Genomic DNA, 57671 nt, shown 5'->3' on the forward strand with positions numbered 1-57671 from the left:
GGCAACTTAGGCAGGTAAGACAGGAGCCGTATACGGACCCGTACGTACGGTTCTGTGAGAGGGCTGAGTCAGCGGTCGCTCCGCTGGCTCACCCTACTCGATTGCCCGCTCGGGTCTGTTTTCCTTGGTTGAGGCAGCCCCGCGGAAATACTGAACTCTCTGATCCGCCACGTCGTAATCAAGAACCATTGGACGTTCCCGTTGCCATTTGTTGCGAATCAGCTTGCTTCGCAATAGTTCCGCGCGATGGTGTCGTCCTCCGTTCTTGAGACCGCTCCGGACGCCTCCGCGTTGGCGGGCACCCACGTTTTGTTTCCATTTCTATCCTCGCCGTCATCTGTGTAATGCAAGAAGATCTGCTCGGATATTTACTCGGCGCTCTCGAAGAAGACGAAATGCGTCGGGTGGAGAAACTGCTGCGTGAAAGTGCGGAAGCTCGGCGAATGCTGGCCGAATTGGAACGCAAGCTTCGTCCGCTTCACGAAGACTTTGAGGTGATCGAACCGCCGCCGTCGGATTTGGTTTCTCGGACGTTGGATTCACTGCCGCCGCTTCCGCCGATGCCGGGCGCGGAAGCTGCCGCTGAAGAGTCAATCGAGCCCCAAGCACAAAATTCGAATGCAGCTTCGGCGGCGATCGAATCGGGTGCTTCGACACCATCGTTGACCCCAGTTTTAGAACGCGGCGATTCACTGAGTTGGACGTGGCGCGACTGGGCGGGCTCGTTCACAGCGGCGTGCATTCTGTTGGCGATTGCGCTGCCCACGATGGTGGAAGGTCGCTTCATGGCTCGCAAACAAGCGTGCCAGGACAACCTCCGGCAACTTGGCATGGCGATGACGCAGTACGTCAATCGCAACGCGGAAGCTCGCTTGCCGTCAGTGGAATCCGCGGGCTATCAAGCTTTCGCGGGAATGTACATGCCTCGCTTGCATGCCGCTGGGCTGATGATGGATCCGACATCGACTCATTGCCCGTCCATTCAATCCAACGATTTTTGGCAGGCCAGCGGGTTGCGACCCATGGAGGACGACCAGATCGAAGTGGCCGATGAGAGTGTTGATCAAGCCACGTTGGTCACGCTGCGGATGTTGGACGATGCGGCTCGCGAGCTGGAACGATTCAATCAAATGGGTGCGACGTCGGTGGCGGAAGAAACCGCATGGCAACGTGCGATCGCTCGTTTGCAATGGTTGCAACAGACCGCTGGCGGGCACTACGCCTACACCCTCGGCGTTCGCGATGGCGAGCAATTCGCGTCACCACGTTTCCAAGGCCGCTCTTCGTTTGCCGTGATGAGCGATGCGGCGCTCCTGCGAGTCGTCGACATGGATTCGGACGAGGATCCTCTGCTGAACAAAGCCGCCTCCACGTCGGATGGTTTGATCAGTCACGGTGGTCGCGGGATCAACGTGCTCTACGAAGACGGACGCGTGCGTTTCATCCCGCGGGAATCGATGAACCAGTTGATCGATCATCCGCTGGTCAACCACGACGGACGCCCGGAAGCCGGGGTGAACATCGACGACGCGTCACTCGCCCCAAGCTGGCAAGCTCCCTTCGTCCACGCCCGCCAGCGTTGAAACGCTGCTTGGTTGGGTCACGATGACTCGCCAAAGCTAATCCAGCGAAGATTCACTGAATCTATCCGTCCAAGGCTGGAACTCCGGCTCACGCTACCGCATCCTAGAGAGCGGGGTAGAAATGAGCGGTTTGGTGGTGAGGAAATGATGCAAAGCGGACGGAAATTTGCTTTTTGGCCGGTCCTCATTGGGATTTGGATCACCGGAAATACCTGCATCGCTGAGATGCCTCGTCTGTGGTCGGATCGCAGTGGCAAATTCAGCGTGAAAGCAGAACTGATTCAATTAGAAAACGGCGAAGTCCGTCTGCAAAAAGAGGACGGTACCGTCATCGACGTGCCGCTGAACAGGCTTAGTCCGGCTGATCAGAGATATGTTGCGAGGCATAAGGATGAATTTTCGCAACGCGGTGATATGGGTGCAGGTCGATCGGAAGGCAGAAGATCATCACAGCGTTCCGCAAACGTCGCGGGGGTGATGGCAGGTGGGGTGGATGAAATCGCCAATTCCGTCGTCATGATTTCGACGAACGATATGGTTGGCGCCTCCGGTTTTGGAAGCGGTTTCGTCATCGGACCGAACTTGATTGCCACCAATCATCATGTCGTCGAAGAGGCAATGCGAGCCGAAGTGCGCTATCGTGACGGAACAACCGCGAAAGTCGAAGGCTGTGTTGCAATGGACGAAGGACGCGATCTCGCAATCTTGAAAGTTGAATCCATACCCTCTGGCATTCGCCCCCTGAAAAGCCGCCGCGATGCGAACACGCCGCTGGGAATGTCGGTCGTCGCTATCGGGCACCCGCAAGGTTTCAGTCACACGATCAGCCAAGGCAATGTCAACGCTTTGCGTCGAACCGACGAATTGCCAATGACAGTCCGAAAGGATTTGGACGCCAATGAAAACACGACCTGGATCCAAACGGATGCGGTGATCTCCAATGGCAGCAGTGGCGGACCCATCTTGGATTTGGACGGTGATGTGATCGGCATTGCGACTTGGATCATTCCTGGAGAGCAACTTGGATTTGCCGTCCACGTTTCGCATTTGGTGGAACTGATGGCACAAAGTCGTTCTACCCAAAGCCTGATCTTGTTTCCGCTGCATGCGCCAAGGGATCACCCGATGATTCCGATGGAAGCCGAGGTGGCTGCAATCATGACTCAGATTTCTCGCAGGATCGAGGAAGTGTTGGTTCGTGATTTGGAAAAAACTGATCTCGACGATTTGCATCCAGCCAAAGAGTTTGTGCCGCGTTTTCTCGAGCTGGCCGCATCCAAACCCAATACTCGAGCTGCTTTTCAAGCTCTATTCGCAGCATTGCAAATGGCGGCAACTGGGCCGGAGTCTGCGCAACCTCAGGTCGAGCGGATTATTCGGCAACTACGAAAAGACCATTTTGCTGAGGAGGGAATGAAGTATGTCGCTCTCAGTTTGGTGCCAGTTGATCATGACGCAGCCAGAGCATTCATGAAGGAATTGGTGCAGCGCGGTCAACGCGAAGATACAAAGACATGTTCGGCTTTGGCCCTGGCGATTCATTTGAAGAAGCATTCCAGTGAGCCGTTGAAGGATGCGGAAAGACAGCAAGTACTGCGTTTGCTGGAATTCGTCATCGGCAGTCGCACGCAAGCAAAAATCGAAGGTGAGTCACTGCTCGAGATTGCGAAGTCACTTCGCTATGCAGTTGAACATCTAACGATCGGCGTGACGCCTCCCGCGTTAGCAGCGAAAACGACAGAAGGCCAAACAATCAATCTGGATGCAAAGTCGGAGTCGGTGAAGTTGGTGGTGTTTTCAGCTTCGTGGTGTGGACCCAGCGAGCGTCTGTATCCACATCTACGTTATTACCGCCATCTGTATACCGAAGATCAACTTCAGATCATTGGTGTTTATGGGGATGACGCTCAAACAGTCCGTCAGCTTCAGCAAATTGGCAAAGTGAATTGGCCTTCCATCTCGCAACCGTCGTCTGATGGAATCTTCGAGTCGTGGCAGGTTCGATCCTTGCCGACGATCTATTTGATAGATCACGAGGGTGTGATCCAGTTTGTATCCTTCGGCTATCCGGGGCGAACGTTGGATCAAGAAGTTTCGAAGTTGCTCAACGACTCCGCCAAAGCGAACATTGGGAAAGTCGCCGGAGGTCAGGCAATGCCACCGATCATCTTGTCGAACCCGGTTCCCAAGAAGGCAGAGTCGACCCCGTTAGATAACCTAGACGCTGACAATGTCCCCACGCCCAAAGTTGTGTTGGCACCGAAGAATGACTCCTCCCGTAATTCGAATGTCGCCGGTCGTAGCTCGTCTCTGGAGGCTTCCAACAACGCGATCATGAGGCAGATCGAGCGAGCTACCGGGCCATACAACCCAAGTCTGGTTCATGATGCGAGATTGTTGGATCTTTCTGGCGTGCTCAACTGCGGACTGGCTTCGGGCAACGAAGGAATGCCATTGGACCATCTCAACGGGGTTCCTCGCGGCGAGGTTACGATGGCTGGTGTTCCATTTCAGATCCTGGATCAGTTTGTCCAGCTAAAAGGTCGGTTCCGACGTGAAGACTATCCCAAGTCAGTCAGCGTTACCGTCGATGAATCATTCGATTACCTGTTCATGCTCAACGGGTGCAAGCAGTGGCAAACGGAAGGCCAATCCTTCGTCGCTTCAGTGAGTTTCGTGTACGAAGACGGCAGCAAATCTCATTGCATGCTGAAATACGGCGAGCACCTCACGGACAATTGGGTTAGAGGTACACCAAGAGATCTGTTGCATGCAGACGTGGCTTGGACCGGGACCAACGAGGCAATTCAGAAGAGGCCGGGTTGGACTTTAGCGTTGCACGTGATGCGTTTGAAAAACCCGCGTCCGGAAGCAAAGGTCAAGGAAGTCATCTATGAATCCAGCCTCGCCGGTGCGATCGCTCCGTTCGTTGTCGCGATGACGGTAGCCGATTACAACTGATTCAATTCCGCTTGGCGGAGGGCTTCCACCAGCTCGGAGATTTGCTCGAGTGTGAGTTCTTCTGTTCGAGCGGTCTCGCCGTGGCCGAGTCGGCTGAGGATCTCGTCGATCGCGGGTTTGTCGAGACGCCCTTTCATGGCACTGATGGTCACGCTGCGCAGGAATTTGCGGCGATGGAAGAAAAGTGCTCGGACGGTTTGGTGAAAGTAGTTCAGGTCCGGGATCGCGCTTCGTCGTTCGTGATCCACGTCCAGGCGAACAATCGCGGATTCCACTTTGGGACGCGGCCAAAACACGCTCGGCGGAAGGATGCGAACGATCTCGGCTTTGCAAGTTGCTTGCACCCAAACACTCAATGCGCCGTAGTCTTTGGAACCAGGCCCGGCGACCATGCGTTCGCCAAGCTCTTTTTGGATGGTGACCACGATCCGGTCGGGTGGAGGTGTTTGGTGCAGCAGGTTGCTGACGATCGGGGTGGCAACGTTGTAAGGCAAGTTTGCCACCAACATGAATTTGCTGTCATCCGGCAAACGCGACTTGGCGTCTCGGATTGATTCCATGATGTCGTCGCGGAACGTGCTTTTGTTTTTGAGTGCGTCGCCTTGGATCATCTTCACGTGCGGGAACGGAGCGAGTTCCTCGGACGCGAGTTGATACAGATTCTGATCGATCTCGACGGTCAAGATCGCTCCGGCTTGTTGAGCCATGATCGACGTCAATGACCCAACGCCCGTTCCGATTTCTAGAACGATGTCATGCGGACCGATGTCGGCCGAACGTGCGATGAGTTCAACCAAGTTCAAGTCGATCAAAAAGTTTTGACCGTACTTGGAGACGGGACGCAGCCCAGCCGCGGTCAAACGTTTGGAAAGGTACGTCGCGGTTTGCCGAGCCCCACGTGATGCCGGTTTAGGTGGGGCGGATTTCGCCGAAGCGGATTTGGTCGGCGGGCGAGTCGGAGCGACGGAAGGTTGGGGTTCGTTGTCGTCACTCATGAGTTCTGGTTCCACGGTGGCTGGCTGTCTTGAGATGCGTCAGTGTTCGAGGAGGTTGTGTTGCCAAATTGCAGCGTTCGCTGAACGTATTTGGCGAGTAGGTCCGTCTCCAGGTTGATCCGGTCGCCGACTTTGCGTCCGCCAAGAGTGGTGACTTCCAATGTGTGCGGGATCAACGCGACGGTGAAGAAGTCTTTGCCGGCATCGACCACGGTCAAGCTGATTCCGTCAATCGCAATGCTTCCCTTGCCCACGATCTGTTGAGCGTAGGCGGGCGGGACCGAGAACTTCAAATTTGCCCATGGAGGGTCGTCGACTCGTTCGATCAGTTGGCCAATGCAATCGACGTGACCGGTGACATAGTGGCCACCCATGCGATCGCCCACGGCAAGCGAACGTTCCAGGTTGACTCGCGATCCGGTTTTCAGCTCGCCCAGGTTCGTTCGGCTGAGCGTTTCTTCTCCGGCTTCGAACGCCAAGTCGTTGCCGTCAATTTCAACAATGGTCAAGCAACATCCGTTGATCGCGATGCTGTCGCCCAGCTTCACGTCACGGTCGGGATCCGAGAAGCGAAAATTGGGGGCTGATATGACCAGTTTCCGGCCGGGGGGCTGCTCCTCAACGGAGGTGACTTGGCCGACGGATTCGACGAGACCGGTGAACATGGAGATGGATTGTGGATTGAAGTGGATGGAAACGCGGCGAAATCGCAGGAAAAGGTTGACGTCGCAGCGAAATCGCCGAAAACCCAAAGGATTGGTGCCGGGTGGTCAGTTTCCGGGGCATTGGACAGAATACCGCCCGATCGGACAACGTCCGCCAACTCAAATCAGCTTTCTCATTGAATGTTTCCGGCCGCGAATTCGGCTGAAATTCCGTTCCCTCCCAATTCCATTGTGAACCCATGACCCTCATCGAATCGATTCACGCTCGGCAAATCCTCGACAGCCGCGGCAACCCCACCGTCGAATGCGAAGTCACGTTGATGGACGGTGCCGCCGGTCGCGCCGCCGTGCCCAGCGGAGCCAGCACCGGGATGCACGAAGCCTGGGAATTGCGCGACGGCGACAAGTCCGTCTTCATGGGCAAAGGCGTCACCAAAGCCGTCCAAAACGTCAACACCAAGATCGCCGACGCCCTGGAAGGCATGGACGCGACCGATCAAGCGGCCGTCGACCAAGCCATGATCGACTTGGATGGCACGCCCAACAAAAAAGAACTCGGTGCCAACGCGATCCTCGGCGTTTCGCTGGCCGTTGCTCACGCTGCTGCAGCGTCGACCAACCAACCTTTGTTCCGCTACCTCGGTGGTGCCGGTGCTCGCATGTTGCCCGCACCAATGATGAACATCATCAACGGTGGTGAGCATGCCGACAACGGTGTCGATATTCAAGAGTTCATGGTCATGCCGTTGGGCTTCGAACGCTTCAGCGATGCACTTCGTTGCGGGACCGAAATCTTCCACAACCTGAAGAAGGTTTTGTCGGAAAAGGGATACAGCACCGCAGTTGGTGACGAAGGTGGTTTTGCTCCTGACCTGAAGAGCAACCAAGAAGCTCTCGATGTGATCATGACCGCGATCGACAAAGCGGGCTACAAAGCGGGCGAGCAAGTTTGGATCGCATTGGACGCGGCTTCGACCGAGTTCTACGACAAGTCATCCGGCAAGTACTCGTTGGACAACAACGAAATGTCGGGCGATGAAATGGTCGACTTCTTGGCCGGTTGGTGCGACAAGTACCCGATCTGCAGCATCGAAGACGGTTGCGACGAAGATGACTGGGACACCTGGAAGAAACTCACCACCAAGATCGGTGACAAGGTTCAATTGGTCGGTGACGATTTGTTCGTGACCAACGTCGAGCGTTTGCAACGCGGGATCGACGAAGGCATCGCCAACAGCATCCTGATCAAGGTCAACCAAATTGGAACCATGACCGAAACGATCGACGCGATTCAGCTCGCTCATCGCAACGGATACACCTCGATCAGCAGCCACCGCAGCGGTGAAACGGAAGACTCCACCATCGCTGACTTGGCCGTTGCCATGTCGACCGGTCAGATCAAGACGGGATCGGCCAGCCGCAGTGACCGGATGGCGAAGTACAACCAACTGCTTCGCATCGAAGAATTGCTCGGCGATGCGGCTCAGTACGGCGGACCCTTGTTCGCGAAACGAATCACCGGCTGATCGCCGAGTGATTGATTAGACGAAAACGAAAGCGGAGTCCTAAGTGGCTTCGCTTTTTTGTTGCGCGGTTGGTGATTCGATTAGACGCTGAGTTGGAGGCGTCCGTGCGGTCACTGATCGTCCGAGTTTCCCGTCATGACGATTGCTTCGTCGACGATCAGAGTCGGGATGCCGTCGCGAATTGGATACAGCCGATTGGCGGAGGAGTTGACCAGCCCGCCTTCGATGGGCGTCGTCACCCGCTCGTCCAAATGGTCGCGAGCCGACCCGGCGGCGATGGCTGCGTTGATCCGCTCAACCAGCTCGCCATCGGCCAAAGTGAGTTGTCCACCGTCTGCTGGGCAACGCAAGATAGGCAAAATATCCGGGGTGATCATGGCTGGCTTCTCGGGGTTTCAAAAGTTTGACTTCAACGGCGTCGAGCGCGTCTCCGAATTCTAACCTCGGCAAACTACTTTTCTTGGGGCGGCCCTGCCATGCCCGATCCCACCTGCAGACGAAGGATTGTCATGCGGAATTCCAATCGGACGGTTTCGTTGTTTGTTGGCTTGTTGACGGTGGGGGCATCTTTGTCCTCGGTCAACGCTCTGGTTGCTCAGGACGGCGGCGAATTGCACGCGGATCCGGCCACCGGAATCGTTTATCGCAAACAGATCCGCCAAGTCCAACGGCCCGTTAGCGAAGTCCAAATGACGACGCGTTCCCAGACGGTCTACACGCCGAAGACCGTGGTGGAGACGAAGCCGGTGACGCGAACGTCGTTCGTTCCGGTGACCACCATGACGTTGCAACCGCGTTTGGAAGGCCGTTGGAATCCGTTTCGTCAGCCGACATTGGCCTACCGTCACGTGCCTGAAACTCGCTGGGAGGCACGTTCAGAGGTGCTGCACCAAACCGAGACACGGGTGAAGTGGGAGCCGGAAACCAAGTTGGTGCAGGTGCCCGAGCACAAGACACGGATGCAGAACGACCAAATCGTCCAGTACGAGCCCGTTGGTCAGTTGGCTCCCAACGCTCCGACCACGTCGAACATCCGCCCCGAAATCGCGGCTCGTTTGCGTCCGGTCGACTCCAACGCATCGATCCAGCCCATCACCACCGGAGCCGACCCTGCCACCGCTTCCCTCGCGACACGAGAACGCCCCCGTTCCTCGCTGCAATCGGGCCTGCGAGCCACCACCCTCGCTCCCACGAACCCCTCCATCTACGGCCCACCAGCCACCGGCACCTCAGTCGCCGGATTGCCCGTCATCAGCGTCTGGCGGTGAGTGAATTCGTTAAGATTTGGCGAAGGTTAGAACGTTCAGTTTAGTCCTTCGTCGGACAGATGCTGCATAACTTAGCTGAGTAGCGCCCCAGCAGTCTGTGATGGGGATTAAGTAGGCATTGATTTGATTGGGGGCCGGTCGGTAAGCGAAGAGGGAGGGTGCGGGGACTGGGTTAAATATGAGCGATAGGGGTGATCGGCCTGTGAGGGTCGAGTAAGGTGCAGGGGACGTTACTTCTTGTCGCCCTCCAATTGGTTTCGGCTGACCATGAATCGATTCGTGACCGCAAGCTTGTTTGCTCTGACGTTCTTCGCCGCACGCGCGAACGGTGCACTAGTTATCCACGGTGTCCTGGATGGTGACCTACCCGGCGGTAATCCAAAGGCAATTCTTCTGTCTGCAACAGCGGATGTCGCGGATCTGTCCATTTACGGGGTGGGGGCGTCAACCAACGGTGGAGGGACTAACGGAGAAGAATTTTCACTTTCAGGAACTGCCACAGCAGGGGACATTCTCGTGGTTGCTGGGAATAGTGCTAGTCAACAGTTCTTCTCAAGTTACTTTTCAAATACGCTTTTTCAGAATGGCTCTGCGATCATCAACGGTGACGATGCTGTCGAATTGTTTGAGAATGGGATTGTGATTGATACCTACGGTGACCCCAATGTGGACGGTTCTGGGGAAACGTGGGAATACGAAGACGGTTTTGCTGTCCGAGTTATGGGGACCGCCGGTGCCTTTGATCAGGCCAATTACACTTCAACAGCCGGAGGTCTGGATGGATTTGACGAGCAGATGCACATTGATACGATCGGTAGCACCTTCGGGCTGACTGCTGTCGCTGTTCCGGAGCCGTCATCGGTAGCCTGTATTGGCGGACTGTTCATCGCTGCCGTCTTGAAGCGGAGAAGGGAGGTTCGGCTCGCACCAAACAAGATGGCTTGAAACGCTGTTCGCCGGCACACTTTCGTGTTTCGTAATGTGAATCTGGCCGACTAGTTGCGCACTACATCCGTATGATCTTCGGCATTCGCTTCCGGTCGAACTTCCCAATGTTTGAAGCTTTGAGTTGTCGATTCTTCTTAGCTCACCTCGTGGTGTTAGCAGACACGCTACAGATTTCTGTTTGCGTCAAGAGTATGTCAGTCCGTCTGCAGAGCGTGAGCCGTTCACATTGACTCCGTCCTCTACACTCGGCAAACGCCACTAGGGTGTCTGTCGAGCGATGTCGCAGGTGTTGTTTGCGAACGCGAGTTGACTGGATGCTCGCGTTTGTCCGCCATGTCTGGTTGCACAGAATCTCGTGTGCTGTGAAGCAAGCCTACTCTATATCTGCTGCTTTGATTGGGTGGAGTCCAATGACTTCAACCATAGCTGAGCTAGATCCTTCGTGCTCGCACCGTTTGGTTCGTGCGGAGAGACGACATTGACTCGTTGGTAGTACTTGGCTGTGGCCTCGTTGAGACCGCATTTTTGTGCGATGCGGGATCGAACGATGTTGTCTTGCAGTTTGGTGATTCCGTTTCGGTCGCTGATCGTTTCTAGGAGTCGTGACTGGGCTTTGCTGAGTTGTCCGATGTCGGCGTACATGCAAGCGAGCAAGGGACCAGTCATCGACTGCTCTTGCTGGGTTCCTAGCAGTAGTTATTTCTTGGCACTGCCCCGAGAACTTGCTCACCGAGCAAGAAGAGGTTGCACGAGAAATGTGTGCGTCTGAACCGCAAGCCAGATAACGCGGACCTCCCTGGAGACTGTCAACGCCTGGCCGAGGATAAAGACGCCCGCGAAACAGCAATGGGCGATCACCGGCTTGTTGATCGAACTGTTGATCCGTGCGATTGCAGATTTTGGAGGACGTCGTTGTTTGCCTCGGAAACTACGCGAACGATTCGTTGTTTGAACTGTTGACGCACCAGGCCGACTGTGTTGTTGATAGTTGTGTCTGGCAAAATGCAGTGACTACGAACGCCGCGTTTGGTGATTGGGGGATGTCTTGTTGGTGGGCGATGTGGAGGGCGTGAAGACTATGTGAATCACGACTATTCAGCCTTCTTCGATCTGGTGCGTGGACGCCACGCGTGGCAAGCTTGGCTGCAAGTCGAATCCAGACCTTGCAGCCTTGCTCTGACATTGGTGTCGCGTGATGTCGCGTCTTCGGCAAGTGGTGGGAACACTCATCCTTGCTTCGATCTGCATTCCCGTCTTTTTGCTTCATCGCTTTGCGTTGCGGTTGGATGTTTGGTTGTATCCGTCGCTTCGTGACGTGGCGATCTCCAAACCGCTGTTCATCGTTGGTCTGCCCCGCAGTGGAACCACGCTGCTGCATCGTTTGATGGCGACTCAGAGCGGCGTGTTCACGACGATGCCGCTTTGGGAATTGTTGCTCGCTCCGGCGGTTTGCGAGAAACACATGTTGCGGCGTCTTCGAAACGCGGATCGCCGGCTGGGGAGTCCTTTGTGGCGTTTGTACCAAGCCGTCGAACGCCGCCTCGTGGGTTCGTTCGAGAACGTCCACGCCACGACGCTGTTTTCTCCTGAAGAAGATTACCTCTCCTTGCTTCCATTCGGTGGATGCTTTCTCGATGTGATCCGAGCTCCACGCAGCGAGCGGGTTTGGAAGCTCGGGCATTTCTGCGAGCGACTGCAGCGGTCTCAGCAAATCGCTTTGCTTGATGTTTACACAGGCGTTTTGAAGCGGCATCTCTTCTTTCGCGGCCAACATCTTCGTCTGCTATCGAAGAACCCCAGCTTCACGTCGTGGATACCCGTGCTCACGGAAGCCTTTCCGGATGCGTGCATTGTGGGGCTGCGGAGAGTGCCTCACGAATCGGTCCCGTCGCAGCTCAGTTCCCTGCAATCAGGAATGAATTGGTTTGGGAACGACGTCACCGACGCTGACATCGTGGCTCGGTTCGTCGAATTGCTCGCAGCATATTGGCGGATGTTGGAGGAGTTCAAGTGCACGCTCCAACCCGAGCGATTCCAGCTCATCACCTACGAACGATTGATTTCCGACAGCGAGTCGGTAGTGCGCGAACTGATGGAGCAATTCGGGTACGAAGTGACTGCCGCTGGCCTTCTCTCGTTGCAGCGGCAGTGTTCGGTGCAAAAGCGGTACAGCAGCCGCCATCGGTATCGATTGGAAACCTTTGGCCTTCATCCGGACCAGTTGGATCGCAGCTTTGGCCTGCATTCGAAGTCCCGGTGTCAGGCTCCCGCTTCTCCCGGCCGTCCAGAAACGCTTTCCTGTTGACACCAAATTGGATGTGACGCGATGAAACTCAAAGGCCCGCGTGCGATTCCCGTCCAGCCCGCTCCACAATCCCTTTTGCCCAGTAGTCGATATCGACGATTGAGGGTGGCGATCGTCTCGGACGCGATCGCCGGCAGGAATGGTTTGGGGACGTACTACATGGATTTGATCGAGCATCTACGCGGCCACGTCGGATGCATCGAGTTACTTGGCCCAACCGCTGATCGAGACGCTCAGTTGGAACGTTTTTCGATTCCGATGCCTGGGGACAAGACTCAGCGGATGGTTTATCCGAATCGTTGTGAGCTACGGCGTCGATTGGACGACTTGCGTCCTAATTTGGTGATCGTGCCAACGCTTGGAGCTTTTTCGTACTTCGCGTTGCAGTACGCTCGTGAGAAACGAATCCCGGTGGCGATTGCTCATCACACCAACTTCGATCGTTTGTTGTCACTGTATTGGCCCCGGGTGATTTCGAAACCGCTGGGTTGGATGCTGCGGAAGGTCAATCGTTGGTTGATCACGCAGGCCGGAATGGTTGTGTCGCTCAATTCGGAGGCGTATCAAGACGCGGTGTCGCTCGGCGCCCGCAATGTTCGCATCATGGGGACACCGGTTGCCTGCGACTTTTTGCGGCATCCACAATCTCACCGAAACGATCCAATTCGAAGAGTCATCTTCGTGGGGCGATTGGCGGCCGAAAAGGGAGTTGGCGAGGTTCTCGATGCCGCCGCGATTCATTCGAAGATACAGTTCGCCATCGCGGGTGATGGACCGGGCCGGGGCATGGTCTGCGACGCCGCAGAAAGACTGTCCAATGTGTCCTATCTTGGCTGGTTGAGCCGTGACCGAGTTCGGGAAGAAATTGACCAGAACGATGTGCTGGTGCTTCCGTCGGCAATCGAAGCATTCGGGACGGTGGCGTTGGAGGCATTGGCACGGCGACGTTACGTGTTGCTTCGGCGAGAATGCGGGATCGCAAAATGGCCGTCATTGGCGGCGGGGCTTTTCCATATCGAATCCAACGAAACCGTCGCCGATTCACTGGATCGGATGTTGAATATGACATCGGTTGATCTCGAACGACAAGCTGAGCCGAGCTGGAGTGCGGTGCAGGATTTCAACCATCATACGCTTCGCAAATGGTTGAGCTTTTTGGCGGACGCAGCGATCGGCGAAGCACCCATGCAGCAGAGTGACGCAGCATGAGCGATCGTTCGCGACCACCCGCCCTGTTCTCCATTCACGATGTGATGCCCGAGACAATCGATGCCGTTGGTGAGCTGATCTCTCTGTTTCATCGGCATGACGTGCGAAAAATCATGCTTCTGGTCGTTCCAGGACGCAATTGGCGAGCGGCTGATTTGAGCCAGTTGCGTGTGTGGCAAAGCCAAGGCTGTGAATTGGCAGGTCATGGTTGGAGTCACCGCTGTCAATTCATCCGCGGTTGGAAGCACCGCCTGCATAGCACGTTGCTCTCGCGGAACGTTGCGGAGCACCTTAGCCTGAACGAGGACGGCGTCGTTCAGCTCATGAGCAAGTGCGCGGACTGGTTTTTGGAGAACAGTTTCCCCCGGCCCTCGCTGTATGTTCCTCCTGCGTGGGCGATGGGACGGGTTCGTTCATCTCGGTTGCAGGCGATTCCGTTCATCATGGTCGAGACGTTGAGCGAGGTGGTTTGCATCGACCAATCCACACGCGTGAGGCTTCCGTTGATCGGCTTTGAAGCAGACACCGCGTTTCGAGAATGGTCGCTTCGATGCCTAAATCGCGGCAATGAACTCCTTGCTCGACTAGCGATGAAGCCATTGCGAGTCGCCATTCATCCTTTCGATCTTCGGTTTCGACTGGGAGGGCAACTTGAAGACAGCATTGCTTCGGGATGGCAGCCGATTGGCTACCAATCGATCATCGAGAGCATGACGCCGAAAGAATAGAGACTGGTCACTTCATGACATCTTTCGGGGGCACGGAGTGCTGCCCAGGGCGCTGAACTCAGAATGGAACCGAGTCATGACCAATCCGCTTTCTTCGCGGGAAGTTTCGATTTGGAGTGAATTCGGTCGGCTGGTTGATTCACTGACGCGCGCGATCTGATGGGTGTGGTTTCGGGCTCTTGTCTGTGCTGGTAGCGTTTGTCGGCCAAGAGTGGCCAACCTACGGTGGAGTGGATGCGTTGTTGCTGCGGTGAGCCAGGCGTTGCTCCCACGTTTCAGGGAACACTTTGCGAACGCGAGTCGAGCTAGACGCTCGTGTTTGTCCGCCATGTCTGCTTGCGCGAGGTCTTGTGTGCCGTGGAGCAAGCCTACTCCACAATTGCTGCTTGGTTCGGGTCGGAGACCAATGACTTCAGCCAAAGTTGCGCTAGATCTTTGGTGCTTGCACCGTTTGGTTCGTTGGGAGAGGCGACGTTGACTCGTCGGTAGTATTTGGCTGCGGCTTCATTGAGACCGCATTTTTGTGCGATGCGGCCCCGAACAAGGTTGTCATACAGTTTGGTGATCTCGTTTCGGTCGCCGATCGTTCGGAGAAGTCGCGAATGGGCATTGCTGAGTTGTCCGACGTCCGCGTACATGCAAGCGAGTGTGTGACCAACCGCTGAACGCTCTCGAATTGTGCCCGCGCGGAGGACTGCCGTTTCAGCTTCGGATAGAAACTCGGACGACGTGCCAGCAAAGAGGCTTCGCCAGCAAAGCGACGAGCGGATGAAGCTATTTTGAAGATGTTCGTCGAACTTCTCTTGGACAAACTCAATCGCGTGAGGAGCACCCCGGGTGATTTGCAACTGCGTGAGGTAGCCGTAGACGGAACGGACTGGGTCACGCAGAGCAAGTTGCCCGAGCGTGGCTTGCGATTCCTCCATCAAACCCAGCGACATCTCCGCCTTGTGTTTCGCGTAAAGCAGTTCCGGTGTTGTCGGGTAAGACTCCAGCAAACGTTCGGACAATTCCAGTGCTTGGCGATATTCGCCGTTGTGAATCAGGTATTTCAGACGTGAACGATCGATTTGGACTTGTTGAATTTTGGGGTAGCTCTCTCGGACTTGCAGAAGCTCATCAGCAAACACTTGATTGTCGTAATCGCGTGCGGCGAGCAGCAGTGCCGCGAGTCGCAGGTGTTCCGGATTTGAGGCGGTCGAGGCGAGCCACGCCTGAGCGAACGGGCTTCCCGCAAACACATCGAACAGTCCAGCGGTACGACGTTCCGACTGATAGATCTGGTCGACCAGCATCCTGGCCCCATCCTCATTGCCTTTGTCCAAAAGCTGCGCAGCTTTGGCACCGACATTCTTGGATTGAGAATCAGCCGCGAGAACGCGGTACTGGCCGTCCTCACGGACAACCAGTCGAATGATTGGCGGAATCGTGCGGGCCGCTTCTTCGACAAGTCGTGCCGTGACGATGTATCCACTCTCGTCGTTGCCTTCTGCTTCGAAGGTGTAAAGACTGAGCGTATCGACGCAAACTTCCATGTCTCCGTAGTTGCTCATGACCGCACTGCGGATCTCATGAACGAAAACGGGAAGGCTTTGGAGATCCTGCAGGATCGATTGGGCATTGCTTTCTGCGGTGTAATGATCTCGCAATTCATCCAGATTTGGACCACTTCGAAAATAGGCTGCCAGTAGCCGTTGCACCGCTGAGATCGGATCGGAGGGTTCGAGCAAAACTTCCTCGTGACGCTTCAGATGATTCATCATCGGTGAAACGCCAACGATTTCCGGATGAGTTCGGATAAACTCTTTCAGCAAGTCATATTCTCGTGTTGCACGGACTTGCGACAGGACGTTGGTTGCCACCAGTTTTTCATCGAATTGCATCGCTGCCTTTGCAATGGTGCGGTCACCTGCGGTGGCACCACGTTGCTTGATCTCCGCCGTGGCGAGGAAGATCCAAGGTTCAACCAATTGAGGGTAGGTTCGAGTGAGTTGTTTCAGTTTGCCAAGTTCATCTTGGCGCATCAGCAGCGAGCAATAGTTGATGATGCCAAATTCAGACGGCAGTTTGGCGATGAGTTCTTGATAGAGTTTGGCGGCTCGCGACATCGCATCTCGGTCTGTGTAGCGAGACAAATTCTCATCGTGCTCGAGCATCACTGCCAAGTTGTACATGCCGTCAATGAAATCTGGATCGATTTCAAGGGCTCGCCGAAAGTGCTTGATCGTGGTCTCGCGGTCTAAACCAGGCCTGAGATTTTCGCCCTGCAGGTTATGCATGTGGGTCCAGGCCATTTGCCAATGAGCGAGGGTCGACTCGGGGGCCCGGATTGTCATCTGTTGTGCAAGATCCCTGGCCTCCTCGACCAGACCCACTTTGAGCAACGTGTTGCTGAGCTCGCTGATGTTGTACAGGTTGTCGGGTTCTTCACTGGCGATTTGGATCATTCTCCGAATGGCATCGACCTCGTTGCCATTCTCAAATTCCAGAAGCGGTTGATATTCAAACTCGACCGGAATGAGCCATTCATCTGGCGAAAGATTTCCAGAAAGATCGAGGTAGTTTTCTCGAAACTCCTCAACTTGGTCTGCGGTGAGCATCGCGTCGCCGGTATCGAGTTTGGTCCGAAGTACGACCACCTCGTCGGGGCGTTGTTCAAACTGCATTTCGAATCGCAGACTTCCCACATTCAACGTGTGGGACGGAGGCAACGTGGCGACCGCGAAGCCGCGGGGTGGATTCAGCACCTGTTCTTTTTCATAGACGAATCGACTGAATTCGTAGGGGACGGTTCGTTCGGGTGAATCGGAGTCGTATGCGTCGGCATATTCGGGGCCGACCATTTCATAGGGCAAGTAGTTCAGCAAACTTCCCGCGTCCAACTGAAGGCTGACGCCGGAGTTGGTGCTTTCGTTGATGCCCCTCGATGTCACTTTGTATTGAAGGTGAAATACTGACGAATCGGGCGGCGACGGAACGTCGTACTGCAAATCGCTGAGCTTGGCGTCACCAAAAACTTCCTCGTATTGCGATTCCAAATCTTTGACGATTTGAGACTTTGACCGGCTCGCGTAGCTTGATCGACTGTAGCTGGCAAAGCTGCCCGTTGCGCGAGAAGTGCTTTCCAAGGTCGAGGGGCCATTGCAGGACAATTGAAAAACAAGATTCTGAGATCGAAGGTTGTCCGAAGACTGGCTCCGTGGAGTTCGCTGAAGCTGGGTTGTTTCGGGTGAAGCGATCAATGCCAATCTGCCCTGATCAGCAACCGGCAACTCACCAAAGGATGTGTATGGACTGGTCAGATCGATCCACACAGCGGCGAGTTGGTTTTGTGCGGGCAAATAGACAATGGCGTGATCGAACGAATTCAGACCGGGTGAATCGCGGGATACGTCCACAGAAGATGTCGCGTCCAGCAGTGCCACGTAGGCTTCAATGTTGAAGTGACGCAAGATCGCGACCATCAAAGTTGCTTGATCTTTGCAATCTCCGTAGCGACGTCGAAGCGTGTCAGTGGGAAGAGCAGGTTGAATGGAGGACCCACCAAATTCGACGCCGGTGTAGCGAACGGAGTCTACGATTTTATTCCAGGTTGCCTTCACCAAGTTGATTGGATCATTCGTAGAACCTTCACTCGACGCGGCACGCTGGATCTCATTTGCAAACAGTTCCACTTCGCTCGAGTTGATTTGTTGTTCGACCAGATCGTGATAGTGTTGCGCGATGTCTGACCATGATTTCCCAGTGCTGTAGGTCACGTAGGAAATGGGAGGCTCACCGGTTGGCAAGTAGTCCCAAATCACCTCGATGGGTTCGGGGTTCGTTTGTTTCAAAGTCCAAACCCGTTCATCCCCTTCTTCTCGAATTTCGAGAGGAACGGAGGACCCGACGCAGTTCAAACGCAAGTCGATTGAAGAGTCGGCTCGGACTTCGTGATAAGAAACCAGGCAATCGGTGAAGCGTTCCCAAACCACATTTCCAATGATGCCCCAGGCACAAAAAGCAGTGTGCTGTCGGACGATGACTTCCGTCTCAATCACAGCACCCACAGAAACTGCGGGAAGGGGAGCCGTCAGCCGTTGATCGTCCATGAAGACACTGTCTTGATAGTTGTCAGCGGATGATTCCGTGATTGTTTGGGGGTCCAACTCGTGAACCGTGCCATCGCGAGTGATAACGCGGGCACGCATCGTTGGTTTGTCCTCAAGCCAAGGGTTCCAATCGACGCTCAGGCTGGCACGCGATTCAACATCGTCCCGCGACAAAATTCGGTAGACGCGTTTGGTGGTCTTGGTGACGCGATGGTCGGCGGAAATCTGAACGCGTTCGTCGTGCAGTAGGAACTCCGAAAAGCTTTCGTCATCGATGGGAACACTGGCCGCTCCCGCCAACACTGATTCTGCGGATGCTTCGAAGAAACCGCCGTCCCAAGGCAAGTCCACTTCGGGTTCTGCTGAGCGAGCCCTTTGAGTTGCTCCAAAGATGAAACCGACAAGGACGAGAATGTGCGACAAATGCTGAACGTTAATTGGCATTGAAGTCAGACGAAGAGGGCCAGGGGGGTTATGGAGCGGCCCAGTTTAACAGGCGTTACAGATTCAGATTGGTTTCTCGGGTTGATTCTTCATGGAAGATTTTGACTTGGAGTGAATCCCGTCGGTTGGTTGGTGCACTGACGCGCGCGATCAGACGGATGTGTTTTGGGCTGATGTCTGTTCAGGTTGTGTTTGTCGGCCAAGAGTGGCCAACCTACGGCGGAATGGATGCGTTGTTGCTGCGGCGAGCGTGGCGTTGCTTTGGTGGCGACGCCGCGTTTCACTTCGATGCGGTCTGGCACATCGTTAGAAGCTGATCTCGACGCGCGAGCGTTTTTTGTTGAGCTTCGGTGATCTTCTTGCCATCAATTTGGATTCGTTGCAGCGATGTCTTGGCGAGATCCGCGCGTCGCATGACTTTGAGTTGAATTTGAGCCAAACGCAGCCAAGCTTCGTGTGACATCTCCCCACCTCGATCGGCGATGATCTGCAGCGGTCGGGTGGCGGCAACAAATTGCTTGGCTCCCGCGTACAGCTTTGCCAATTGAAACAACGTTTTGTCGGATAGCCCAACGGCAATGTCGAGTTGCTCAAGTCTTGCGAAGTGAGTGTTGGCCAGGTTCAAACTGTTGGATGCGATCGCTTGTCGTAGCAATAAAGATAGGCGGTTGAAGTCGGGGTTGGCCTGCGCGGCTTTCATCGCCGACTCGGCCTTCGCGGCAGACTGCTTGGCGTGGCGTTTCTTTGTAAACAGGCCGCCTTGTCCGGATGTTTCACCGGCACGTGCCTGCCTGCGTTTTGCGTAAGTCGAATTGGCATCGATTTGCGAATGCTTGTTCGCCAGGGCGGCGGCAACGGGATCGTACTCCATTGCTTCGGCACGCTGGATCGCCTCGCGACGCTCGGGCGGGCAAAGCCAGTCGTATTCATGCAGCCATTCGTTGCGGGAAACGATGTCCCAGTTTTCGCAATCGACTCGTCCCGTCTGCAGCATCCAAAGTCCGATTGGGGCGCCGATGAACACGCCCATCAAGTGCAGAAGTCCCGAGGACACGGAAAGCCCAGAAAAAATCACCTCCGCAACTTCCAGCAACAGGAAGAACATGGCGAGTGTGAAAACCTTCACCTCGAAAGAGAGCAATCGAATGAAGAGTAGGAACATAAAGACGAAGACGCATTCGATTTCGTTGTCAGGTGCCCAGATCAACGCGATGGCCATCAAACCAAAAACGGCCGATGATGCTCCCAAGGAAACACCGTCGCCCACCAAGACCACCATCACTAATTGTTCGAGGATGCATTCTCCGACGGCGATTCCCATGTAGATCAGCAGGAACTTTCGCCAACCAACCTTCCCCTCGACGATCAATCCGAAGGCCCACAAGAAAAACATGTTGCCCAGCAGGTGCATCGGGCCGCCATGCAGAAACGGGCTAGTGAACCACTGAATGGGATTGATCGTCTCGTAAGACAACGCCAGGTTTTCAAGCGTCTCCATGTCCGCGGCTCCGCTGAGCAACGCCCACACACAGGCAACAAATGCGGCGACGTTTGCGACGATCAAGCCAACGGTGGCGATGGGCCAGTGATAAAGCGGTGCGTCGGTGGAAACGGGAATGAACAATCAACCAAGCTCCAGGAATCAGAGGGTGAGGGCCGCCGGAAAGGCGTTTCGGCATCACGAGAGCGTCTCGTAGTGTAACGAGATGGCTCACTAAGGTGGCGGGAAACCACCTGAGTTGGGGCGCGGTGTGGGATTGAATCGATGAGCGAATGAAAAATCCAATCCTGGTTGCGGCGGTGACTTAGGTAATGGAATTGACCGCTAGGTTCGACCAATCGTGTGAATGCACCACGCAACCAGGCATGACTTGCTGGCCCAATTCCACGATGCGAATAAATGAGTGGCAAAGCGAGGTTGGTGAGAAACATCGAGGTTTCAAATTGATCTAAGATGTCTCGATTCGCGGTTGGAACAGCTCGGTTGTGGTGCACAGCTGGATGACCTATCGCGAGTGCCCGCCTGCAACTCCTCGCCTCGATCACGGTGCTATCTCTCATGCAAGACGCAGAGTCCGCTTCCAATTCCAAAGCTGGTTGGATTGTCTTCTCGTTGTCGTTGATGATGTTTCTGCAGTTCTTCGCGTGGGGAGCTTGGTTCGCCAGTCTTTCCGCGGCGATGGACATGAAGCTGCTCGGCGCGTTCATTGGGGGGGCGTACGAGGCGGCTCCCATCGCGGCCATCTTTGCTCCGCTGTTTCTTGGTCTGGTCGCCGATCGTTTGTTCTCGTCGGAACGAGTGATGGGCGTGCTGATGCTGATCGGCGGTTGCATCATGTTGTCGCTGCCAGGCATCGCGGAGGAGGCATCGGTCTTTGCCAACGAGATGGCGGAAAACATGCGTGCCGACGGCGTCTATGACGCGGATGTGTTCGCCGAACGTCAGCAAGCTGAAAACACGTCCGGCAAGACTTTGGTTTGGATGATCCTGGCCTATTTGCTTTGCTACATGCCGACGTTAGGTTTGGGGAACACGATTGCCTTTTCGAACATCCCAAGCCAAAACGATTTCCCGAAGATTCGCGTTTGGGGAACGATCGGTTGGATTGTGGCTGGTCTGACCGTTGGCATTTTTGGTTGGTCTTCGTCGTACAACATTTTTTGGTTGGGGGCGGGAAGCTCGATTGCTCTCGGGGCACTGTGTTTCTTCTTGCCACACACGCCGCCACCGTTGAAGGGCAAACCCATGGACATCCGATCGTTGTTCATGGTCGATGCGTTTGCGTTGCTCAAGGATTTCAACTTCCTGGTCTTTGCCGTTTGTTCGACACTGATCTGCATTCCGCTGGCGTACTACTACGGAATGACCGCGCCGTATCTGAACCAAACAGGGTTCTCGGAGCCCGCCGCGACGATGACGATCGGTCAGATGTCCGAGATCATTTTCATGTTGTTGATCCCGTTCTTCTTCCGCCGCCTCGGCGTGAAGGTGATGATCTTGGTTGGGATGGCGTGTTGGGTTTTGCGGTACGCGTTGTTCGCTTACGGGGCACCGGATCAAGTCACTTGGATGCTGCTGTTGGCGGTTGCACTGCACGGTATTTGCTATGACTTTTTCTTTGTCACCGGGTTCATGTACACCGATCAGAAGGCTCCCGTCGCGATTCGGGGGCAAGCACAAGGTTTGTTGGTGTTTTTGACCCAGGGCGTCGGGATGTTCTTCGGCTACCGGATCATGGCGGGCGGCAGTCTGTTCGGCTTCATCCCGTTGGATTTGACGTTTGGGTCGTACGGTGAGCAGGTCAAGTCAACCGCGTACACCGAGGCCTTGGGCCAGGCTCGAGGCGAAAGCGAAACGGTGTCATTCCTGGAATCATTCACCAAAATGTTCTCTCGGTCCTTGCCGGAAGGTTTGGATGCGGGGCTGTTGGCTGACGCGATGATGCAGTGGAAGAACTTTTGGCTCTCGCCCGCGATCATGGCAGCGATCATTTTCGTAGTCTTTGCCGTGACGTTTTGGGATCGCACGGAAAAGGAACCGGATGCGGCCGAGGCTGCTGCGGCGGAACCAACACCGACCGATCCAGCGGTTTGAGCGTTCAACGCGGAAGCCGCGGTTGCGATATGATGAGACGCTGTCCCCAGGACACACGTCCTCGGCGAGCGATCCTTTTCGGTGGCTCTTTCGCCGGGTGATCTTCCGAAGGACGCTTTGACGTTGGTGAGCGGTGGTGGTTCGCCGTTGGACCCGACGCCAGACTCGCTTTCATCGAACCCCATGTCTCGGCCATCACGGGCTCCGTTGTGTCGCTACCTTTTCGCCTTGGTTTTGAATCGCCCAGCTACTTGTGGCTGTTGCTGGCGTTGCCGCTGCTTTGGGCCTTGGGTTGGTCCAGTTTGCGGGTGCTGGGAGCTTGGCGGCGGGTGATCGCGTTGGCGGTGCGGACCGTGGTTTGGACCGCGGTGGTCGCCGCTCTTGCTGGTGTGCAGTTGGTCTGGACCAGCGATCGTGTCACGGTGATGTACGTTCTAGATCAGAGCGAAAGCATTCCATCGGCCAAACGCACGGCGATGCTGGATTACGTCATCGAATCCGTTCGTCGACATCGCAATGCCACGCGAGGCGACCGAGCCGGGATCATCGTCTTCGGCCGCGATGCGATGATCGAGATTCCGCCATACGATGACGATGTGCCGCCAATTCGACGTTTGGAAAGTTTGTTGGATCGCACCGACGCGACCAACATGGAAACGGCGCTGAATTTGGCTCAGGCGTCGATGCCTGAGGACACGGCTCGCCGCATCGTGATCGTCACCGACGGCAATGAGAACATTGGCGAAGCCAGACGGATTGGCAGCCGGATTGTTGATGCCGGCATTGGCATCGATGTGGTTCCGGTTCAGAAGCAAGCGGGCGGCGAGGTGTTGGTCGAGAAGATCGATTTGCCGTCGAATATCCGCAAAGGACAACCGTTCGAGGCTCGGATTGTCGTCGATCGACAAGGTGCCACCGAGGTGGCATCCGAACAGCCTGTTTCGGGACGATTGAGAGTCAAGCAAAAGGTGGCTGGACAAGAATCGTTGTTGCTGGAGCAAACGGTCGAGCTGCAACCGGGCAAGAACGTTTTCCCGCTTCAGCACAGCATCGAGCAACCCGCTGCCTACACCTACGAAGCTGAGTTCATCGCAGATGACGAAGCGTCCGATGGACTGACGCAAAACAACCAAGCCACCGGCTACACCTACGTGCGAGGCAAGGGGCGTGTGTTGCTGATCCACGGACCGGAGGATCTTGGTGACTTTGAGTTGTTGCTGTCCACCTTGCGAAACGCCAACATTGAAGTCACGCCGATGGCAACCACGGCGTTGTTTGGTTCGCTGGCGGAGTTGCAGCCTTACGATGCCGTGATCTTGGCCGGTGTGGCTCGCGTTTCCGGTGAGACGACGCAGACGATCACTTCTTTCAGCGACGAGCAGATCGAGATGCTCGTCCGCAACACGCAGCAACTCGGCGCCGGGTTGTTGATGATTGGCGGACCCGAGGCACTGGGGGCTGGCGGCTGGACGGGGACGGAGCTTGAAAAGGCAATGCCCGTCGACTTTCAGATCAAGAACACCAAGGTGCAGGGCGTCGGTGCGCTGGCTTTGATCATGCACGCCAGTGAGATGGCGCAAGGTAATTATTGGCAGAAGCAAATCTCCATCGCGGCCATCGAACAGCTCGGCGGAGCGGACTACGCCGGCGTCGTCCACTGGACCATGAACGGTGACAAATGGTTGTGGGGCGGGTCCAAAGGCATGCTGGAAGTCGGACCCAATCGACGTGCCATGTTGGCCGCGGTCGGACGCATGACGCCCGGTGACATGCCCGAGTTCGATCCTGCGATGCGAATGGCCGTGACTGGGTTGGTGCGAACGGATGCTTCGGTCAAACACTTGATCATCATCAGTGACGGTGACCCGGGGGCACCGACGAACAGCGTCATTCAAGCCTTCAAAGACAACAGCATCACGATCAGCACGGTGGCGGTGGAATCGCATGGTTTGTCCGACAGCCGTCGTCTGCAGGACATCGCTCGTGCAACCGGTGGCAAGTACTACGCGGTGAAGTCCGGTCGTGCGTTGCCGGGCATTTTCCAGCGAGAAGCACGTCGGGTGACACGCCCGTTGATCTATGAACCGCCGGGGGGCGTCATTCCACAGATCACCTTCCCTCACCCTGTGGTGGATGGCATCGAATCGCTGCCGCGGATTTCTGGGTTCGTGATGACTCAGGTGAAAGACAGTCCGCTGGTGCAGGTCGTCGCACAATCGCCAAAGCCCAGCACTCCGGAAAACGCGACGGTCTTGGCGACGTGGACGTACGGTTTGGGGCGTGCCGCGGTGTTGACCACCGACGCGGGTTCGCGCTGGACCAAAGCGTGGGCGGGGTGGCCCGGCTATGAGAAGTTCCATTCTCAGTTGGTGCGTTGGTTGATGCGACCAACCGGCGACACCGGGCAGTTTTCTTTGGCGACTCAGGTCCGCGACGACAAAGTGGACGTGATAGTGACCGCACTGGCGGAAGACGATTCGTTTCTGAACTTCCTGGAGATCGGCGGTTCGGTGTTGGACCCGGATCTGCAACCGCTGTTGCTGGAAATGGAGCAAACCGCACCGGGACGTTACGAAGGTTCGTTCCCCATCGATCGAGCCGGGACCTACTTCGTCAACGTGATTCCAGGCGAGGGAAAAGCACCGTTGTCTGCAGGGGTGACAGTTCCGTACAGCGAAGAATTCCGCTATCGCGAAACCAACGGAACGTTGATTGCGCAGTTGGCGTCGCTGCGTCCCGACGGAGGCTCGGAGGGCGAGGTGACGGAACCGCTCGAAGCCGAGTTGACAGACGCGTTGTTGGCTCGCGATACCTTTCGTGGCGGTCTTCCGCCGGCGCGACGGATCCGTGACGCTTGGCCGTGGTTCGTGTTAGCCGCGTGCGTGTTGTTCTTCACGGATGTGTTGGTGCGCCGGGTGGCAATCCGATTCGGATTTTTGAAGGTCTGGTGGAAACGCATCGCTGGCGAGCCTCAGCCTGAACCGACCGCGATCACGCGATTGGATCAATTGAAGCAATCCAAGGAAGACGCCACCAAACAACGTCGAGGCAATTCGCGATTCGAACCGGAGTCGCTGGACATGGGTGGTTCTCAATCGGCGGACATCGAAGGGTTGGATCGGTCGTCGGACCAACCGGGCCAGACCGGTTCGTCTTCAACCCAACTCGGTTCATCGTCATCATCGTCGGACGGAGGCCAAAGTTACACCGAGCGTTTGTTGGAAGCCAAGCGACGAGCCAAGAAGCAATGATGATGTTCGTCTTCAGTGGCTTCGCATCGTTGCTGATCGCTTTGGAGCTTTTCCTAGGCGTCGCGATGCTTGGTTGGTCCGCGGACAAGATGATTGTTGAGCGGGAGAAAACACCGGGGCCGTATTGGTTTGCGATTGCCCTGCACACGTTAGTCGGGATCGGACTGCCCGTGCTGTTCGTGATCTACGGCGACCAACTATGACGTTTCAGGTCGCGGAGGTGGATGCCACGGAATCATCTGCGTCGCGTTGTCCAAGCCAAAACCACCGGACGGTGGCGTAGAGCACCACGGCGGTCACGGTACCCGCCATGTCAGCCAAGAAATCCATGGGGTCCGAGTGCCGGCCTCGAACGAATGACTGAGTCAGTTCATCCACACAGGCGTAGACCAAGCACATGGCGACGATGAGCGGAAACCTTCGCCAAACTCGCGGCGAATTGGTGCAATAGCACAGCAGCATCGCCAAACCGAAGAAGGCCGTGAAGTGCATCACTTTGTCGTTCAACTTTGGCATCGCCGACGGCAATTTGGGCAGATGCGTGCCGACAAAAATGGCGATCCAATACGACGCCAAACAGAGCACTCCCAAGCGGATGCCAAGCAGGCGAAGTTTGGTGACCGGTTGCATCAGCAGTGCTCTCGCGAGGACAATGTGGCGAAGACAATTCGTTCAACAAAGGTCTCTATCGTGCTTCCGCAACTGACTCCTTCGATCAATCCGGCTTCGTTTTCCGCGATGCGAGCTTTCCTGGTGATGCTCGTGCTTGCACTTGCCCCATCTTCCGCATTTTCTCAGGCCGGGAAAGACTCAACCTCGGCCGAAACTGAAAAAACGACCGGCGAAAAATCGGAGAAAGGAGAGCAGGATTGGCGCCCGATGGCGGAAAAATGGGAGCCTGCACGCTTTGGCGGTGATGGCGAAATCGCAGAAGAAGATCCGAAGAAGAATTCTTCTGATCCCAAGAAAACGATGGAGAACTCGAAGTTGTTCCGACTCGGGATGGGGGATCCTCTGACCGGCATCCGCTGGACGGGCGACTTTCCGAAAGAGAACTACGAAATGAAATTTCAGGCTCGACGCACCGACGGTTTTGACTTCTTCGCTGCGGTGACCTTTCCCGTCGGCGATGAGCACTGCAGCTTTGTCCTCGGTGGATGGGGCGGTGGCGTGGTGGGAATCAGCAGCATTGATGGCAACGACGCGTCCAGCAACGAAACCACCAGCTACAAAGATTTCAAAAACGACCAGTGGTACACCGTGAAGGTGCGAGTCGACGAGAAACAGGTCCTGACCTGGATCGACGGAGCCGAGTGGGCCAACGTCAATCGCGACGAGCACACGTTCGACATTCGAATTGAGATGGATCCCTGCTTGCCAGTTGGCATCGCGAATTTTCAGTGCGAAAGCGAAATTCGCGGGCTCCAGATTCGAACGTTGAAGAACGGAGCGGCAACAGAGGCTAACGCCACCGAATCGGCGGGCACTCGATGAGTTTGGATCCGTTGGACATCGACCGGCATTGGATGCAGCGCGCCATTGAGATGGCTCAGTCGGCGGCGCTCGAAGACGAAGTTCCGGTCGGTGCAATCATCGTCCGGAATGGTTCGGCAATTGCCGCCGCCGCGAATCAGCGGGAAGCATTGCACGACCCCACCGCCCACGCTGAGATGATCGCCATCACCCAGGCGGCGGCCTCCATCGAAAACTGGCGACTGGAAAACACCACGCTTTATGTGACGTTGGAGCCTTGTTTGATGTGTGCGGGAGCAATCTTGCAAGCCCGCGTTCCGCGAGTGGTGTTTGGTGCCAGCGACCCGAAGGCCGGTGCGGTGGTCAGTCTGTTCGAGGTCCTCACCGACCGGCGTTTGAATCACCGCTGCGAAATCTCGCACGGGATCATGGCTGAACAGTGCGGGCATTTATTAACAGAGTTCTTCGCCGGCAAGCGAGCGCTCGGGAAAAAGTAGGGGAAGAACTGAAATGAAATCGACGCTAAAATGCCTTGCGTTCTTAGACAGCCCGATTCGGACTGGCCCATCCGCCGAATGATTGACGCGATTCGCGAGGCTCGCGATCCGTCGCCCTCTGTCTTCACTTACCCTCCTGTGGGCTCCCGCCTGACAACACAATGAACCTGAATTTCATTTCCCGCCCGACCTATTCTTCCATGAAACCACGACCCACCTTTTCAATCGCGTTGCTTCTTGCCTGCTCAATGCTGGTCGGATGTTCCCGGTCCAACAACCAAGCTGACAAACCGGATGCGGAAAATCCCGAGGTTCAAGAAACAGTCGTTCAGGTCGCTCCCAAAGCGACGCCTGATAACCCGGAAGACGTGGCTGCGTTGGAAGAAGCCGGTTTCATTCTGACCAAAAATGACGCTGGGAATGTCGTGGAGTTCTCGATTGCCAATCAAAAGGGCGGGATCGCCGAGGCATTGCCGCACCTGAAGGGTGTGCCCAATACGACCAAGGCAACATTCAACGGCCCCGGCATCGATGATGCTGGGATGGAAAACCTGACATCTCTGGAAAAGATTCGGTACCTCTATCTGACCGACACGGCGATCACCAACAAAACCCTCGAAACGGTTGGCGAACTGAGCTCACTCGAAGCCCTGTTCTTGCGGCGCACGGGTGTGACCGACGAAGGTTTGGAATTGTTGACTGGGCTGACGAAGCTGCGTGCAATGGATTTGCGCAACAGCAACATTGGTGACGCGGGGATGGACTCCCTCGCGAAGATTCAAACGCTCGCCGATGTGCAATTGGAAAAGTCCAAGGTGACCGACGAAGGATTGGTCAAGCTCGCACCACTGCCACTGAAGTCGATCAACTTCAACTACTGCACCACCATCAATGGTCCCACCATGAAGATGCTGGGGCAGACGCCCACACTGCAGCAATTGCAGGGCGACTACTCCAAAATCAACGATGCCTCGATGGCGGAACTGAAAGGTTTGAAGAATCTCACGCGTCTTCGAATTCGCGGTTGCGATGTGACCGGAGAAGGCATCCAGCACATCGCGAACAATCTGTCGCTGAATCGATTCGAGTTGCGAGATTCCTCGGTGGACGACAAAGGTTTGGAAGTGATTTCCAACCTGCCCAAGGTGACCTACGTGGATATCTCGGAGTGCCGCTTGGCCTCGCCCGAAGGTATCGCTCAGCTTGGTAAGTTGACCGGTCTGGAAACACTAGGATTGTGGGAAACGAAGACCAATGACGAATCGGTCGCAGCTTTTGGTGATTTGGTCAATCTGAAAGACTTGAATTTGAAGTCGACTTCCATCACGGACGAATCGTTGCCCACGCTGATGAAAATGACCAAGCTGACCACGCTCAACGTGGCGGGGACTCAACTCGGCGATTCGAGCTTCTTGGAACTGGCAAAGCTTCCCAACCTGAAGAGCATGAACGTTGCGAACACCAGCATTGGTTTCGATGTGATCGATGAATTGGCTGAGAACTATCCCAACCTTCAAGTGATTGAGTTCGAAAACTGATGCCATCCAGTCTTGCATCCAATCGTTCACGCAGTCGTCGTCCCAGCGAGACGGATTTATCGTTGGAATACCATCGTGATTTGGCTGGTCGCCTTTCCGGTGATTGTGTTTTCCAAGTGATGGAAGACCAGTTGCACTGGATGTGTGAACTGGCCAGCAGTCTATCGGTGGATCAAACGGACAAGGTGCATCCGCCGTACGGATGGACCATCCGTCAAGTGATCGGTCACTGTGCCGACGCCGAGCGAATTTGGGGCGATCGCATGCTGCGTTTGGCGGCGGGCGATCCGAATGACCAATTGGCGTGGGATGAAAACGCCTACGCCGACGCGAGGTTTGGGCTGGGGAACATGCGAGACTTGATCTCCGAGCTGGGTTATTGTCGACAAGCCAACATCACGCTCCTTCGCCGCATCAATCCCACCGCGTGGAACAATGTCGGAAGCGTCGATGGGAATCGAATTTCGGTGCGAGGAATCGCCTGGGTCGCTGCGGGGCACTTGCAGCATCACTTCGAAATCATCGAAAAGCGATGTGACATTCAGGTGTCTCGAAAGCCTGCGATGACATGAGTTCGGCGGCCGAGAAAGTGTTACGGCGTCGATTGATTCAACGTCCCGCGGATCCTGGTTTTCGCCAGACGCTGTACGACGTGATCTTCGAAGCGGACACTCCACTCGGTCGTGGATTCGATATCGGATTGCTGGTCGCGATCATCACTAGCATTGTCTTGGTGGCACTGGAAACGGTGCCCGAATACGAATTGCAACTGGACAACGAGTCGGGCCAGCCCGCCAGTTCTTTGGCCAAAGCGTTCTGGGTGGCCGAATGGGCGCTGACCATTCTTTTCACCATTGAGTATGGGCTTCGGCTCTACTGCGTCCGCCATCCGCTGAAGTACGCGTTCAGTTTTTGGGGAGTGGTCGATTTGCTCAGTATCTTGCCGGGATACCTGACTCTGTACGTGGAGTATTCGGCGAAGTCATTCGTGATTCTGCGAAGCATTCGTCTGCTGCGAGTCTTTCGCGTGCTGAAGCTGTGGCGAATGATGAGCCAAGCCGACGAGCTGGCGGATGCCGTTTGGAAGTCTCGCGAAAAGATCATTGTCTTTTTGGCGGTGGTGCTGGTCGCGGTGACCATCAGTGGCACGCTGATGTACCAAATTGAAACGGTGTTGATGGGGAAGTATCACGAAAGTGACTTCACCTCGATTCCGCAAGCGATGTACTGGGCCATCGTGACCATGACCACGGTCGGTTATGGCGATGTGGTACCGCACACGACGATCGGAAAGATCATTTCGGCGGTGCTGATCTTGCTGGGTTACTCGTTGATCATTGTCCCAACCGGCTTTGTCAGTGCGGAGCTGTCCGGCAGGGGGCAAACGGCGACCGAGCATCACCGTTGTGCTCAATGCGGGCTCATGCGTCATCGTGAAACGGCCGACTATTGCGATCGTTGCGGCCATCGTTTGGATGAAGCCTTGCCCACGCAAGACAACGCCGAACTCTTGCAATGAATCGAAACAGCGACCAAGACGCTGAGACGAACGCGGTTGCCGCTTGGTCGTCGCCTTGTACCAAGCGTTTGCCGGTTCAGGCTGCTTGCACAGCAGGTAGCAACAATCCCATCAAGACACCGATGATGGCGATCACGACCAAAAGTTCTACCAAAGTAAAACCACCTCTTCGTCTGAAACGACGCATGAGACATCTCTCCCTCATATGAGTTGAATGATGTGGTGTCGGGAGAATTCCCGATCAATCCAGAGGGTCTCCTGAGGTTGATTGCCTCGCTGTTTGCCTGATTGGCCAATCGAATGCCCGGAGAAAGCTCATTCGCAATGGAGCGAATCCGGACGGCGGCTTCAGTAAGAATTTTGAGGTTTTGATGGCGTGAGCGAAATTTTCGCGAAACTTTCGAGTTGAAAGCGTTCTCCCTCTTATTGGGGTGTCGCTTTTCGGTTTCGATCGTTGTTCAAATGCGTCGCGTAGACGCGTGCGATGTCGGCCATGTAGTGGTTCAGCGGTGCCTGGGCAGCGAGTTGCATGTGGCGTTCGGCTTTGGGTTGATCGCCTTCTGCATCCGCAATCAAGCCGAGATACAAATCAGCGTAAAAGCGAGCCGATTGCTGGCTGGCGCCAGGGGGCAATGCTTTCACGGCCTCTTCGATTCCCGAGTCATCGCCGCCAGGCAGACGAGCCAGAATCTCCGACATGGGAATGCGACGGTCCCCGGGGGCGGGCAATAGTAACTTTCTCGCGGAATCGATCCCGTTGGCTTTGGCTTCACAAAGAAAATGCCAAGCCGCGTTCTCGACATCGTTCGGATTCACTTTGCGATGTGCCTCGAACAATTCGCGGCCATCTTCAAAGCGTTCGACAAAGAACAACGCGATGCCGTATTGCCATAGGTATGGCCGGACGGATGGTCGCTCTTGGATGGCTTGTTCGTAGTGTTTGACGGAGTCTTTGGCACGGCCTGCACGAAGCAAGGCATCGGCCAACGCGACGGATCGATTGGCCAAACCAGGCTCGGTCGGACGCAGATTGATCTGAGCGATCTCGATGGCACGTCGATGTCGCTGCGCATGTCCGTCATCCGAGTTCTGTGCCCACGCCCACGGCGTGTTGCTCGTTGAAAGGATGAGGAATGCCCCGGCAAAGACGAACGGAGCGGGCAGTTGGTGTCGAGACATGCTGGCCCAAGTCGTGGGAGAAACTTTGGTAGTGATCATCGATGTAGCATCCGCAAAGTAAACCGGAGGCAAAGTCACTTCATTGGAAGAAAGCAATCCGCGTGAATCAAGCTTGTGGTCTTCTGGGTGAGTTTGCTACCGCCGGGAAGGAGAAACCGTTGGTCTGTTTGTTGTTCTCGTGTTCGCTCGCGTTTGCTCGTGAAACTCAAGTCCTTTCCTGTTGCTTGCGTGCTCGCCTTCGGTGCCTGTTTGGCATCGTGCGGATGTCGTTTGCCGACGGGGCTGACGCGATCACGTTGGGCGATGGAGCATCCCGAGTACGCGAAAAAGTATGCGGATGGAGCACCAAAGTCGGATCCGCTTGGGAAGGTGAAACAAGCGAGCGATGCAAGGTTCTTGGCCGATGCGAAGGGCACTTACGTTTCAGCCGGTGCGGCTTATCGATCCAACACCGGCGCAGGCGGATCACTGGAAGTCGGCAGTGAATCGTATCTCACATCTTACATGACCCAGCGGATGTCCCTCGCCGCGACGGCGGGATGGGATCAGGCTTCCTTGGGCGTGGACACGGGACTTCGTTTGCAAACGCCCACGCGACTGGCGCCGTTTGTTGGGGTTGGCGGCTACGTCGGGATGAACTGGGAAACCGTCGAGGCGGATGACGACGGCATCGATAACGACGAAGACGGACACACGGACGAATTCGGCGAAGAAGACACCGAATATGATCTGGCGCTCGCTTCAATCTATCCCGAACTGGGCGCCCATTTTTGGTGGACACCCCAAGTGCGTTTGACGGGATTCGGTCGCTACTGGGTTACCACGAACGGGCGTGATTCCGATGCGTGGATCGTCGGTGGCGGTTTGGCAATTTTCCGCGACTGAATTTTGGCGGCTCAAAGGTCGTTCGAGACGAAATCAGTCCGTGGGTTGATCCCACAATCGATAGGGATCGTCCCATGATTGCATTTGGTGTAGCAGCAACGCTTCCATCTCTTTTCTTTTCTCCGCGAAGGCTTCGTTCTCCGCCAAATCAGTCTCCCATTCTGATTCACGGTGATGTTCGGGAAGGTACTCCAGCGGATTGGCCGCCAGATTGAACAACTGCGTTTCGCGGACGGAACCGTCGAGAACGTCGTACTTGATCAGTTTCCAATCGCCCTGTTTGACGCATCGCATTCCCGGTTTCGTCCCGCCGCAGTAAATACCAAACAAGACATCACGCAGAGTTTCTTGCTTGCCCTCAATCACGGGTCGAAGTGATCGACCTTCCAAGGTGGACGGTGCCTCAATGCCAGCCAAATCCACCAACGTCGGCAGCAAGTCCATCAGGTAGAGATTTCCGAGGGCTCGCTTGCCCGTTGGGATCGATGGTCCGGACAAGACAAATGGGACACGCCAAGTGTGTTCGTAGAGATTCTGTTTGCCTTGCAACCCATGGCGTCCAATCGCCATTCCATGGTCGGAGGTGTAAACAACATAGGTGTTTTGTAGTTCACCCATTTCTTCCAGTCGATTCAGAACCTTCCCGATTTGGATGTCGATGTTTTCACTGCAAGCGAATTCTCGACCGAGTTCATTGCGAATGGTGCGTTCGTCGCGACGCTCCCAAACGCCGCTGACGGCCACTTCGTCACGAAGATTCGGATGCCCGTGGTGAAACGGATGAGCGTCCAAGTGGTTTGGTGGAAGCGGAGGCTGCTTCGAATTTGCTGGTGGCAGTGAGTTCTTTTCCTTGTGGTTGATGGCGCCGTACTTGGCCAGTAGTTCCGGAGTTCCATCCCGTGTGTCGTGCGGATGCGAGAATCCGAAATAGATCAGGAAGGGATCGCGATCGGCTGCGGATTCACGCTGATTCAGATAATCCAGCACTTGTTTTCCGTGCCATGCACTGCCCGTTTCTTCGGTGCCGCCGCGTTTTGTCGCGTCGCGAACGACGGTGAATTGCTTGTTGGCGTCGGGGTAACTGTTTCCTTTCTTGCAGGTTCGCATTGTGTCGTAGCCAGCACGATTGAAGACGGCTGCCATCGAAAACTCGGGCAAATTCGCGGGAGCGAGTTCCGTGTCCGGGTAACGCACGCTCTTGTTTTGTTTCTTTGGATTTTTGGGCCGACGTTGCGGGATATGCCACACGGATCGCCCGGTCATGATCATGTGGCGAGATGGCGTGCAAACGGCACCAGACCATGCTCCCATGTGGTGGGCTCCATCGAACACCATGCCCGATGCGGCCAGGCGATCAATGTTGGGTGTGTCCAGCGGCGAGTCCGGGTTGTAGATTCTCAGGTCCAGCGGCGATTGGTCATCAACAACAATGACCAGAAAGTTAGGACGCTTCGACGGCGTATCGGTCGCTTTCGCGAAAGAGGACGCCAGCAGCGAAGTGGCGAGCAATCCAAGTAGGAGTTTGCGTGAAAGCATTGAATGGATTCCGTGAGGTGGGATGACGGATGGTGGGGAGTCAAGGTTGAGACGAGGCTTTGTTCAGTGCACGCCTTCGTCGTATTCCGCGGGGGTGATCCAGGTCAGGTCGTTCCAGTGCCCCGTGTCGTTGGGCTGAGTCTCGCCCGGCGTGGAACGTCCGCGGAGAACGATTTCAGTCAATGAATGCTGAAGTTGTTCGACCAAGGAAGCGTTCTCGGCAAGGACATTGTTCGATTCGGATAGATCGCGGCCCAAATGATAGAGCTCGCCCGGTTGGTCGCTTGCCGGTTTATCGCGTGCCCGGGGAGCGATCCATTTCCAATCGCCTTTTGTGATCGCGAATTCGCCTTTGATACCATGATTCACCAGCGGAACACGAACGTGTTGGTGCTCGGCGTCCGTCAAAATTTTCGCGAAGCTTTGGCTGTCTTCGCCCGCATTGTCTGGAATGGTTGCGCCCACTAACTCGGCGACGGTCGCGAGCAAATCGACTTGTCCCACCAAGGCATCGCTGACTCGACCGGGGCGATCAACTCCAGCGGGCCAACGCACTAGCATGGGCACCCGGTGTCCACCTTCGTAGATGTCTCGCTTGCCACCACGCAGTGGACCGTTGCTGTGATGTCCGAATTCTTCAATGCGTTGTTTCCATGATTTTTCAGGCCCGTTGTCACTGGTTAGGACGACCACCGTGTTTTCACTCAGGCCATGTTGGTCGAGAAACGCAAGCAGCCGCCCCACGTGATGATCCGTTTCGGTCATGAACTCGCCATAGCCACCACATTCGCCTTGTCCCCAAAACTCCGGCAAAGGACACACGGGATAATGGGGCGAAGTGAGCGGCAAATAAAGAAAGAACGGCTGTTGAGTCTCGTTCGGTTCGTTTGCGGTCACGTCTGAGCTAACGTTGCCGATCCAATCCATCGCTTCATCGGTGAATCGAGTCAGACACTGGTTATCGACAAAGTCTTCCGCGACTTCGATCGTGGTGTTTCTGAACTTTTGGCGGGCTTGTTGTTGCGTTTCCAAATACGGCGGACGGATGCGATAGTCGACGTGCCGCTTGTTGGGCTTTTTGCCACTCCACATGGTCGGCGGAACCTTCGCGTGTCGACCGTCAAACCAAGCGAGCACACCGTAGTTCAACGATGCGGGTATACCAAAGAAATGGTCGAACCCTTTGTCGAGCGGCATGTCGCGAATGGGTTGCGTCCAGTCACGATCGTTTGGCGGGCCGGGGAATTGCATCCCCAAGTGCCATTTGCCAACCATCCCGGTGCGATAACCCTGGTCACGAAGCAGGCTGGCCAAGGTCATTCGCCCGTCTTCGATCAAGCATTCACCTTCGGCCACCATCACACCGCGTTTGAGTCGTGTTCGCCAACTGTAGCGTCCGGTCAGTAGGCCATACCGTGAGGGCGTGCAAACCGCATCGCTGCTGTGCGCGTTGGTGAAGGCAATGCCTTCCTTGGCCAAACGGTCCATATTGGGAGTGGCGAATTTTGCATCGGGATTGAAGCATCCCACGTCGCCGAAGCCTTGGTCGTCGGTGTAGATGACGACAATGTTGGGACGCTGCAGTTTCGGCTTTTTGCCCGGTTCGGACGCACCACATGATCCAACGCCGATGGTTCCAAACAGCAGTCCGAGCAGCACTGTAAAAGCGTACCGAAGTGGACTTCGGCAGCGGCCGAAACGTGACGGGAGGCGGGGGGCAATAAACGACATGCGAGATCATCGGTGAGACAGCGGAATGGACGCGGCGGGACGAACGTAGGATTGTATTCCAATCCAATCGCTCCAACGCGGCATGTCGCAAATTCATCCGTTGATCAAGGCGTTTGAGGCTGAAGCCGTTCCGCGCGTTGAAAGTATCGGTCCGCTTCGGCTTGATTGCCCAAGGCACCATGCATCGCACCCATGTTGTAGGTGGCACTCAGATGGTTGGGAACTTGCTCAAGTACTTTCTCAAAGTATTCGATGGCGATCTTGGGTTGTTCCTGGTTGGCAGCGATCACGCCTAGGTTGTGCAAAGCACTGACGTCATCGGGCGATTCATGCAAGATGGCTTTCCAAGCAAGTGTCGATTCCTGCCAACGCTGATCGGACATCAGCACTCGGGCGAGGTTGGTTTTGTATTCCAGTCGCTCGGGATCCAATTGAATGGCTGTTTGGAATAGCTCGATAGCCTCGTCCACTCGGCCTTGGGCGGATCGCAGGGTCGCCAAATTGGCGTACGAGTTGGCGTGATTGGGATCGATCTCGATGGCTTGTTGAAGCGAAGCCTCAGACGATTCCAAGTCGCCCATCATTCCCTGAGTGGCACCCAATCCATTGAAGGCTTCAGCGAGGTTCGGATTGACCTCGGTGGCTTCTTGGTACAACGCGAGGGCTTCTTCCAAATCGCCCAGGTTCTGACGTGCTTGAGCCAAGTTGATCAGCGAGTCGGCAAAGTTGGGTTTGATCTCGATTGATCGGCGGAGGTGCGTTTCCGCTTCCAAGTAGTCTCCTCGACGATTTAGCAGAGCACCCAAGTTATTATGGGCGAGAAATGAATTTGGGTTCTTGTCCAAGGTGTCTCGCCAAAGAATCTCCAGCCCGCTGTAGATCGTGGATTGGCTGAAGGTGGTCGTGGCCAATAGCAACACTGCGCCAACAGAGACCATGATGGGAAGGAAACGGCCGATGCCAAAGGCCTCTTCATCGTCGTCGTCGTCACGCTGCAACCAAGTCGCGACCACGGAAACGATCAGTGCGATCAGCGGAACACTGGCCATGTAAGCAAAGTGGTCCGCGACAAACGAGAAACGCATGGGGTAGACGTCGAAGAATCCTAGTGCAGGAAATAGCGTTCCGGCGTACAGGAACACAGCGGCGGCGGGGCCACGTCCCAACCGATCTCGATAGGCAAACAACGCGATCATGACCGCGAACGCCGCAATCGGAAAAGCATTCTGCCACCAAATGCTGGAGTCAATTTCCCAGCGAGGATAGGTGAAGATCAGCTCAGCAGGCCAAACGATTTTGCCGGCGTAGAACCACAGTGCGCGTCCCGCGATGAGAACTCGTTCCCAGGGGCTAAGTTCCCAATCAATGCCGCTGGCCCCGACCTGATTTTTCTCTAACCAAACGGTCAACAATCCAAGACTGATTCCGATCACAAAGAACGGAATCAGAGGCAGGATATCGCTTCGCCGGATGGTTCCTCGCTTCCACCAAATCATGACCAGCAATGCGGCGGGAAGCGTCGACGCGACGGTCTTGCTGAACAATGCCGCGACGAAGCAAAACGATGCCAAGACATACCATCGCCGCGAACGATTCAAACCATCGGACTCTACCCGTGTGAAATCGCGAAAGTTCAACCAGCAAAGAATCGTCAGCAGGCTAAAAAGTCCAGACAGAACATTTTTGCGTTCGGTGATCCAAGCGACCGACTCAACATGCATGGGATGGACCGCGAACAGCAACGCTGCAACGTAAGCTCCGGGAATCGATAACTTCGACAACAATCGCCACAGCAACAATGCACTGACGCAATGAACGATGATGTTGACCAAGTGGTAACCCATGGGGTTCAAACCCCAGAGATGGTTTTCGATCCAAAACGTGCTGTGGACGATCGGGTAGTACTGCGGCGTCGCCGAGGGATTGGTCCAAATAGCGACCAGACCATCCAATGAATTCAACGTTGGGTTCTCGGTGACGTAGTCATCGTCGTCCCAGATGAATCCGCCTTGGATCGCGGGCAGGTAGGCCAGCATGGTGATCGCGATGAGTGCCAACCCGAGCAAGACTGAGTGCAAACGTTTGGTTGGTGCCGATTCCGTTTGTTGCGTTTCAGCGTTGCCGTCGGTGTCGCTGTCAGTGGTTGGCTGTGCCGAGGTTTCGCTCATGGTTGCGGGTCATTGGCCGAAGGAATGGGGCTTCCGTGAGGGTCTTTGTCCGGAGAATCCGTTTGGACGTCCAGTCGATCTTGCAATTGCCGGTCGGTGAAGTGCTCCAAGCGGTGGGCTTGTTGGTGAATTCGATCGCCTTCCAAATCGACGCGCGTGACCAAGTATTGTTCCCAAAGTCGGTGGGATCGAACCAGCGATTCGGCTTCGGACCGACCGAGTTCGGTGAGCGTCGGGACGAGGGTGGCTGATTCGTTGTCGCGACCGTCCATCACTCGCCGACGCCAAACATGGAATTTCAGCGCAAGCGAAATCGCGAATCGTTTGGTCAACAAGATGTCAGCCATCCAAGCGTTCAGGTCCTCACGCATTGCCATGGATTCCGCGAGCGGGCGTTCTTCCGTGGACCGTTCTTCCATTCGATAGAGCAGGGCCAGAACATCGTCCGTCAAAATGGTCCAACGTAGCCATTGCTTGCGAGTCCACTGTGGGATCAAGCCTCGCTTGGGCGAGAACAGGACGGCCAACGTGAAGGCGGCTCCCGTGGCAACCGCCATCATTCCGGCGGTGGTTGTGCTGCGGAAGCCAAACCAGGTGGGAACTTCTACCGCAGCGATGTGACCGGCCCAAGCGGAGACCGCGCCGATCACGCACGCCAATCCAATCATCATTCCCAAGCGGTCGGTGAGCAGGTAAGCCGTCGCGGCGGGGACCACCAGCATCGCAACCACCAGGATGTTGCCAACGCTTTCGAAGCAAGCCACCGCGGTGACGGCGACCAACGTCATCAAGACGTAGTGGATGACCTTCGCCGAAAAACCGCTGGAGGTGGCGAGTTCCGCGTCGAAGGTTGCCATCTTGAGTTCTTTGAAGAACAACAACACGAACGCCGCGTTGATCAGCGTCACGATGGATAGCACGACGACCACGCGTGGAACCCGCACCGAAGCCAAACCGGGCAGCGAAATCGTCCATCGGTCAAGCGGCGTCGATTCAATGGCGCCGTAGAGCACGCAGCCTGGATCCAGGTCCACGCGATCCGCGGCAAGCACGATCATGATCAATCCCGCGGCAAAGAGCGTCGTGAACACCACTCCCATCGAGGCGCCTTCGTCAACTTCACCCCGAACGTGAATCCAATCGGACAACAACGCTGTGAGCACGCCGACGATTACCGCGCCCAAGAACATCCATCCACTGCTGCGAGTGCCCGAGATCAAAAATGCGGCTGCCAGGCCGGGCAACACAGCGTGGCTGATGGCATCGCCCAGCAAACTCATTCGGCGCAAGACCAGGAAGCAACCCAGCAGCGAAGAAGAGACTGCGCAGAGCATGCCGGCCACAACGATCCAGCCATCCAGTTGCCAGCTCCAATCCACCGACCAGTCGAATCCGCTTTGTGCCGGAGGAATCATGAGGGGACTCCTTCGGCAGACTTTGCATGAGGGTCCGTTGGCATCCGGCGTTCGCCAAGTTCCGCGTTCAGCAGCGACTCCAACTCCGCAACCGTTTCTGGATCCAAGACGTGTTCAATCGCATCCGCGTCCCGGTCCACCCGTTGAGGAGCGATGTCGGCGTGGTGGATCAAGTAGAGTTCCCACAATCGGTGTCGCCGGGTCAAACGTCTGGCTTCGGTTTCACCGCGTTCCGTCAATGCGAACTCCATCTTGGTGATGTTTTCGCTGATCCAACCGTCCTTGGACGCATGTTCCAAAATGCGTCGCAAGCGTTTCTTGGACCAACTGCGAGCTTGCAGCAATTCTTCCCAGGAAACAGCCAGCCTCTGTGGATCATTCTCAAACAGTTCATACAATTCGCGCAGAAGGTGTTGGCGATCGATGCTGGCGTTGAGCGATTGACGTCGCCAGATCCGAATCAGTAAGCCGCGCCGTGCGCCGACAAAGAAGCTGACTAGAAAACCAAGCCCCGTGGCCAGCACGATCATCGCTCCGCTGGGCAATCGCGGCAGCATGGCGCTGGCGGCGGCTCCCACCAGACACCCCGTCATGCCGATCAGTGACGAAAGCACGATCATCCAAATCAGCCGGTCCGTCCAAAAACGAGCCGAGGCGGCGGGAATGACCAGCAACGCGATGACGAGCACCAATCCAACCGCCTGCAGTCCCACGATCGTGATCACCACCACGACGGTCATCAATCCGGCGTCCAGCAAGACCACGGGATAGCCGCGCGATCCCGCGAAAGCTTCATCGAAGCACAGCAGTTTGAATTCTTTGAACAAACCCAAGCAGATCACCACGCACAACAACGATGCGCCGCCGATCAACCAAGCATCGCTGGAGACCATCGAGGCCGTTTTGCCGTAGATGAACGATTCCAAGCCGGCTTTGTTGCCGTTTTTCATCTGTTGGGCGATGCCCAGCAATTCCAAACCCAACCCAAAGAAAACGCTGAGGACGATTCCGAGTGCTGCGTCCTCTTTGATCCGAGTGCCACGCCGAATGATCAGGATGGAAGCGATACCAAACAGCCCTGAAATCGTGGCGCCCAACAACAGGACCGGCAACGATCGACCGTTGCCTCCCATTGCCGTCACCCACAAGAAAGCGATTGCGATCCCGGGCAGTGCCGCGTGCGCGAGGGCGTCTCCGACCAGGGCACGTCGACGCAGCAACGTGAAGCACCCCACCAAGCCAGCGGCGAACCCAAGCATCGCGGCGCCCAGGATCACCACGCGAGTGTTGTGATCCTGCAGGCTGATCACACGCCACAGTTGCTCGCCCATCAGATCGAACGTTCCCGCCGACGCATCGCTTCGGTGGCCTCGTCCAGCAACGTCAAGCGGCCACCATAGGTTTTTTGCAGGTTTTCACTGGTGAACACGTCTTCCGTTTTGCCGGCAGCAACGACTCTCATGTTCAGAAGCACGACGTAGTCGAAGTAGTCCGGCACGGATTGCAAATCGTGATGGATGACCACCGCCGTTTTTCCATCGGCCCGCATCTGACGAAGCAAGTCGATGATGGCTGCTTCCGTTGCCGCATCCACCGCGGCCAGAGGTTCGTCCATCAAATACAGGTCCGCGTCTTGGACGAGCGCGCGCGCCAGGAATGTGCGTTGTTGCTGTCCGCCAGAAAGCTGGCTGATCTGTCGGTTGGCCAAATCAGCAATGCCGACCCGTGCCAGCGCATCGCGTGCGATGTCGCGATGTTTCTTTCGCACCGGCATGCACCAACCCAAACGGCGATACAGTCCCATCGTCACCACATCGAGAGCATCGACAGGGAAGTCCCAATCAACACTTTCACGTTGCGGGACGTAACCAACACGTCCGCGTGATTTGGCGTAGGGCTCGCCAAAGACTTCGACACGACCGGACGCTCGTGGGATCAAGTCCATGACGGCTTTGAGCAGGGTGCTTTTGCCCGCGCCATTGGGTCCGACAATGCCCACCAAATTTCCGGCGGGGATTTCCAACTCCACGTCCCAAATCACCGGTTTACGGTGATAGGCAACGGTTAGATCATCCACCTTCAACGCGATGGAATCCGGCTGCGTTTGGGCTGCGGAACGATTGTCCGAGATGGGGGCGTCTGCAATTAGTTCGTCTGCGGCGGGACCGGAGGGGGTGACGGAGTTCATGGAAGAGATGGATGAGTCAGTGAACCGGGTCAGTCGTTGTTCGACGTGGAATGTGTCGACGCTTCCATGCTGAGTTTGCCACGCAGGCCCCGCTCGGGAGCCTCACCGCCCAAGGCACGGGTGATCGTGGTCACATTGTGATCAATCATGCCTGGATAGGTACCTTCGTAAGTGTCTGCATCGCCCGCGGAATCCGAAAACAGCTCGCCCCCGATGACGACTTCGTGCCCACGAGATTTGGCGCCCGCGATCAAGGCTTGGATGCTTTTGCCGTTGACGCTGGTTTCGACGAAGACGGCGGGGACCTTTTTCTCAATGATCAAATCCACCAACTGATTGATGCGCTGCAGACCCGCTTCGGAGTCCGTTGAGATTCCCTGCACTCCCATGACTTCGATGTCATAGGCTCGGCCCAAGTATCCAAACGCGTCATGTGACGTGATCAGGATGCGTTGTTCTTCCGGGATCGTGGCGAGCGTCGCTTTTGCGTCCTTTGCCAGTTGCTCAAGGTCCGCTTGATACTGTTTCGCGTTTTGCTGGAACTCGGTTTTCTGGGCGGGCAGTTCCTTCGAAAGCACTTGAGCGACTTCGTCGGCGGTGGTCGCCCAAAGCTCGACGTCGAACCAAACATGCGGGTCAGGGTGGCCGGTTTGCTCCGTGCCGGACAGAAGCTTGCTTGAATCCACTCCATCGGTGATCGCGTGAACCGGTTTGGGGGCACCCAGCGATCCATCGCCGACCTTCGCCAAGGTGTCCGTCATCTTCCCTTCGAGCATCAAACCCGAATAGAACACCACGTCGGCATCGACAATCAGCCTCACATCGTCCGTAACGACTTTGTACAAGTGCGGGTCCACGCCGGGGCCTAGCAAGACTTGAACTTCGATGTTGTCGCCACCAACGGCTTTCACCACGTCCCCGACCATGGTGGTGGTGGCCAAGACTCTCAGCTTGCCCGTTTTGGGAGCTGGCTTGGGTTGAGTGCAGCCGATGACCGGCAACAAAGCTATGACGACGCCTAAGTGGCCGATCCACGAGGCTGAAAAACGAAACGATGTTTGGGTTGGTGTCATGAATGGTTGGATTTGCGCTCGCGAAGCCACTGTTCGACGGCGATGCGGTTGGATGGAAACGCCATGTTGTTGAGTTCACGTTTGGTGGGAACACACCATCGGTAATCGCTCAGTTCGGTCGGTTCGAGTTCGACTGAGTCCTCGTTTTCCACTTGGCAAACAAAGAACAGATCCACGACGTCGGCGGTGACGCCTTGGTAGGTGTAGTGATTGGGTCCCGTGGTCAGAAGCCGCATGCTCGCAATGGTCAACTGAGTTTCTTCGGTGACCTCGCGACGCAGTGCGTCCTCGATCGATTCTCCTCGATCAACGAATCCTCCCGGAAGTCCCCACTGGCCTCTTCCTGGATCACGAGCCCGCCGTACCAGCAGCAATTCTTGGTCCTGGTTGACGATCAAACCTCCGACCGCCGCGACGGGACCGAAGAAAAAAGCGAACCCGCATTGCTCACAGCGAAACGGAATCGTTCCCGGAGACTGATTGGGTGCCTGACAAGAAGGACAGAATCGAAAAGCGTCTTCGATTGCTTCTTCGGATGCGGGACGAGGTGTGGATCGAGAACGAACACCTTTCGCGGTCGATTTGCGAACGGATTTTTTAGCGGCCTTTCGTGATGTGGTCGATTTGCGTGCGTGCGGGGAAACCGAGGATTGCTTCGCGGATTTTTTGGCTGACTTTTTGGTGGACTTTTTTCCGCTCTTCTTGACCGACTTTCGCTGGGACTTGGTTTTGGTTTGGGTGTTGGCGGACGCCTTGCGAGACTTCTTGGAAGACTTGCGAACGGTGGAGACGCTCGATTTCTTTTTCATCACTGGTCCTCGCTTTCCGACGCCGTGTCACTCGAAGTGGGCTCTTCGTTCATGGAGAAAGCCGTGATGGATTCGGTGTGGTAGTGAGCGGCTCGCAAAACGCCGGCCCCGCTCAGTCGCGAACCCAACGTGCGAAGCTCGTCTACCGAATGGATCACGCCCATGCCAAAGGATTCGATCACGTCGTCCTCCAATTGGCAGTGGACCAAGACATGACCGTCGGCGATCAATTGGTTCCATTGCCGTGCCAGTGGCGTCTCCGCATCCCAGGACCGGAAGGCGGTGTCTTGATCGAGCGAGGCTTCATTGCCGGGTTGGTCGTCAGAATCATCTTCGTTGCTTTCAATGCCCGTGATCCCCTGCCCCAACTCTCGCGACCAAACGGGATCCGGTGCGGCGGCCACTTCGGACCAGAGCACGATTGTTCCGCCGGGGGTCACGTGACGTCCGGCCGCGATGGCAGCGCGTGCCAAGTTCACCCAAGTCTGCGAGGCCGCGTCACCGTCCAATGCGGCAACGACCAAATCGGCCGTGGGGACGGTTTCACTGATGCTGGATTGGTCTTGATTGGGTGATTCGGCCGCGTCCCATGATTCCGCGTCGGCTGTTTCGCCACTGGCGTATAGGTTGGTCAATTCGTGTCGCAATGCGTCCGGCGTTCCGGCAACCAAACGCCCCAGTTCGCCAGCAGCATCGGCCGATGCCAACATCATGACTTGAACGCCAAGCAACCAAGCGGCTTCAGATGGTTCCGTGGTCTTGCCCGTTTGATAGCGATGCTGGGTCGCCGCGTCAGCAAACAGCGGGAAGATCCCCGTCGGGTCAATGTTGTTAATCGCGTCGCGAGCCCGCGCGGACAAGATCGGCAAAGTGAAATCGGCGTCGACCAAGTCTTTGGCAATGTAGACCGCTTCGGCGTTCTCATCCGCCACGATGTACCGCAAACTTTCACGACGGTGTGGTTGATGCCGAACGACCTCGACGTTCAACGGCTTCAGTGTGTCGGTGTTGTTGGCGACACCATCGAGTTCGTCTTCCAATTCTTTCGCGAACGCTTCGCTGGCTTCGCTCCACAGCACCACGCTGACTCGACCCGCATTGGCTCGCCCCAGTAAGTTCAGCACCCCTCTTAGAACGTCGTTCAAACGCGGGACGTTGGGATCCACCGCCAACGCCACGTGATCCCCTGGAACGATCGCTTCCACGATCGTCGGAAAGTCAGCCGGAGTCTGCAGCATCGTTGTGGCCAGCTGCGCGATCGCTTCTGGGGAATCGTTAACGGGCTGCGACCGGGCGGAAAACGAGCCTGCCACCGCGGCGGGACGCAATTCCCACAATTCACCTTCCACCGCTCCGCGATACTGTTGGGCCGAAACGACAGGCAGAGAAACACGCTTCATAAGACAAATGGTTTAGGATGATTGGTGGCGATGATGGTTCGGCGAATTGGCGGGATCAGTTGGGGTTTCAATCCAACGTGCGACAACTTCGACCAGGTGGCGACGGCTTTCGTGGATCGATTGACGCGCTGGTGATCGTTCAATCCGAGATGCAAACACGCTGCATCGGCAAGGCCGCGAAAACTGTTGGGACGGAAGCAGCACCGGATTGCGGAGGTCACTGGTACCGATTGGCGTGCATTTCCATCCTGTTTTTGCCCAAGCAGCGCCCAAAGCACCCTCGGGACGATCTGACCGAATGACGTTATGGTATCGAATCGCGGTTGATTGGGTGACCCCAGCCGGCTCCGTTGGGGGCAGCCTCGCCCAATTCGCGACAGGCGGCTCTTCTTCTCCATTCTGGGTTTTCCAATGACGCAAATTCTCGCTGAACAGCCTTTGGTGCTTTCGATCCTGTTGGGGGTTTTGGCCATCGGTTTGATCTATGGATGGCTGCAAACGGGCATGAAGTCCTTGGCGATCACGGGTTTGGTTTGTGCCGCGCTGATCCCAGTGGCTTGGGTGATCGCCAGAAATTGGGTGACAGACGAAGAACGAATTGAGCAGCTCATCTACGACGTTGCCAAAGCGGTGGAAGAAGAACGCTACGACGAAGTCCTGGAGCTAATCGGGGCTGACCAAACCAAGTCCCAAGCGGGGGCCGAATTGCCACGCTACGAATTTGACGAAGCCAAGGTGGGCAATATCCGATCAATCCAAATGGTCGAAGGTGCGTCACCACCACAGGCCAACGTGGACATGTTGGTGAAGGTCGTTGTGAGCGAGAAGCGAGGATCGATCAAGAACGTGTCGGTACCGCGACGATTGATGTTGACCTTTGAAAAGAGCGGCGACCCCAACGCGAAACATGGCGGATGGTTGGTGATCAAGTACGCACACATGCCGCCCGTTGGGAAACCTGACGCTTACTCCACGGGAAGCTTCCAGTGAGCCAGTTCGCACAACCAATGCCGTCACCTTTGAACGAGCAGCACACTTATCCCGGAAAATTGATCACGCTGGACGGGATCGATGGCGTGGGAAAAACATCGCAGATCGAGATTCTTGCCGAGCGTCTTCGATCGGAAGGTCACGAAGTGATGTGCGTGCGTGACCCGGGATCCACTGAACTGGGGACTCGTTTGCGAGCGATGTTGCTGGACAGCGATTTGGAAATGCATCGACGCACCGAGGCGATGCTGTTCATGGCCAGCCGCTGCGAGATGATCGAATCCACCTTGCGTCCGGCACTTGCCGACGGGGTCATCGTCATCAGCGATCGATTTTTGCTCGCCAACGTGGTGTACCAGAGTGTTGGCGGGGACGTGAAGTCGGAACTTCTCTGGCAGATGGGGCGTTTGGCTTGTGGAGGCGTGCAACCTGACACCACATTGTTGTTGGACTTGCCCGCCGAAATTTCAATGCAACGCGTCGGTGGCGAAAAGGACCGCATGGAATCTCGCGGCATGGATTACATGGCAAAGGTACGGCAAGCCTTCCTGCGGGAGCTATCCAATGCCGGTGGCCAAACGTACGTCATCGATGCATCGGGAACGATTGAAGAGGTCGCCGCCTCCATCGCCAACATTGATTTGTTGTGAGTCGATTGGAACTGTGTCGTTAATGGCTGAATACCGATTTTTTCCGTCTGGTTCGATCGTCAAGTGACTAACATCGACTCACATCGTCGCGAAGGGGCAATGTCTCATTCCGGGAAGGTGTATTCTGGGTTGGCTGGATCAAAATCCAAGTCGGTCAGTTTGGGATTCAAAACCAAATCGTGGTACTCGTAGGATTCGATCAACGGTGGTGCATCACCTTCGGTTTCCGGCCAGCCGAAACTGCGGAAGCTGACAATCAGTTGACGCTCCTCATCGATCACCACTTCCGCCAGCGAGAAATCATCGGGTTGGTCGGATGGCGATGCCCGCTGAATTTGCAGCAGCGTCAACGGTTTGCCGTCAAACTTGTGTCTCGGAGTTCGGATCACGCGAACGTCGGGATTATCGATGTCGCGCGAGCCGCGTTCGATCAATTTTTCAACCAAATTGGTCAGACCAATTTCGGTGATCGGATAACGCTGACCACGCATCGCCAAAAAGTTGGTCGGATCCAATTTCGCAGTCATCATGCTGCCGATGAATCCCGCTTCGCGGACCAACATCTGTCCGTCGTTTTGGTCTTCAATCCAAATCACCTCGCGCCCCTTGGCTGATTCCGGTGTTTCGAAACGCAAGTAGGCTCGCAGGCCTTGTCCGGTCTCGCCGCCCACATGCCGTGTTTGGATCTTCATGAACATTTCGGACGGTTCTTGCAGCACCCCGCTTCGATCCTGTTCGTGCTTGATCATGCGAGTCGTGTAGCCGTCGACGTGTTCGATCAAGTGTTGCAGCGATCCTTCCGCCAATTTCAACACTTCCGCCATCGCCACTTCTTGTGACTCATTTTCGGCGTTGGAGGAAGCCTCACCGCCGGAATTCGCCACCGAACCGATCGAAGTGGGCGCGACCGCGGTGGTGTTTGGCTTGCCCGGCCCGCGAAGAAACCATCCGACCGCGATTCCCAAAACGAAGCAAACGGCAGCGATGCCGAATGTACGCGGGTTTCGTGTCGATCCGCTATCGAGTGAATCGGTTTCGGTGGTGGGTGTCTCGGAGGTCATGACGTCGATCGATCGAAGAGGAGCAAGAAAAAACCTCCTTGAATCAGCCTGTCGCAGGATGACCCAAGGAGGTTGGAATTGGTTGCCGATTCAAGCCCGAAACGTGTCGGAGCTTGAAATCGGACTCAGATCAGAAGCCTTGGTTTATCTTGGCTTGCTGGGCTTGGCGTGCTGCGGCTCCGATGGCTTGCAGCATTCCGTCGCCAACGATGATCCGGCTGACCTGGCCGTTTTCGATGGCTTCTGAAACGATTCGCAACTCGCCCGCGTCGTCGGCACGCGAAAGGGCATCGATCATGGCCGCGATGGCGTCGTTGTTTTCAATCGATTGAGCGAATTGAAGGATCGGCATCAGGTTGACCTGCATTTGCATCAGCGTGCTGCCCGAAGGAGCGACTGGCGAACCTTCCGAGTCGATCATCTGTTTCATCAGCGGAACGCTGGCGTCGCCCAAAGCAACGTACAGGGACTTTGGACCGGTGCCGATGTGCACGCGAACTTGATCACCGAAGATCTTTTGAACTTCGTCTTCGCTGGCGGGCACGTCGGCGGAAATCAGGTGCATGTTGACGCCTTTGTAGTTGTCAACGTCGAACTCGAAGTTCGGTGCATCGCCGTGACCCTGGACCTTGGCAGCAATGTCTTTGACGATGCTGGCGGCTTCTCCACCGTCCGATACAAACGATCCCAAAGCGAACTGAAGTTTGTTGGCATCGGTCAGCAACAATGCACCGAAGTCCGACTTGCCTTCCTTCGCGGAATCCATGATCAATTCCACCACGCGACGAATCATGTCCGTGGCTTCGGCACGCTCTTCTTCGCTGAGCTTGTCGGTTTGGCTCAGGGCCGATTTGACCATTTGCAGAGCGCCGTCGATGCTGGTTTGAGCTTGCTCCAAAGCTTCGGGGCCGATCGAGCCTGCGAAGTGAACGTAGCCGGCGGCGTCTTCACGAATGACGCTGCTGTAAGCCGATGGAATTGGCTTTTGGCCTTCGTAGATACGAGCCAATTTGGTTCCGGCAACGGCGGTGAACTCGGTTTCCAACAGGATGCGGCGATTGGTGGAATCGATGTCGATACCGATCATCAATTCTTCAGTTTGGTCGATGACCTGTTCCAGTTGCTCGATCGATTGTGCGGCGTATTCCAGCGAAGCGTCATCCGCGTTGGGTTGTTGCTTCATGGCTTGGTCGAACCCTTGACGGATTTGACCAATCAGAGCGGCACGCATGCCCGGTGGCACTTGTTGAACGGCCAAGCGAACGCCGATGTCGAAATCGGCTCCCATCTCACCGATGATGGCGGATGGGTCCGCGGGAGCACGGTCCAACACGCTGCGGTTGCGAGCCAGAACGGCCCAGTTCCCAACTTGGCGAATGAACACGGTGTTGGCTCCGATGGCGATCACCATCGTGCCGTCGTCCAATTCGTCCGCGGGCCCAACTTGAGCTTCCATGCGTTTCAGCACGGTTTTCACGTTTGCCGTTGGCAACATCGCGATCGGTTCGGGGGCACCGTCGATCAATGGCACGACCACGCCAATCGGTTGATTGGTGTCGATGCCTTGTGTGAACGTGCCTGCCATCATGGCGAACATGCCGCCGAGTTGAGGCTGCCCAATGGCACCGCTGAAGTAATTCAGATCGCGGGTCAGTTGATCAATGCTGCCCAGCGTGACAACAACGACGGGATCGGTGGTTTGTCCAGCGACAGCACTGCCGCCACCGGGTGTCAATTTTTCTTGAGCGGTCACCGATTGCAGCGGTGCGGCCATACCGGCCAAGGCGACCAACGCGGCCAAGCCAAACGTGGCCAATCGAGAAACGCCCTGGCGGGCGGGTTGGAAACGGGCGTACGACAATCTCACGGGTGCGTCCTTTGGTCGGATCCAAATGGAAATTGATAGGCAAGAGCTTCAACTGTAGGGCTGTGTTCACTTTGGAACAGGGCGCCTACGAGAAAAGGTACCCGTGCCCATTCGTCGAAGTTTCAGCAATGTTGGCAATTTAGGTGAGATTCTTCGCTGAAGTTTGACCGGCAGAAAAGAGACTCAATCGGTTTCGCCAGTTTCCTCGTCTTCGCTGTCTTCACATTCTTCCTGGATTTCGCGTTCCAAGCGGGCGATGGCGAGCCGTATCAGGCGAGTTTCCCGACGGGCGACCGTCAGCTCCGCCTGCAAGCGTTCCAGTTGTCGATTCTTGTCGGTTTTGAAAAGACGCGTGGCGACGCCCAGAATCACCAGGGCCCGGAACCCTTTCAGTGCCGTGCCTCGAAGTCGATAGGCTCGGGCAAGTTTCGCGAGCTGTGGAATTTTCGCGAGTTTGGCCAGACGCGTTCCACGAACCGCCTGCAACGATCGCAAAAATGAAAAGAACGGAAGCAGGATGATCGCCAAGTCGACCCAATTGTGGCGAATGTACTGCAGTTTCTTTTCAGCGATCGAAACCATCAAGATGAATTCGGCCGCAAACGCGAACCAGATGACTCCCGTGCCCACGTGCAAAGCAATCCGAAGCCATTGGTATCGGGCGACTTGGTCTCGCAAGAAAAACTCAGTGACCAAGACCGGCAGGATCAGCAATGCGATGCCAATCATGGGAACGCTGAAGTGCTGAGCCAAGCGGCGACGCAACCGTTTGTTGGTGCGTTGCCATGACATCCCCGGCAACCACAGTTGGCCGTGCATTTCGTAGCTGCGAGCACACATCCGCAGCGACGGACAGATGCAAAACATCAGCGTGTAAAAATGGAACCAACGCATCGACTTGGTTTTTGGCCGGATGATCCAGTGATAGATCGACTCGAGAAGAACGATCGGCCACACGACCAACATCGTCACAATCGCGGCCTGTTCGAACCACATCCCCAAGTACGTCGAGTCGACCGGGATGACGTATTCATCCACATGAGCTTGCGTGGTCGTTTCGCGAAGGTTGGGGACATCGACCCACATCACGATCAGGATCGCTTGAGCGACCAAGAACATCACCGACATCGCGAACATCCACGGCGCGGTCAGTCGCGCAATTTGCAGGTGGATGGGTGCGAGCTTATGTGCGGTCATGAAGTGCGATTGCCACCGGCCAAGACTTGCCAAACTGAACTGGCGGCTTGGACATCGTCGCGGCCGGCCGAAGCACGACCATAAACGATTCGGTTGTAAGCATCGACAACCCGCACCGCGGATTGGGACAGGGTTGGGAATTGTTTCGCGACGCGGCGAACGAACTCGGAGGGGGTTTCATCCGGGGCACGTTCGACGCCTTGTTCTCGGCACCACGCTTCCAGTGCCTGAAACGTGACAACAACGACCCGCTGCGAATCCGCCTCACCAATCGGGTTGCGAAACGATGCAAAGGGACGCGGAGGTGTGGTTGGTTGCAGCTTCGTTTTGGCGGGAGAGGTCTCTTCTTTGGGCGTCTCTTCCTCGCCGAAAAGGCTGTCCCACCAATGCATGATCGCGTCCAAGTTGTTGTAGACGAAATAGGCGATGAACAAGAACAACCCGAGCAGGATGATCCACTTCAAAAAGTTGCCGATGAGACCGAGAACGCCACCGAGTGACGGTGAACGACTCGGAGGAGGACGCGTTCGCGCCGAAAGAGGTTGATCTTTGGGCGGTTGTGAAGATTGGCTGGACGACTGGTCGGGCTGATTCGCGTCTTCACGTTCGCGGTTGTCGGTCTCCTGCTTCGCTTGAGATGGCGGTTGGGATTGGGGATCTGAGTCTGACGCGGACTCATTCTCGTTCGCACTCGAATCCGAGTCGGAGGAATCATCCGTCGATGAATTGGATGACTCTTGCGGTTGAGATTGTGATGGATCGCTCGACGAGTTTTGTTTGCTTGATGAGTCTTGTTTACCCGATGGATTGTTCTGAGATTCGTTTTTGCCGGATGCCTGATTCTGCGATTGATTTTGGTTCGAAGGGGATTGTTTGGACTGGCTCGACGATTGCTTTCCCTCCGGCGACTTCGAGTTCGAAGGATTGGACGACGATTCGTTCTTCTGACCGCCAGCGGATTGCTCGCTGCCCGGTTCTTGTCCCTTGCCCTGTTGTTTTCCACCGGGATCACTTCCCGCGGGGCCGTCTTCGCGATTGCCTTGTTGGCCACCCGGTTGGCCGCCAGGTTCGGTTTGGTTGCCGGGGGAACCTTCGGGGCGAATATCTGATGACTGGGCATCGTTTTCGTCGCTTAGTTCCGCGCCTTCATTCCCCCATCCATATTCGCTCGCCGAAAGCGGTTCGCGATTGTTCAGGAATTCAGGAACGCGAAGGGAGGCAACAGCTTTCCCAGGAAGAGGAGCGATGTAGGCGATCAACAGGATCAAACCAATGATGCAAATGCCGCCGGCCAACCAGGCAACCGTGGCATCCAGCGGCATTTCCGTTCTGCGTTGTCGTAGGTAGCGTCGCAGGTTCAGGAACGAGGTGACGACCAGCAGCGACAGAGCGGAGAAGAGATAGAGCGTCAGCAGGATGCGGGCCAGATTCCAGGATGAGGAGGGACCGCCCAAGAAGAACTGTCCGATTCCAAACAACGGCAGGGCACCGAACGCCAACCACAACACCGTGCGTCCAGGTTGATGGCCTTCTCTGCGTTTTCGTTTTGTATGTTTGTCGTTTGACGACGCGACGTCAGGTTCACCATCAGACGTTGCAACGTTGGGTGTCTTTGGCGAGGTGCCTTGCAACGAAGAATCGGAAGATCGCTTTTTGCGATGCAGACGAAGAAATGACAGTCCGCTGTCGACCAGGCCTTGCCCGCTGCTATCGACCGAGTCGTCGATGATGGTGCAATCGTGAACGATGCGATCCGCGAGGTAGCTGATCAGCACCGTGATGGCGACGGCAAAGATGGGGTTGCCCACGTAGGTGATCAACACATAGACCGTCGCAACCCCGAGTGCCAACGCATAGGCATTGGCGTATTGTCGGTTGTGTTCGATGGTGATGCGGGCCACCGCGGTGGCGCCCATCGTGTACATCAACATCGTCCAAAGCAGGGCACCGCTGTAGTGCCCCGAGTAAAGCACGAGGCACAGAAAGCTCGCCAAACTAAACAGCATCACAAAGATCAGCAACGGCGCGATGCCGATCGCGGCGTAGTCGGCAGCGGTGTGATGCGGTCGGCTCAAAGGGACGCCGTTTTCTAACTCGCTTGCCCGTGCGCGGCGTCACCGGCGTCGTCAGGATGGGATTGTTTCCATCGCCGCATGGCAGGTTCAATCGTACTCATTGGAACCCATCTCTGCCGAGTCTTTGTGCTCTGCACCAGTGTTTCCGGAGTGATTTTCCCTCGATCGATGCGAACCAACATTTCGGGTTCACTGATCGGGCCAATTCGCTTTGTCGTATGAAACCATCCGTGGCTCATGTAATACCATTGGGCACTCATATGCACCTCCACCTTTGTTTGGGGACACCTTTCAGCTTAGTGCTTTTGTCAGAGTGATTACAGCAAAATCCGGGGTGATTCTTACGCGTGAAGGGTGGTTCAAACGCCCTCACCACTGCGATGAATGTGCGTTGTTTGCCAACGAAAATCGTCTTGTGACAAAGCCACGAGAATCAGTACCGTGAGCTTGGACGGATCAGGTGAGGTCTCGTCAAATCATTGCCGAGCCACCCGCTCTTTGGGGTGGTTGTTTTCACAAAAGCTGGTTTTCACGTGATAGGGCAAGACGGAAAAAACGTGGGGCAAATGCCAATTGCGAATCGAGTCTCTCGCGAAATCTTGGGTCGCTTGCGGACTGGGGCGATGGTCCTTTGTCTGTTGGGGTGGATGGGCTTTTCGTCTGCCCTTGCTGAAACACACGAGAAAATTGTGGTTCTCACCCGTCAGGGGGTGACGTGGTGCGAGCTCGACGATTCGGTGATTCGTTTTCGACTGCAAGGCGAGATCGACGACTCGCCTCAAGGCACCGACGCGAGCACTGCAAACGAGTCCGCCGTTGGGCACACCGGCCGATTGGACGTGCGTTCGGTTCGCGAAAATAAATTGGTTGGACAAGTCGCTTTGTCGCCGGAGACCGTTTCCGAATCGATCACGATTGATCAACCCGGCATCTATGACATTCAAATGCGTGTGACTCGCGACCGAGGCACTTGGCAACGTTGGTTGAGACTGGACGCGTTGTCGGATTCCAACGCAACTCAGGTCGTGCGTAGTTGGACCTTGGTTGTGTTTCCGAACAAGACATCTGAAGTCGAGGATCACCCCGCCCAGCAAGCTTCCGCCGGCGACATGCGATCGATGGTCCGGTTGGACGCCGCGACTCTGCGTCAGTGGGCGGACTCAATTGATCCCAGCTCGATCGAGGAAGACCGCTCGCTGTTGCATTGGAGTTGGCGAGGTGACGCGGGCAATTTGTCGGTGCCTACCCTGAAGTGGCAAAAGCGATGGAATGCGGTCCAACGAGAAATCAATTCTTTGCGAGCTCTTGGATTTCAGCATTTCGTTTTGCCAATCGTCGAGCCGGGTTCCGAAACGAAGATCGAGTCAGCCCGGGCGGATAACATCGCTGCCGGTGCCGACAGCCAATCCGTTGTGAAGGCGGATGGTGATTCGCCCTATCGCCCCGAGCGGATGTTGGATGCATCGACGAGCGAGAATTCCATGTTGGTGCGAATGGCAGCGGCGGAGATCGTGCGTGCCGGCGGCCAAGTGTGGTTGCAGCCACCGCGATTGCCGTGCGGTGCATTGGCAGACGAATTGGTCCCACGCTGGAATGCGTTTTGGGGTCAAGGGAGTGCCGCCGGGTTCGTTCTTCGCTGGCAATGCGACACGATTCGATGTCGGCAATGCGGATTCGCTCACGGGACCGATGCGTTGCGTCCGATCGTTGCGAGTTTGGGGCAACAACGGATGGTCTTGATTGAGGGGGCCGCCGACGAATCGTTCTCATCGACCGATTCGAATTCGAAAGCAGTGGCCTTACATGAGCAACTCCAGCAGCTTCGTCGAGACGACACCATGCCCGAAGCGGAAAACGTTTGGGTGGTGAGCGATCTTCGCCGGGAAGCTTGGCCACGGTTGAGTTCGTCCATGACAACCGCCTCGCATTCGGCTGGGCGAACAGGCAACGGAATCTGGCTTGGCATCCGCAAGGATGATCTGGTGGACGCGAAGGGCGGCGACGCTGCGAACATTCAGACGGTGGAACCGCCGCAGTCCGACTCCATTGATGATCAATGGTTGTCGCTTTGGGACAACATCCAAATTTCGCGTGAAGGTGCGGCGGATTCCCCGGTCATCGTGGACACCGAGATGTTGAGCACCGACTGCGGTCGGACCGCGGCCCAGCTTTGGAATCGATGGTCCGGCCCAATGAAGGATGTGCCGGCCAAAGTTAGTGCGACCTCGCAAACGAACCTTGATGGATTGGTGACGGTGTCGCGGCACGTACCCTCGCATTCCTTGTTGTTGGTCAACCGATCCCCGTGGGCGATGAAGGTGACTCTTGCGACGACCGAATCCACACGTTGGGTTGGCAAGGCATCGGCAGAAGAGGATACATTGAACTGGATCGTTCCAGAGCAAACTTCGCTCGGTGCAACGCTCGAGATCCCGCCACGTCAGATGGTGGTTTGTCGTACCGAAGGTCAATTGCCGCAACAACTGGCATGGACCGGATACGTCAATGATCCAGCGAAGATGATGCCGTTGATCACCGAGCAAGTGACAATGGTGGTGGAGCATGTGGGGTTGTTGAGCGAACTCAATCGATTGCCCCGTCCATCGCTGTTGGGAACTCGTCCGAATGGCGCCCGCGGCGACGCGCCCGGAAGTTCCTCATCGGAGACCCCGATGAAGTCGTCGATCGATCGATGGAATCCGGGGCGAGTGATCCAGGCCAGCACGACTTTGTTGAGAAGCCCCAAACCCAAGAGCCGTGTGTGGGCCTTGCTACCGCCGGAATCGCTGCTGAGCAACGGTGGCTTTGAACAAGAAAACTTGGTCGACCAAGTCGAGTCCACTTCCGGGCGAGTGAGCATTCCAAACTGGATGCACGCACAGCATCCGGCGGACGCGGTTCGTTTGGATCCACGTGCGGCCTATCGCGGGCAACGCAGCGTTCGTTTGGCAGGACGCGATGCGTCCGGCACGCAAGCTTGGTTGATCAGCAAGAACATTCAATCGCCGGTTGCCGGCCGCATCGCGGTCTCCATGGCGGTTCGCGGATTGCGTCCGAACCCATCGCCGACGGACGAGCCTCGGGTGAAGGGCATGCCACTTCAAGCCAATCCAGCGTCGCGTGTTCCTTCGCGAGGTGATGCATGGCCGGTCGGTGGCAAACCATCCAGTGCCGCGGCTGCTTCCAAATCATCACAGAATGATCCGTCGACAACGCTGGTGATGCGAGTGGCGGTCGAAGGTTCGTTGGGCGGCCAGCCCTATCGCTATTCGAAAGAGATCAACGTTCCCACCGACGGGAAATGGCAGGACACCAATGTGGTGCTCGAGTGGTTGGATGTGAACGTCGCGAAGGCGGAAGACTTGCGAATCACGATCGACAACCTTTCGGACGGAACGATTTGGGTGGACGAAGTCTACGTCACCGATTGGTTTGCGAGTCGGTCCGAGCGAGCCGAAATTCAAAGCCTGGCTTACCTCGCCGTTCAAGGCTTGCAACGCAATGACGTGAAAGCTCCCGCCAAACTCCTGAATCATTTTTGGGCCAAGCAACTGCTGCAATTCGCGAAACAGCGATCGGTTGATTCACGACGTGCCGAGAACGCACATCCGGCCAAGCCCGCGTTTGGTGGAGAGGAAGTCACCGAGGCGTCGTTGGCGTCGGATGCCGCGACGGCGTTGTCGGAAGTCTCGACCGCGGTCAGTGGTTCGATCGCTCGCAACCCGCTGTCTGGCAAACCATTGGCGAGTGGATGGACCAATTCTTGGTCCATGCCCGGCACCATTCCGGCCGCGCCGACCGCGGCTGTCCAGGAAGGGGGATTACAAACCCCAGCACAAACATCTTCCACGCCGGCTGGGGTGGATCCGCCCATGCAACGTCCCGGCGTAACCGACAGAATTCGCAACTGGTTACCGCAGCCATTAAGATTTTGAGTCCTGATTGATTCGACGTTTCCCATTCCAAGGAACCGCTTATGTCTCATTCGCCAACCCATCGCCCACCGCTCGCGCAAGCGGGTGCGGAGACTCGGTCCAAGGTTCCATTCTGGGGAAAGCTTCTGCTGGGAGTTTTGTCGTTGGCGTTGGTGATTGGCGGCGGAGTGAGCAGTTGGGCTTGGCATAAATCGAGGCAGGTGCCGGACTTCTATCAGCGAGCCTTGGATCAATCCGATCAAGCCATGCAGGTGGCTCGCAATCAGTGGCAACATGATGTGGAACAGTTGCAGTCGGACCTGTCCCGGCGAGGCTCTTGGAATGCATCGTTCAACGAAGAAGAAATCAACGCATGGTTGTCGGACCAATTGCCGGAACGCTTCGATCGATTGCTGCGTCGCGGCGTGCGAGAACCCGCGATCGCGATCGAGGACGGACAGATTCTCGCGGCGGTACGCTATAAGTCATCACGCTGGGACACGGTCGTGTCGTGCCGGTTGTCGGTGCAGATGACCGAGGAGCCCAACTTGCTGGCGATTCACCTGTCAGATTTGAAGGCGGGGGCGTTGCCGTTGCCCTTGGAACCATTTGTGCGTCGCATCAGCAAAGAAGCCGCACTGGGTGACCTCGACATTCGTTGGGACTTCACCGATGACGGGCCGATTGCGTTGGTTCATATTCCACCGGAGGACCCGCACTATGCTTTCCAACCGTTGGTGATCGAATTGGTGAGTTTGACAGCGGGGCGATTGCGATTGGCCGGGCATGCGGGCCAATTGGCTCAGAATCATTACGCACCACGAGGCCCGGTTCATCGATTTGTTTCATTTCAAAGACAATCGGAAACGGACGATGTCAACTCCGACGTTCCTTCGCAGCATCCGGCAACTTCACGAGCGAGATCGCAAAGCGAAAG

45 protein-coding genes and 1 pseudogene (1 of these 46 running past the window's edge) are annotated in these 57671 nt (G+C 56.0%); 23 read left to right on the top strand and 23 right to left on the bottom strand.

Translation table 11 applies throughout. The features are described 5' to 3' along the window. Window positions 1–344 precede the first annotated feature (344 nt). The 3 genes and pseudogenes from LOC70_RS07605 to LOC70_RS07610 all read left to right on the top strand — a co-directional run bounded on the left by LOC70_RS07605 (window position 345) and on the right by LOC70_RS07610 (window position 4544). On the top strand, window positions 345–1583 hold the full coding sequence (locus LOC70_RS07605) for a hypothetical protein (protein ID WP_230253003.1): 1239 nt from the start codon (window positions 345–347) through the stop codon (window positions 1581–1583). 225 nt (window positions 1584–1808) lie between these two features. Then, window positions 1809–1961 (top strand): annotated as a pseudogene (locus tag LOC70_RS24610) (SHD1 domain-containing protein); the annotation flags it as partial. Window positions 1962–2099: 138 nt separating this feature from the next. Continuing rightward, a complete protein-coding gene (locus LOC70_RS07610; RefSeq protein ID WP_230253004.1) occupies window positions 2100–4544 on the top strand; it encodes a trypsin-like peptidase domain-containing protein in 2445 nt (814 codons plus the stop codon). On the opposite strand, the gene rsmA is transcribed toward LOC70_RS07610, so the two are convergent. Next, the gene (rsmA, locus tag LOC70_RS07615; protein WP_230253005.1) at window positions 4535–5539 is read right to left on the bottom strand and encodes a 16S rRNA (adenine(1518)-N(6)/adenine(1519)-N(6))-dimethyltransferase RsmA; all 1005 of its coding nucleotides are present in this window, start codon (window positions 5537–5539) and stop codon (window positions 4535–4537) included. The two genes, LOC70_RS07610 and rsmA, sit on opposite strands and share 10 nt — an antisense overlap. Further along, a complete protein-coding gene (locus LOC70_RS07620) occupies window positions 5536–6204 on the bottom strand; it encodes a riboflavin synthase (RefSeq protein ID WP_230253006.1) in 669 nt (222 codons plus the stop codon). The genes rsmA and LOC70_RS07620 overlap by 4 nt, the downstream gene beginning before the upstream one ends. Before the next feature lie 239 nt (window positions 6205–6443). Here LOC70_RS07620 and eno point away from each other — a divergent pair, with 239 nt between their 5' ends. After that, the gene (gene eno / locus LOC70_RS07625) at window positions 6444–7730 is read left to right on the top strand and encodes a phosphopyruvate hydratase (RefSeq protein WP_230253009.1); all 1287 of its coding nucleotides are present in this window, start codon (window positions 6444–6446) and stop codon (window positions 7728–7730) included. Window positions 7731–7840: 110 nt separating this feature from the next. On the opposite strand, the gene LOC70_RS07630 is transcribed toward eno, so the two are convergent. Beyond that, a complete protein-coding gene (locus LOC70_RS07630; protein WP_230253011.1) occupies window positions 7841–8107 on the bottom strand; it encodes a Trm112 family protein in 267 nt (88 codons plus the stop codon). A 132-nt stretch (window positions 8108–8239) separates the two neighbouring features. Between LOC70_RS07630 and LOC70_RS07635 the strand changes: the two genes are divergently transcribed. Both LOC70_RS07635 and LOC70_RS24450 read left to right on the top strand, forming a co-directional pair. Continuing rightward, window positions 8240–8998, top strand: coding sequence for a hypothetical protein (locus LOC70_RS07635; protein ID WP_230253013.1), 759 nt, complete (start codon window positions 8240–8242; stop codon window positions 8996–8998). A gap of 279 nt (window positions 8999–9277) precedes the next feature. Next, window positions 9278–9943 carry a PEP-CTERM sorting domain-containing protein gene (locus tag LOC70_RS24450; RefSeq protein WP_230253015.1) on the top strand — a complete coding sequence of 222 codons (666 nt, stop codon included), beginning with the start codon at window positions 9278–9280 and terminating at the stop codon, window positions 9941–9943. A gap of 381 nt (window positions 9944–10324) precedes the next feature. Here LOC70_RS24450 and LOC70_RS07645 read toward each other — a convergent pair whose 3' ends face one another. Further along, window positions 10325–10612, bottom strand: coding sequence for a hypothetical protein (locus LOC70_RS07645; RefSeq protein ID WP_230253016.1), 288 nt, complete (start codon window positions 10610–10612; stop codon window positions 10325–10327). 529 nt (window positions 10613–11141) lie between these two features. Between LOC70_RS07645 and LOC70_RS07650 the strand changes: the two genes are divergently transcribed. From LOC70_RS07650 to LOC70_RS07660, 3 genes are read left to right on the top strand one after another with little or no spacing between them, the layout of a single operon-like run. Beyond that, the gene (locus tag LOC70_RS07650; protein WP_230253017.1) at window positions 11142–12251 is read left to right on the top strand and encodes a sulfotransferase family protein; all 1110 of its coding nucleotides are present in this window, start codon (window positions 11142–11144) and stop codon (window positions 12249–12251) included. A gap of 21 nt (window positions 12252–12272) precedes the next feature. Then, on the top strand, window positions 12273–13460 hold the full coding sequence (locus LOC70_RS07655; protein WP_230253018.1) for a glycosyltransferase: 1188 nt from the start codon (window positions 12273–12275) through the stop codon (window positions 13458–13460). Further along, window positions 13457–14188 carry a polysaccharide deacetylase family protein gene (locus LOC70_RS07660; protein WP_230253019.1) on the top strand — a complete coding sequence of 244 codons (732 nt, stop codon included), beginning with the start codon at window positions 13457–13459 and terminating at the stop codon, window positions 14186–14188. The genes LOC70_RS07655 and LOC70_RS07660 overlap by 4 nt, the downstream gene beginning before the upstream one ends. Window positions 14189–14556: 368 nt before the next feature. On the opposite strand, the gene LOC70_RS07665 is transcribed toward LOC70_RS07660, so the two are convergent. Further along, window positions 14557–18630: a DUF3857 domain-containing protein gene (locus tag LOC70_RS07665; RefSeq protein WP_230253020.1), complete on the bottom strand. Its 4074-nt coding sequence runs from the start codon at window positions 18628–18630 to the stop codon at window positions 14557–14559. A 373-nt stretch (window positions 18631–19003) separates the two neighbouring features. Then, entirely contained in the window at window positions 19004–20347 is a 1344-nt protein-coding gene (locus LOC70_RS07670; protein ID WP_230253021.1) for a rhomboid family intramembrane serine protease, read from the bottom strand. 435 nt (window positions 20348–20782) lie between these two features. Between LOC70_RS07670 and LOC70_RS07675 the strand changes: the two genes are divergently transcribed. The 3 genes from LOC70_RS07675 (at window position 20783) to LOC70_RS07685 (ending at window position 25772) form a co-directional block, all read left to right on the top strand. After that, window positions 20783–22318, top strand: a complete 1536-nt coding sequence (locus tag LOC70_RS07675; RefSeq protein WP_230253022.1) for a nucleoside permease — start codon at window positions 20783–20785, stop codon at window positions 22316–22318. A 209-nt stretch (window positions 22319–22527) separates the two neighbouring features. Continuing rightward, complete coding sequence (locus LOC70_RS07680; protein ID WP_230253023.1) at window positions 22528–25569, top strand: VWA domain-containing protein; 3042 nt, start codon at window positions 22528–22530, stop codon at window positions 25567–25569. Beyond that, complete coding sequence (locus LOC70_RS07685; RefSeq protein WP_230253024.1) at window positions 25566–25772, top strand: hypothetical protein; 207 nt, start codon at window positions 25566–25568, stop codon at window positions 25770–25772. The genes LOC70_RS07680 and LOC70_RS07685 overlap by 4 nt, the downstream gene beginning before the upstream one ends. Window positions 25773–25776: 4 nt before the next feature. Here the strand turns inward: LOC70_RS07685 and LOC70_RS07690 are convergent, their stop codons facing one another. Next, window positions 25777–26199 carry a VanZ family protein gene (locus LOC70_RS07690; protein ID WP_230253025.1) on the bottom strand — a complete coding sequence of 141 codons (423 nt, stop codon included), beginning with the start codon at window positions 26197–26199 and terminating at the stop codon, window positions 25777–25779. Window positions 26200–26259: 60 nt separating this feature from the next. Between LOC70_RS07690 and LOC70_RS07695 the strand changes: the two genes are divergently transcribed. The 5 genes from LOC70_RS07695 to LOC70_RS07715 all read left to right on the top strand — a co-directional run bounded on the left by LOC70_RS07695 (window position 26260) and on the right by LOC70_RS07715 (window position 30596). Continuing rightward, window positions 26260–27063, top strand: coding sequence for a DUF1080 domain-containing protein (locus LOC70_RS07695; RefSeq protein WP_230253026.1), 804 nt, complete (start codon window positions 26260–26262; stop codon window positions 27061–27063). Beyond that, entirely contained in the window at window positions 27060–27539 is a 480-nt protein-coding gene (tadA, locus tag LOC70_RS07700; RefSeq protein WP_230253027.1) for a tRNA adenosine(34) deaminase TadA, read from the top strand. The genes LOC70_RS07695 and tadA overlap by 4 nt, the downstream gene beginning before the upstream one ends. A gap of 200 nt (window positions 27540–27739) precedes the next feature. Further along, entirely contained in the window at window positions 27740–29077 is a 1338-nt protein-coding gene (locus tag LOC70_RS07705; RefSeq protein WP_230253028.1) for a leucine-rich repeat domain-containing protein, read from the top strand. After that, on the top strand, window positions 29077–29649 hold the full coding sequence (locus LOC70_RS07710; protein ID WP_230253029.1) for a DinB family protein: 573 nt from the start codon (window positions 29077–29079) through the stop codon (window positions 29647–29649). Before LOC70_RS07705 ends, LOC70_RS07710 begins: the two co-directional genes overlap by 1 nt. Continuing rightward, the gene (locus tag LOC70_RS07715; protein WP_230253030.1) at window positions 29646–30596 is read left to right on the top strand and encodes an ion transporter; all 951 of its coding nucleotides are present in this window, start codon (window positions 29646–29648) and stop codon (window positions 30594–30596) included. The genes LOC70_RS07710 and LOC70_RS07715 overlap by 4 nt, the downstream gene beginning before the upstream one ends. 76 nt (window positions 30597–30672) lie before the next feature. Here LOC70_RS07715 and LOC70_RS07720 read toward each other — a convergent pair whose 3' ends face one another. Next, window positions 30673–30783, bottom strand: a complete 111-nt coding sequence (locus tag LOC70_RS07720; protein ID WP_261368041.1) for a type II secretion system protein — start codon at window positions 30781–30783, stop codon at window positions 30673–30675. A gap of 236 nt (window positions 30784–31019) precedes the next feature. Then, on the bottom strand, window positions 31020–31814 hold the full coding sequence (locus tag LOC70_RS07725) for a tetratricopeptide repeat protein (RefSeq protein ID WP_315857215.1): 795 nt from the start codon (window positions 31812–31814) through the stop codon (window positions 31020–31022). A 159-nt stretch (window positions 31815–31973) separates the two neighbouring features. On the opposite strand from LOC70_RS07725, the gene LOC70_RS07730 reads away from it, so the two are divergent. After that, window positions 31974–32660 carry a hypothetical protein gene (locus LOC70_RS07730; protein ID WP_230253031.1) on the top strand — a complete coding sequence of 229 codons (687 nt, stop codon included), beginning with the start codon at window positions 31974–31976 and terminating at the stop codon, window positions 32658–32660. Between the two features lie 33 nt (window positions 32661–32693). Here the strand turns inward: LOC70_RS07730 and LOC70_RS07735 are convergent, their stop codons facing one another. The 9 genes from LOC70_RS07735 to LOC70_RS07775 all read right to left on the bottom strand — a co-directional run bounded on the left by LOC70_RS07735 (window position 32694) and on the right by LOC70_RS07775 (window position 44980). Then, window positions 32694–34196, bottom strand: a complete 1503-nt coding sequence (locus LOC70_RS07735) for a sulfatase-like hydrolase/transferase (RefSeq protein WP_230253032.1) — start codon at window positions 34194–34196, stop codon at window positions 32694–32696. Between the two features lie 63 nt (window positions 34197–34259). Further along, window positions 34260–35927 (bottom strand): sulfatase family protein, encoded by a 1668-nt coding sequence (locus LOC70_RS07740; RefSeq protein ID WP_230253033.1) that lies wholly within the window; start codon window positions 35925–35927, stop codon window positions 34260–34262. A 104-nt stretch (window positions 35928–36031) separates the two neighbouring features. Beyond that, entirely contained in the window at window positions 36032–38095 is a 2064-nt protein-coding gene (locus LOC70_RS07745; RefSeq protein WP_230253034.1) for a tetratricopeptide repeat protein, read from the bottom strand. Then, window positions 38092–39510, bottom strand: coding sequence for a metal ABC transporter permease (locus LOC70_RS07750; protein ID WP_230253035.1), 1419 nt, complete (start codon window positions 39508–39510; stop codon window positions 38092–38094). The genes LOC70_RS07745 and LOC70_RS07750 overlap by 4 nt, the downstream gene beginning before the upstream one ends. Then, window positions 39507–40841 carry a metal ABC transporter permease gene (locus LOC70_RS07755; protein WP_230253036.1) on the bottom strand — a complete coding sequence of 445 codons (1335 nt, stop codon included), beginning with the start codon at window positions 40839–40841 and terminating at the stop codon, window positions 39507–39509. The genes LOC70_RS07750 and LOC70_RS07755 overlap by 4 nt, the downstream gene beginning before the upstream one ends. After that, window positions 40841–41698: a metal ABC transporter ATP-binding protein gene (locus LOC70_RS07760; RefSeq protein ID WP_230253037.1), complete on the bottom strand. Its 858-nt coding sequence runs from the start codon at window positions 41696–41698 to the stop codon at window positions 40841–40843. The genes LOC70_RS07755 and LOC70_RS07760 overlap by 1 nt, the downstream gene beginning before the upstream one ends. A 29-nt stretch (window positions 41699–41727) precedes the next feature. Further along, complete coding sequence (locus LOC70_RS07765; RefSeq protein ID WP_230253038.1) at window positions 41728–42771, bottom strand: metal ABC transporter solute-binding protein, Zn/Mn family; 1044 nt, start codon at window positions 42769–42771, stop codon at window positions 41728–41730. Next, entirely contained in the window at window positions 42768–43580 is an 813-nt protein-coding gene (locus LOC70_RS07770) for an NUDIX hydrolase (protein ID WP_230253039.1), read from the bottom strand. The genes LOC70_RS07765 and LOC70_RS07770 overlap by 4 nt, the downstream gene beginning before the upstream one ends. Beyond that, window positions 43580–44980, bottom strand: a complete 1401-nt coding sequence (locus LOC70_RS07775; RefSeq protein WP_230253040.1) for a transcriptional regulator — start codon at window positions 44978–44980, stop codon at window positions 43580–43582. The genes LOC70_RS07770 and LOC70_RS07775 overlap by 1 nt, the downstream gene beginning before the upstream one ends. A gap of 17 nt (window positions 44981–44997) precedes the next feature. Here LOC70_RS07775 and LOC70_RS07780 point away from each other — a divergent pair, with 17 nt between their 5' ends. From LOC70_RS07780 to tmk, 3 genes are all read left to right on the top strand, one after another. Next, window positions 44998–45282, top strand: coding sequence for a hypothetical protein (locus tag LOC70_RS07780; RefSeq protein WP_230253041.1), 285 nt, complete (start codon window positions 44998–45000; stop codon window positions 45280–45282). Between the two features lie 109 nt (window positions 45283–45391). Then, the gene (locus LOC70_RS07785) at window positions 45392–45970 is read left to right on the top strand and encodes a hypothetical protein (protein WP_230253042.1); all 579 of its coding nucleotides are present in this window, start codon (window positions 45392–45394) and stop codon (window positions 45968–45970) included. Between the two features lie 17 nt (window positions 45971–45987). Beyond that, the gene (gene tmk, locus LOC70_RS07790) at window positions 45988–46620 is read left to right on the top strand and encodes a dTMP kinase (protein WP_255715788.1); all 633 of its coding nucleotides are present in this window, start codon (window positions 45988–45990) and stop codon (window positions 46618–46620) included. 104 nt (window positions 46621–46724) lie between these two features. On the opposite strand, the gene LOC70_RS07795 is transcribed toward tmk, so the two are convergent. The 5 genes from LOC70_RS07795 to LOC70_RS24615 form a co-directional block, all read right to left on the bottom strand. After that, on the bottom strand, window positions 46725–47681 hold the full coding sequence (locus tag LOC70_RS07795) for a DUF1571 domain-containing protein (protein WP_230253044.1): 957 nt from the start codon (window positions 47679–47681) through the stop codon (window positions 46725–46727). A gap of 130 nt (window positions 47682–47811) precedes the next feature. Beyond that, entirely contained in the window at window positions 47812–49548 is a 1737-nt protein-coding gene (locus LOC70_RS07800; protein WP_230253045.1) for a hypothetical protein, read from the bottom strand. A 183-nt stretch (window positions 49549–49731) separates the two neighbouring features. After that, a complete protein-coding gene (locus LOC70_RS07805) occupies window positions 49732–50745 on the bottom strand; it encodes a potassium channel protein (protein WP_230253046.1) in 1014 nt (337 codons plus the stop codon). Beyond that, window positions 50742–52820 carry a DUF4129 domain-containing protein gene (locus tag LOC70_RS07810; protein WP_230253047.1) on the bottom strand — a complete coding sequence of 693 codons (2079 nt, stop codon included), beginning with the start codon at window positions 52818–52820 and terminating at the stop codon, window positions 50742–50744. Before LOC70_RS07810 ends, LOC70_RS07805 begins: the two co-directional genes overlap by 4 nt. A 14-nt stretch (window positions 52821–52834) precedes the next feature. Then, complete coding sequence (locus tag LOC70_RS24615; RefSeq protein ID WP_390889017.1) at window positions 52835–53059, bottom strand: DUF4339 domain-containing protein; 225 nt, start codon at window positions 53057–53059, stop codon at window positions 52835–52837. 327 nt (window positions 53060–53386) lie between these two features. On the opposite strand from LOC70_RS24615, the gene LOC70_RS07815 reads away from it, so the two are divergent. Both LOC70_RS07815 and LOC70_RS07820 read left to right on the top strand, forming a co-directional pair. Beyond that, a complete protein-coding gene (locus LOC70_RS07815) occupies window positions 53387–56755 on the top strand; it encodes a hypothetical protein (RefSeq protein WP_230253048.1) in 3369 nt (1122 codons plus the stop codon). A gap of 41 nt (window positions 56756–56796) precedes the next feature. Further along, window positions 56797–57671 carry the 5' portion of a hypothetical protein gene (locus LOC70_RS07820; protein ID WP_230253049.1) on the top strand. 187 nt of this gene lie beyond the right edge of the window, so 875 of the gene's 1062 nt are visible here — the first part of the coding sequence; its start codon is at window positions 56797–56799; the stop codon falls past the right edge of the window.

This window comes from Rhodopirellula halodulae (genome assembly GCF_020966775.1).
Taxonomy (GTDB): domain Bacteria; phylum Planctomycetota; class Planctomycetia; order Pirellulales; family Pirellulaceae; genus Rhodopirellula; species Rhodopirellula halodulae.

Excerpts from the sequence above, each read along its gene's own strand:
- LOC70_RS07760 (WP_230253037.1), bottom strand. The coding sequence starts at position 41,698 with ATGAACTCCGTCACCCCCTCCGGTCCCGCCGCAGACGAACTAATTGCA.
- LOC70_RS07780 (WP_230253041.1), top strand. The coding sequence starts at position 44,998 with ATGATTGGTGGCGATGATGGTTCGGCGAATTGGCGGGATCAGTTGGGG.
- LOC70_RS07705 (WP_230253028.1), top strand. The coding sequence starts at position 27,740 with ATGAAACCACGACCCACCTTTTCAATCGCGTTGCTTCTTGCCTGCTCA.
- LOC70_RS07785 (WP_230253042.1), top strand. The coding sequence starts at position 45,392 with ATGACGCAAATTCTCGCTGAACAGCCTTTGGTGCTTTCGATCCTGTTG.
- LOC70_RS07750 (WP_230253035.1), bottom strand. The coding sequence starts at position 39,510 with ATGATTCCTCCGGCACAAAGCGGATTCGACTGGTCGGTGGATTGGAGC.
- LOC70_RS07650 (WP_230253017.1), top strand. The coding sequence starts at position 11,142 with ATGTCGCGTCTTCGGCAAGTGGTGGGAACACTCATCCTTGCTTCGATC.
- LOC70_RS07660 (WP_230253019.1), top strand. The coding sequence starts at position 13,457 with ATGAGCGATCGTTCGCGACCACCCGCCCTGTTCTCCATTCACGATGTG.
- tmk (WP_255715788.1), top strand. The coding sequence starts at position 45,988 with ATGCCGTCACCTTTGAACGAGCAGCACACTTATCCCGGAAAATTGATC.
- LOC70_RS07645 (WP_230253016.1), bottom strand. The coding sequence starts at position 10,612 with ATGACTGGTCCCTTGCTCGCTTGCATGTACGCCGACATCGGACAACTC.
- LOC70_RS07620 (WP_230253006.1), bottom strand. The coding sequence starts at position 6,204 with ATGTTCACCGGTCTCGTCGAATCCGTCGGCCAAGTCACCTCCGTTGAG.
- LOC70_RS07815 (WP_230253048.1), top strand. The coding sequence starts at position 53,387 with ATGCCAATTGCGAATCGAGTCTCTCGCGAAATCTTGGGTCGCTTGCGG.
- LOC70_RS07745 (WP_230253034.1), bottom strand. The coding sequence starts at position 38,095 with ATGAGCGAAACCTCGGCACAGCCAACCACTGACAGCGACACCGACGGC.
- LOC70_RS07775 (WP_230253040.1), bottom strand. The coding sequence starts at position 44,980 with ATGAAGCGTGTTTCTCTGCCTGTCGTTTCGGCCCAACAGTATCGCGGA.
- tadA (WP_230253027.1), top strand. The coding sequence starts at position 27,060 with ATGAGTTTGGATCCGTTGGACATCGACCGGCATTGGATGCAGCGCGCC.
- LOC70_RS07715 (WP_230253030.1), top strand. The coding sequence starts at position 29,646 with ATGAGTTCGGCGGCCGAGAAAGTGTTACGGCGTCGATTGATTCAACGT.
- LOC70_RS07610 (WP_230253004.1), top strand. The coding sequence starts at position 2,100 with ATGATTTCGACGAACGATATGGTTGGCGCCTCCGGTTTTGGAAGCGGT.
- LOC70_RS07765 (WP_230253038.1), bottom strand. The coding sequence starts at position 42,771 with ATGACACCAACCCAAACATCGTTTCGTTTTTCAGCCTCGTGGATCGGC.
- LOC70_RS07685 (WP_230253024.1), top strand. The coding sequence starts at position 25,566 with ATGATGATGTTCGTCTTCAGTGGCTTCGCATCGTTGCTGATCGCTTTG.
- LOC70_RS07675 (WP_230253022.1), top strand. The coding sequence starts at position 20,783 with ATGCAAGACGCAGAGTCCGCTTCCAATTCCAAAGCTGGTTGGATTGTC.
- LOC70_RS07630 (WP_230253011.1), bottom strand. The coding sequence starts at position 8,107 with ATGATCACCCCGGATATTTTGCCTATCTTGCGTTGCCCAGCAGACGGT.
- LOC70_RS07655 (WP_230253018.1), top strand. The coding sequence starts at position 12,273 with ATGAAACTCAAAGGCCCGCGTGCGATTCCCGTCCAGCCCGCTCCACAA.
- LOC70_RS07755 (WP_230253036.1), bottom strand. The coding sequence starts at position 40,841 with ATGGGCGAGCAACTGTGGCGTGTGATCAGCCTGCAGGATCACAACACT.
- LOC70_RS07710 (WP_230253029.1), top strand. The coding sequence starts at position 29,077 with ATGCCATCCAGTCTTGCATCCAATCGTTCACGCAGTCGTCGTCCCAGC.
- LOC70_RS07725 (WP_315857215.1), bottom strand. The coding sequence starts at position 31,814 with ATGATCACTACCAAAGTTTCTCCCACGACTTGGGCCAGCATGTCTCGA.
- LOC70_RS07805 (WP_230253046.1), bottom strand. The coding sequence starts at position 50,745 with ATGACCGCACATAAGCTCGCACCCATCCACCTGCAAATTGCGCGACTG.
- LOC70_RS07795 (WP_230253044.1), bottom strand. The coding sequence starts at position 47,681 with ATGACCTCCGAGACACCCACCACCGAAACCGATTCACTCGATAGCGGA.
- LOC70_RS07740 (WP_230253033.1), bottom strand. The coding sequence starts at position 35,927 with ATGTCGTTTATTGCCCCCCGCCTCCCGTCACGTTTCGGCCGCTGCCGA.
- LOC70_RS07720 (WP_261368041.1), bottom strand. The coding sequence starts at position 30,783 with ATGCGTCGTTTCAGACGAAGAGGTGGTTTTACTTTGGTAGAACTTTTG.
- LOC70_RS07770 (WP_230253039.1), bottom strand. The coding sequence starts at position 43,580 with ATGAAAAAGAAATCGAGCGTCTCCACCGTTCGCAAGTCTTCCAAGAAG.
- LOC70_RS07605 (WP_230253003.1), top strand. The coding sequence starts at position 345 with ATGCAAGAAGATCTGCTCGGATATTTACTCGGCGCTCTCGAAGAAGAC.
- LOC70_RS07635 (WP_230253013.1), top strand. The coding sequence starts at position 8,240 with ATGCGGAATTCCAATCGGACGGTTTCGTTGTTTGTTGGCTTGTTGACG.
- LOC70_RS24615 (WP_390889017.1), bottom strand. The coding sequence starts at position 53,059 with ATGAGCCACGGATGGTTTCATACGACAAAGCGAATTGGCCCGATCAGT.
- LOC70_RS07690 (WP_230253025.1), bottom strand. The coding sequence starts at position 26,199 with ATGCAACCGGTCACCAAACTTCGCCTGCTTGGCATCCGCTTGGGAGTG.
- LOC70_RS07735 (WP_230253032.1), bottom strand. The coding sequence starts at position 34,196 with ATGCTTTCACGCAAACTCCTACTTGGATTGCTCGCCACTTCGCTGCTG.
- eno (WP_230253009.1), top strand. The coding sequence starts at position 6,444 with ATGACCCTCATCGAATCGATTCACGCTCGGCAAATCCTCGACAGCCGC.
- rsmA (WP_230253005.1), bottom strand. The coding sequence starts at position 5,539 with ATGAGTGACGACAACGAACCCCAACCTTCCGTCGCTCCGACTCGCCCG.